Consider the following 57,671-nt stretch of genomic DNA (forward strand, 5'->3'; position numbering starts at 1 on the left):
TTTTCTAATGAATTATTTTAGAAGCTTTTTCTTGTAAGAGTTTGATTGTTTTTAAAAGCAAAAGCTTTGATTTAAAGCAAGTAAAGAGTTTTAGTTTTAATTAGAGTGCTTAATAAAAATGTATTAATATTGTATTTATTGCTTTATCAATATTGTTACTGAAGTCTTAGAAAACATTAAAGTATTAAAGTATTTTAGTCTTAGACAAACTTCTATTCTTTAATACAAGAATATATTTAAGAAAAGTGTTTTTTAGAAAATGAAGCAATGGAAAAGTTAAAGCAGATGTTTTTTCTATGCCTGTATTAGATTCATTCTTTATAGCTGCTAGTTTAGAATTCAATAGACTTATGGAATGTGTAAAGAGATGAAAAATCAAATTCTTGTATTTCATAACAATATAATCTCAAATCATCTTTAGAAATACTATTGAAAAATCTGCTTTTAACTAGGACTTTCATTTTTCTAATACAACAAAACTTAGTGTTAAGTATTTTTTTATACTTATCAATGAGTTTAATGGAGGAGAACTTGTTTCCATTCAAAATTTAAGAGAACTTCAAGAGGTACGCACACGAAGCTGCTCATCAAGCAGTTGGCGGAGGTTTAAATTAGGTATAGCAAGTTTTGATTATCAAAGAGGTCATGATAATTAAAATATACGTTATAGCTAGTGAAGTACTAATAACAAAAAAGGCAAAAAACTTATTATAAATGCAAGACAAATCATAACAGCGATGGTACCGACTAGCCTTCAAGATTATTAAGTAGCTACAAATGTTATAAAAATGCAATCTGGAGTACAGCTGATGAAGGCGAAGGAAATCAGGCAAAATACCCTGATTTCAAAAATTAAGCTTTTGGTCCTATCATTTTACTAGGATCAACAAAACGAGTAAAATCTTCTTCACTTACAAGTCCTAACTCCATAGCACTTTCTTTTAGCGATATACCTTTTTTATGAGCATTTTTAGCAACTTTTGCTGCGTTTTCATAGCCTATATGAGGGTTTAAAGCTGTTACAAGCATTAAAGAATTGTGAAGATTGTATTCTATTCTCTCTTTATTTGCTTCTATACCAACTGCACAATGAATATTAAATGAATGCATAGCATCAGCAAGCAAATCAAGGCTTTGCAAGAAATTATAAATAATAACAGGCTTAAAGACATTCAGTTCAAAATTTCCTTGACTTGCAGCAAAACCGATAGCAGCATCATTTCCCATCACTTGTACTGCAACCATAGTGATAGCTTCACATTGAGTTGGATTAACTTTACCCGGCATTATAGAACTTCCGGGTTCATTTTCAGGAATACTAAGCTCACCAAGCCCGCAACGAGGACCAGAAGAAAGCCATCTTATATCATTAGCAATCTTCATTAAATTGGCTGCTAAACCTTTCATTGCACCGTGAGTAAAAGTGATAGCGTCGTGACTTGTAAGGGCGTGAAATTTATTTGGACTTGAAATAAATTGTGTTCCTAGTAATTTTGTCAGTTCTTCACTCACTTTTTCACTTAATTGTGGATGGGCATTAAGTCCTGTACCTACAGCTGTTCCACCTATGGCTAATTCTCTTAAAGTCGGTAAAGAAGCAATGATTTGCTCACGGGAGTGCTCAAGCATAGAAAGATACCCGCTGAATTCTTGTGCTAAAGTAAGAGGAGTTGCATCTTGTAGGTGTGTTCGTCCTATTTTGATAATACTTTCAAAAGCTTTAACTTTTTTTTTGAAAGTATCTATAAGCTCATCGATAGAAGGAATGAGTTTTTTTTCAACTTGTTCTACTGCTACAATACTCATAGCCGTTGGAAAAGTGTCATTAGAGCTTTGAGACATATTTACATCATCATTTGGATGTACAAGTTTTTCTTTTCTAAAATCCCCGCCTAAAATTTCAGTAGCACGATTGGCAATGACTTCGTTCATATTCATATTGCTTTGTGTTCCTGAACCTGTCTGCCAAATGACGAGTGGAAAATTATCATCAAATTTTCCAGAAATGATTTCATCGCAAGCTTGGACAATAGCATTCTTTTTTGCATCATTGAGTTTTTCAAGTTTATTATTGACAAGGGCTAGAGACTTTTTAAGATTTGCAAAAGCATAAATTAAAACCTTTGGCATTTTTTCAATACCAATTTTGAAATTCTCAAAACTTCTTTCAGTTTGCGCCCCCCAATATTTTTCATTTGGTACTTTAATCTCACCCATAGTATCGTGTTCGATTCTGTATTCCATAACTCTATCCTTTTTTAAAAATTAAGTAAGTATTGTAGCATAAAACGACGAGGTCTTTTTAAAAAGCTTGTGCTAAAAACCTTTTCCAAAAGAACCTAAAACATTAATGTTATACTGTCTTTTTGAAAACTCATTAACAAAAGCAAGTTTAAAAAATACAGAATTTGTTTGTATCAATTCAGCACTTAATCCAAGATTTATCAAATTTTTATCAAGAGAGCTTCTTTGAGTAAAACCTTGATTAGAAAAATCTCTAAAGCGTACTTCATTGTCAAAATTTTTACCACTTAAGCGGTGTTCATAGAGCAAAAAACTCGAAAGTCTGCTATAAAAATTAGCTCCTTCTGTATCGTAAGTAAGAGTAAAACCGCCTGTAAGCGAAGTAAAATTATGATGAAATCTATTATATTGCTTTGCGAAAATTCCGCCTTTTTCTTTAAAAGAATTTTGATACAGGTGATTGTAAGAAAAATAGCTTAAAGGAGTAAAAGTAAAAGAATGTAAAAGAAAATCTTTCGCAAGCCCTAGTTGTAATGAATTTAAAAGGCTATAATACTTAGCATTTCTATTACCATTTCCTAGTAATTCTCTTTGCATTCTGTTAAAAGAAAAACCTGTGTTTAATCCTGCTAACACTTTAAAAAATTCAAAGTCATACAAAGAATTAAAACTAAAATTGACATTATTACTCCTAAGATTTAGTCCATCAAAATCCAAAGAAGAATTTGTAAGATTTACGCTTGTAGCAAAATTTGTTTGTTCAAATGGCTGCGTTGCAAAACCTAAATCAAAACCATAAGCATAGCCTGTGTATTGATTTCCTGTATAACGTTTTAAATTTGGAGCTAAATGCCAAAAAATGCTTTTTTCTTCTTTTATACCATAATCTAGCATTAAATCACTCATTCCAGACGCTAACAATGTAGGTTCTTGCGCAAAAGCATTATAAGCTTGTTGGTTAAAAGGATTAAGACTAAGAAGCATATTGCTTTGTACTGCTTTACTTTGTGCATTGAAGAGAGTTGAAGTAGTATCAAGATAAGCATTTCCTTCAAGACTTTTTAAAATAATATTTGTTTCTGAAGGACTACTTGCATCTAAATTAGCAAAAAAGTCTTCATATTCTTTATTTGTTGCTTGATTATTCGAAAAAATATTTAAAGAACGTATCTGTCGTAAAGCATCGCCCATAGTTGAATTTGGTACTTCATAGGCTTGGTCTTTTAAAGTAGGTATAATAACAATTTGACTTGTAGAATTTGGTTTATTAATGCTAAGTTTATCATCTTCAAGAGTAAATGGAAAACTCAAACTACTCGTTTGAGCAAATTCAACCCCATTAAATTTATCTAAATGAGCACCCAAAGTGCCAAGCTCCATTTTATAGAGTTTTCTTGTTGTATAAAACTGCTTTAAAGGGATATATTGTAATTTTCCACCTAAAATATCATAATTATTTGCAATAAGTTTTGAGTTGGCTTGATTACCGAATTCAAGCTGTAAAAAAGCCTGTTGTGTTTGTGTGTATTTACCCTGTATAGTTAAATCTTTTAAATCATTATTTCCAGCTCTTACCGTTCCTTCATTGTATAAATCTTTTTGAATAACTCCATTTCCACTTAATTTTCCAGCATTTTCTACATACACATTGCTTGCCAAACTTCCTTTGCCATTTTTTTTGTCGAGTTTTATTTCTCCTTCTTTGATTATAGTTGCACCTTCATAACTATTTGCTCCGCTTAAAGTTAAAATCCCTCTTCCTTCCTTTGTAAAGCCTACATTTAAATTCGCTAAATTATTAGGTTTATTGAGTGCTGTATTTAAGTGTTTTGAATCTTCCCATTTTCTTTGAGCTATATCATTGCTAAATTCAGCATCGAAATTGTCAGTGTTAAGGGTGTAATACACAGCTTGATTCTCTGTCTTATAAGTTTGTACATCACTATCTTTTAAGCGGTTAGCATCTAAAATAGCTATTCCACCTAAGGCTTTGTAAGTATCTAAAATACCTTGTCCAAAGAGTTCTTCTCTTGTAATACTTAAAGCACCATTTGTTGCGCCTTGCAAGGTTTCAAGATTTGCCATTACTTGATTGACAAGAGCTGTTTTATTAGCTGCATTTGCATAATAATCTTCAACATCTTTTTGTATTTGTGCTGTGCTTGTAGGTACTTGAGTATCTATATACAAAACCAAATATTTTTCTACATTATTGCCGTGTTGGACTCTTTTAAGAGTCATTTTTGGAACTTGGTAGTTTTTATTTGCTGTGCTAAGCAAAACATCAGCTATCTGCTTGCCATTTAAAAATGGGAATCTTTCTGAAACTAAAGCCGCTGCACCGCTAACAACAGGAGTTGCCATTGAAGTTCCGCTTTTAATCGTATAGCCACTGTTGGTAGCAGAATTAACATTATTAACTGATATTCCAGCAGCAACCAAAGAAAAATTTGAAGCCCCTTTTAAACTATTACCAAATAGAGCTATGCCTTGCGGATTAATATTTAAAGTACCATCATTAGCTCGTGTAATATAGGCTGAATCTAAAGCTCCAACAGTAAGCCAAGCTCTTAATTCTTCATCATAATAAGGTAAAACAGCAGGAACATTTGGCGAAATGATTCCCTCATTCCCTGCTGCAAAAATATTTAAAACCTGTTTTTCTCGAGTAAGTCTCATCAATTCACCTGTTACTGAAGCGTTTCTAAGTCCGTTAATCAAAGTTGTTGGATTGGAAAAGCTTGTATTATGAATTAAAGTACCGGTATTTGCCGAAAGTTCTACTACAGGGTAAATATTATTTCCCCAACTATTGTTAATGATTTTAATGTCTGCACCTTGAAAAAAATTATACAAGGTTGGTGCTGTATAATTTTGATAGCCTGCAGCAGGGAAGATTCCAGCTCCATAAAATTTTGCATTATACGCTACACCGTAAGGTTGAGTTTTGAAATCATTACCTAATTTCTTCCCTAATGCTATACCAGCAACGTGACTTCCGTGTGTATTAGTTGTTATATTTGGATTTTGTTGTTGTCCTGCTGTATTTTTTGGATAAATACTCTGCAACACTTTGCCTTGTAAATTTTGATGGTTTTCATTAAAGGCATCATCATTGATTCCTATGATGATATTTTGCCCTGTTATGCCTAAGCGATGAGCTTTGTCAGTATTGTGAAGTTCTAAGTCATTCAATGCAAAAAGCATTGAACTCAAACAGGGTAAAAAAACTATTTTTCTTACTATTTTAAACATTCAATTTCTCTAAAATATGGATTTAATTAAAGTTTGTAGTGTACAAAATTGAAGCTTAAAATTTTCAATTTTTCAATCAAAAACGCTTTTTTATTCTACTGTTACGCTTTTAGCTAAATTTCGTGGCATATCTACATCATTGCCCAAACGCAAAGCAATTTCCATAGCTAAGAGTTGAGTCAGAAGCATCATTTCGAAGAATTCACACATATAATGGCTTTGTTGGCTTGTTTGTAGAACATCATCACTCAAATCAAATTCCAAAGGCGAAATACTCAATACAGTAGAATCTCTTGCTATAAGCTCTTCAACGTTTGATTTTGTTTTCTCATAAAAAGCATTTTTTGGCATTAAAGCTATGGTGTAGAGTTTTGAATCGGCTAAGGCTATAGGTCCGTGTTTCATCTCACCTGCAGGATAGCCTTCAGCGTGTAAATAAGAAAGCTCTTTAAGTTTTAAGGCTCCTTCTAAGGCTAAAGGATAAAATACATCTCTGCCTATATAAAAAAAGCCGTGTCCGTCTAAATATCTTTTGCTTAAACGATAAATTTTTTCGTGCATTGGTTGTTTTACAAGCACACAATTTGGTATATGAAGCAAGGCTTTGATATCTTGACTAACATCAATTTGTTTTTTTTGAGCTATAAAAAGGACAAGCATCCACAGTGTTAAAACCTGTGTCGCAAAAGCTTTTGTTGAAGCCACTCCTTTTTCTATCCCTGCACGAGTAAGCACACTCAAATCTGATAAACGTACTATGCTTGAATTATCTACATTGCATATTGCAAGTGTTTTAGCACCTTTTTCTTTAGCTGTTTTCAAAGCCTCTAAAGTATCAGCCGTTTCACCACTTTGAGAGATAGCGATGAAAAAGGAATCTTTTTCAACAAGAGCATTGCGGTAGCGAAATTCACTAGCAACTTCAACCTTAGCTCTAATTTTAGCTATTCTCTCAAACAAATACATTCCTACCATTGCAGCGTGATAGCTTGTACCACAGGCACAGAGAGTAACTTCTTTAATTTGTTCAAGTTTTTCATTTTCAAACTCATCAAAAACAACGTTATCTCCATTGATACGACCCATTAAAACTTCACTCATTACACGACTTTGCTCATAAATCTCTTTTTCCATAAAAAAACGAAATCCATCTTTCTTTGCATATGCTTTGTCTCCATTAAGCTTAGTAAAATGTACTTTTTGTACCTTTTCATTATGATAAACACAAAGCTCATCTTCACTAGCATAACCACAACTTAAATCTTCAAGATATACTACCTCATCACAAAGTCCTATAAGAGGCATATCAGATGAAGCGAAAAAAATTTCCTTGTAGAAATTTCTTCCTATTATCAAAGGAGCAGCATTCTTAGCAAAAAAAAGTTTCTTTGGATCTTTTTTACTAAGAAGTAAAATTGCAAATGCACCGTTGAGTTCGCTTATAGTTTTTTGAAAGGCTTTAAAAGGATTTTCATTTTTCGTATAATATTCAAAGAGTTTTACTATGATTTCAGTATCAGTTTGAGTTAAAAAAACAACTCCTTCTTGTTCAAGCTTTATTTTCAGTTCTTTATAGTTTTCTATAATACCATTATGGATTACATAGGAATATTCACCAAAATGTGGATGGGCGTTGATTTCGGTAGGTTTTCCGTGTGTTGCCCATCTTGTATGTCCTATCGCAAAACCATATCCTTCACTTGTAAAGTTATGGCATTTTTGTGCTAAATTTTCAAGCTTTCCAACGGCTTTAAAAAAGTCGATTTCTCCTTCTTTCATTACAGCCATACCAGCACTATCATAACCTCTATACTCAAGTTCTTTTAAACCATTGAGTATGATCTGTTTTTTTTCATTTTTTCCTATATAGCCAACAATTCCACACATTTTTACTCACTTATCAAAGCATCTAACAATTTCTTTTCAAGATTCTGCATATTTTCATTTTTCTCAAAAATGAAAATATTACGCGTTCTGTTTCGTATAGTTTGAATTTTTGCTGTACATAAATTCAAACCAAGCTTTTCAAAAACACTCATAACAAACGCCATTAAACCTTGCTGGTCCTTAGTGTTTAAACCGAGTTTAGCATAAATTTTTGAATACTCTTTGTTAAATTTTAACTCATCTTTTTTAATATAAGGTTTTTGTATTTTTTTTGGAAGAATGTTGTGGAAATTTGAATTAAGTAGTGTGCAAAGTTTTTCTGTTTGAGTATCAGTAATGACATTATTGTACTCAAATTCGAGATAAATTTTCTCATCAAACAATTCAAAAAAATTCATAGAAATTAAATTGAGACTTGACAAGGAAACTAAAACAACTTGAGGACTAAAACCTTTCTTAGCTATGATTTGGAGTTTAAGAGTTTGCTTGTTCTCAAACCAGAATTTAAAATCACTTTTCAAAGCTTTTTGAGAAATAGAAATAATATCCTCAAAACTATTTTTAATAATAAAAAGATTTGACTGTATATGAACGATTTTATCTTGAGAAAGAGCATCAAGCTCTAAAAAGCTTTTTGTCCTTTTTAAAGTTAGTTCTTTTTTCACCCTTCTAGCTGTCTCATCAAGCAAATTAGAGTCTTCAAAACCTTCTTTTGCATTTTGTAAAAGTTTTTTTAAGCTCCTGTGAAAAAAATCATTCAAGCACAAAGCTTTGGCTTTGCATTCTGTAAGAAAAGAGAGAAGCTCTAAGGTTTTGGAATTTTCAACTTTAGAAAGCAAAGCAGAAATAATGAGAGGATTAAAAATATCCTCTTTTTCTATCAGTTCTTTTAAAGCATTAAAATTTTTAAAGAGTCTTAATCCAAATTCGACACACTCATTATTCAAATCAAATTTCGCACAATAAGAACGATATATACTTGCCATTGATATTTCATTTTCATTTGTGATAGCACTTAATAAGGTACTCAATTTTGTTATCATTTTTTCTTCAGAAGTAAGGGCTTGAAAAATGGTGCTTTGTTCTTGCTGTTTTTCAAGTTCTTTCAAGGTTAAGAAGGCTTGTTCATCAAAACTATAATCACTCTCTTCATCACTCAAAAAACGTACAGTCCAAAAAGGTTTGCACAGATCTTTTAAAAGCTTGCTGTCAAGCAAAAGCTTAAGCAAGCAAAAGCTGTTTTTACGATAAAAAATTTGTATAAATAAAGCAAAAGCTTTTTCACTCTCCTTTTTACTTAAAGAGAGAGTTCTTAAGGCAAAAACGAGTTCTATTTCAAAATCACAATTCTTATCTTCATAGTGAAGTAGAAATTCTAAAGCTTCACAAAGAGTGGTAAAAGTGTATTTTTTTTCTTGTGTTTTTTGAAAAAGTACCTCTTGTATTTTCATAGCAAGAAAGTGAGTCCAAAAACCTATAGTATGTCTGCTTTGCAAAGCTTTTTGAATTAAAACATCTTTTGCCTTTACATTCTTTTTATCTTTTTTATACATAAGCGTGCTTAATTCATCAACAAGAGAGAGTAAGAACATATTTTCATCTTTTTGACTTTGTAAATTTAAAGCACATTGTAAAGAGAGCAAGAAATCTCCCGCAAGTCTCAATTCACTTAAGGCTTTTTCATCTACAAAAGAAAGAGCATAGTTTTTTGTACCTTCTTTAAAAAGACTAAGCAAAGCCTCTAAAGCTCTTAAGTGATTCAAACAACCAAAATCTCTCTTAATATTAAATTCCTGCTTTAAAAAAGGTAAATGTGTGCTTGTAAAATTCTCAAGTAAAAGAGTGGCAAATTCATTTTTCTTCTCCTGAAGTATAATTTGAAATTTTTCTTTAATACTTTTGTATAAAGGTTTGGAACCGCAAATAAAACGTGTCTGAATGAAAGAATTTTGAAATATCCTTTTTGTATTTTGCACTCCATCGAGCTCTAAAATTACACAATCTATAGGCAAGGAAATATCATTTAAAAGTTCAATAAAAGTTTTGATCATAGGTTTGAGATGAAAAGCTTTAATATCTTTATAGACAAAAAGTAAAGAAGCATCTTCATTTATACAAAGACTATCTTGCGCATAAGCCTTACTTGCAAGGAGACAAAAAGGGATTTTTTCACTTGAAGGTAAAAAATCTTCAAAACAATATTTTAAAACAAGCTCATATGCATTTTTAAGAAAAACATCGGTATGTTGGGAATGGTGCAAGCTAAAAGCACCTTGTCGTAAAAAAAATTTGTGGCATTCACTTTTATAGCAGTTTAATTTAGTTTTTAAAGACTCTCTTTCTTTGCCTATCAAGTTATACCTTTGTTTAAAACAATTTTAAAAATGCTAACAAAATTATCTTTATATTTTGATTATAAACTCTTTTTCAGAAAGCAAAAATTATAATGTTTTTTCGAAATTTTTTAAAAAAGGTGAAGTTATGGATACCCTTACTCAAAAGCTTGAAAATGGAGAAAGATTAGACGAAAAAGAAGCAAATGCCCTTTGGGAAATGGATCTTTTTACTCTTGCAAAATACGCTCAAAGAAAACGTGAAAATTTACACGGAAAAAAAGTTTATTTTAATATTAATAGACATATCAACCCAACAAATATCTGTGCAGATACTTGCAAATTTTGTGCCTTTTCAGCCCACCGTAAAAATCCTAATCCTTACACAATGACACACGAGGAAATTCTTAAAATAGTTGATGAAACCGTGGCACGTGGAACTAAAGAAGTACATATAGTCTCTGCCCATAACAAAGACAGCTCTTGGCAGTGGTATCTTGGTATTTTTAAGATGATTAAAAAAAAATATCCACAGCTACATATAAAAGCCTTAACAGCAGCCGAAATAGACTTTTTACATCGCCGTTTTGCTTTAAGTTATGAAGAAATTATTGATAAAATGCTTGAATACGGAGTAGATAGTATGCCCGGCGGTGGGGCTGAAATTTTTGATGAAGAAATTCGAAAAAAAATTTGCCACGGCAAAGTAAGCAGTGATAATTGGCTCTATATTCACAAGCTTTGGCATAATAAAGGCAGGCAAAGTAATGCTACTATGTTATTTGGACATATAGAAGAAAGAAAACACCGAACAAATCATATGTTGCGGTTACGTTCCTTACAAGATGAGACTGCTGGTTTTAATGCTTTTATTCCATTGGTATGGCAACCTGATAATAGTTTTTTAAAGACTGAAAAAATTACAGACAGTGAAGAAATTTTAAAAACGATAGCTATCGCCCGTTTAGTGCTTGATAATATCAAAAATATTAAGGCATATTGGGCAACTATGAGTTTAAATTTAGCTATGGTTGCGCAAGAATTTGGCGCAAATGATCTTGATGGTACTATAGAAAAAGAAAGCATACAAAGTGCTGGTGGGGCAAAAAGTGCAAAAGGTACAAGCTTAAAAAGCTTTGTAGATATGATAAAAACTTCAAATTTAATTCCAATTGAACGTGACAGTTTGTATAACGAACTCAAGGTCTATTAATGCAAAAATTTTTTCAACTTAAAGAAAATGGTACAACTATTAAAACTGAAATCATAGCAGGAGTAAGCACTTTTTTAACAATGGTGTATATAGTACCTGTTAATTCCCATATTATGAGTAATTCAGGTATGCCCTTAGAAGCACTTATCATTGCCACAGCTTGTATTACGATTCTTGCAAGTGCCTTTAACGGGCTTTTTGCAAATACTCCTGTGGCTATGAGTGTTGGAATGGGAATGAATGCCTATTTTACCTTTTTTGTTTGTATGGCGCAAAATATCCCTTGGCAGAGTGCTTTAGGAGCAGTTTTTCTTTCAGGTCTTTTCTTCTTAATACTTTCTTTTACGCAATTTCGTATTTTTATTATACGCAATATCCCTAAAGACTTGCGTTTGGCTATTTGTGCGGGTATAGGATGTTTCATAGCTTTTATAGGCTTGCAGCAAATGGGCGTGATAGTGAAAAATAACGAAGTGCTAGTAGGAATAGGAGATATGAAAAATCCTAATGTACTTTTTGGTCTTTTTACTCTTATTTTACTCCTCTTTTTTTGGGCTATAAAACTTAAGGCCGCTTTTATATTTGGAGTTCTATTAAGTTCTTTTGTGGCTTGGATTTTTAGCATTAATCAAGCAAGTTTTCCAAATGAAATCTTTTCAGTACCAAATTTCAATTTTCTTTTAGAGATAGCTTTTAAGCTTGATATAAAAAGCACTTTAAACATTGCAATGATTCCTATTATTTTGACATTTTTTATCACACAACTTTTTGATAGCATAGGCACAATTACAGGTGTTGGGGCTCGCGGAAAGATTTTTGAAAATGCTCAAGGAGAGAAAAAACTTGGCAAAACGCTTATAGCTGATGCGGCTGGATCGACACTCGGTGCATTTTTAGGTACTTCTACGGTAACGGCTTTTGTCGAAAGTACTGCAGGAGTAGAAAGCGGAGGAAGGACAGGTCTTAGTGCTTTAGTAGTAGCTTTTTGTTTTGCTTTAATGCTTTTCTTTCTTCCACTTTTTAAAGCACTACCAGCAAATGCCATCAATCCTGTGCTTGTGGTTGTCGGCGTGTTGATGTTTTTAGAAGTGAAAAATATTAATTTTGATGACAATGCTGTGGCTGTAGGGTCTTTTTTTACTATCATTATGATGCCTCTTACTTATTCTATAACTTCTGGTTTTGCTTTTGGTTTTATTGCATATTTGCTTGTGCGGATCTTTAAACAAGAATGGAAAGAAATTAATTTTGGAATTGTTAGTATAGCTCTTATTTCTTTAGCTGTTTTTTTACTTGGAATTTTTAATGCTTAGATAAAGGAGATAAATGTATTATTATGGTTATGAGGAATTTCAAAAAGATGTAGTCAAGCTTGTACACTGCATTCAAAAAGATTTCAAGCCGGATGTGCTTGTAGCCGTCGCAAGAGGTGGAATGAGTCTTGGACATTGTCTTGCTCTGGCTTTAAATACACGGCTTTTATTTAGCATCAACTCAATTCATTATGAGGACACTCAAAAGCTTAATAGTATTGAAATTTTTAATATCCCTGAATTAGGTAAATATAAAAACATTCTTTTAATTGATGATATAGTTGATAGCGGAGAAAGTCTAGATGCGATAATAAAAGTACTGAAAGGAAAATTTCCTCATTTACACATTAAAACTGCCACTCTCTTTTACAAAAAAACAGCACTATTGATACCTGATTTTAAGATAAAGGAAGCACAAGAATGGATACGATTTCCTTGGGAAATATAATTTACAATTTTTAAGTTATAATGTAGTAGCTTTTTTAGTTTCAATAAGGAAAACGATGAAAAACATTCTACAAATTTGTCTTTTATTCTTTTTTTTCACTTTTACTTTTGCTAATGGCAACTTTGATGATTTTGAAAGAGAATACGAAAACTACAACGAAGTTTTTGATCCACTTTCTGGTTACAATAAGATAATGACGAATTTTAATGTAACAATGTATGACTTTGTTTTTAATCCTTTTTTAAAAGGTTACAATTTTATAATGCCCCGTGCCATACGACTGGCTGTAAAAAATTTCTTCGACAATCTCCTTTCACCTTTACGTTTCGTATCAAATGCTTTGCAGTTTAAATTTGCAAGAGCTGGAGAAGAATTGAAACGTTTTGGTGTAAATACAATTATGGGTTTTGGAGGACTTATAGATAGTGCAAGTGCAATGGGTTTGCAAAAATATCCTGCTGATTTAGGAACTGTTTTAGCCCATTGGGGAGTTGGCGGAGGCTTTCATATTGTTTTACCTTTTTTGGGTCCTAGTAATCTTAGAGATACTCTAAGTTTGCCTGTCCTTTGGTATAGTACGCCCATTGCTTATCTTAACCCTGCTTGGTTGAGTGCAAGCATAACAACATATGGCTTTGCAAATGAAATGAGCTTTCAACTTGATCAAATCGATGAGCTCTACCATAATACCCCAAAGCTCTATCCGTTTTTACGAGACGCGTATGAACAAAGACGAAAAGAACTTAGTAAATAAGGAAAAAGAATGAAAAGAATACTTCTATTTTTAAGCTTAACTCTTAATGCTTTTGGGTTTAAACTTGATGAAATTCAAGGCATAATGCAAAAAAATATCAATACAAGTTTGAAACTTTTACAAACAAACACAGATAAAAAAGCAGTTGCTAGTAAAATTTTTGAACTTTTTGATGAAAATTTTGATTACATTTTAATGGCAAAATTGAGTCTTTCAAAACATTATGATACGCTAAATAAACAAGAAAAAGAAGAATTTAACAAAGCCTTTGAAGCCAATTTAAAGAAAAGTTTTACCGATAAATTAAGTCTGTATAAAGATCAAGTTTTAAAAGTTGAAAATGGAGAAAGAAAAAATGAAAAAAGATATTTTCTTTATACTTCTATGGTGATTGATGGAGAGAAAAAAATGATTGTTTTTAAATTCTATAACAATCAGGATAATTGGCTTATTTATGATGTAGATGTTTTAGGTGTAAGTATCATACAAACATACCGATCACAATTTAATGATATTTTAGAGAATTCAAATTTTAGTACTTTGTTGCAAAGTTTGAAAGTTTAGAAAATGCTTTCAAAACTTTTACGGTTTTGTATCTCATATCCAAAAAGCACTCTTTTACTTACTCTTTTTTGCACCCTGTCTTTAAGCTTTTTTGCTCCAAATTTAACTATTGATGCAAGTGCTGAAAGTCTGCTTTTAGAGAATGACAAAGATTTGAAAAGATTTCGAGAGCTTTCTGAACATTACAAAAATGATAATTTTTTACTTCTTGCTTTCAAACCTCAAGGAAAATTGTTTTCACTTGAGAAACTTAAGAAACTTGAGAAACTCCACAAAGAACTTCAAAGCGTCCCTCAAGTTATGCGAGTATTTAGTATTATTAATGCTCCTCTTTTGCAAAGTGGCAGTACTAATGATGTTAAAGAACTTTTACGCAATATCCCAACATTGATGAATCAAGACATTAATCAAAGCAAAGCCCAAAAAGAAATTCTTACAAGTCCATTTTATAAAAATAATATCATCTCAAAAGATGGTACAATCGCGGGACTTCTCATCTATCTTATGCCTGATGAAAAATACACAGAACTCCTCAAAAAAAGAGATGAGGCAATGAATGAAAATCAAAAAGACTACTACCGCCTCGCAATCAAAACTCACAAAGTGCAACAGCAACTCATCACAAAAGAAAGCTTACAAACTATAAAAAACATTCTAAAAAACTTTGAAAAAGACGGAGATAAGTTGTATCTTGGTGGGGTAAGTATGGTTGCTGATGATATGATAAGCTCGATAAAATCAGACCTTGTGTTGTATGGCTTTTCTCTCATCTTTTTACTAGCTTTTGCACTTTATTATTTCTTTAGGACTTGGCGTTTTGTATTTTTACCTCTTTTGATTTGCTTTCTTTCTCTGACTGCAGTAAGTGGGACTTTTGCTCTTTTGGGATTTGAGATTACTATTGTTTCATCAAATTACGTCGCTTTAATGCTTATCATTACTTTAAGCGTAGTGATTCATCTTATTACACATTTTATAGAAAGTTCACAAAAACATCGCTATTCAAAAGTTCAACGCATACTACTTCAGACTTTACTTGCAAAATCAAAACCAAGTTTTTATGCTATTGTAACTACAATGGTGGGTTTTTGCTCACTAATACTTTCTCATATTGAACCAATTATTAAACTTGGTATTATGATGAGTATAGCTCTTATTTTTTCTTTAGTATTAAGCTATCTTTTTCTAGCAAGCTCTCTTGTGCTTTTAAAACCTCAACAATACAAGCAAAAAAAATTTGACTTAAGTTTTCTTCAATGGTGTGTACAAACCTGTCTTCAAACTCCTAAACGTCGTTTTATTTACATTGTAGCTCTTGTAGCACTCATTGTATCTTTATTTGGCATTAGCAAACTAAGAGTAGAAAATTCTTTTGTGAATTACTTCAAAGATGGAAGCGAAGTAAAAAAAGGTTTGCTAGTTCTTGACAAAAATTTAGGTGGCACCTTATCATTAGATTTGATTCTTCATTTTCCTACAAAAGAAACAAAAAAAGAAGATGATTTGAATAGTTTTGAAAATGAATTCGAAAATTTAGCTTCACAGCAAACTTATTGGTTTGATTCTAAAAAAACACGACTTGCACGAAAAGTACATGAATTTTTAGAAAAGAAACAATTCATAGGCTCTGTCTTAAGCCTTAATAGTCTGTTGCTTTTAGGTAAAAATATTAACAATGGAAAAGATTTAGATGATTTTTCCTTAGCTTTTTTAAATGAAAATTTGCCAAGTAACTTTAAAGAAGAATTGCTTTCGCCTTATGTAAGCATAGAAAATAATGAATTACGTTTTGTAATGCGCATTCAAGATTCTGATCCAAATTTACATAGAGATGAATTTTTAAAAAATCTTCACAAAGAACTTGAAGAATTATTACGCAACGAGGGGGTACAATTTGAGCTTACAGGTGTAATGCTTCTTTATAATAATATGCTCCAAAGCCTTTTTTCCTCACAATTTAATACACTCATTTTTGTTGTTGGAGTGATTTTCATTCTATTTTGTGGAATTTTCCGCTCCCTGAAACTTTCGCTTATAGCTCTTGTAGTAAATGTCGTTCCTTTGAGTGTTGTTTTTGCTTTGATGGGACTTTGCAATATAGCTCTTGATATAATGAGTATCACAATAGCAGCCATTACTCTTGGTATAGGAGTTGATGATGCGGTACATTATATTTATAGGTTTAAAGAAGAAAGAAAAACAAAAAATACAGAAGACGCACTCCTTGCTTCACACCTTGGTATAGGTTCAGCGCTCTATTACACCACTTTTAGTATAGTATTAGGTTTTAGTGTGATGATGAGCAGCGATTTTATTCCAACAATCTATTTTGGAATTCTTACTGTTTTTGTTATGATTTCGCTTTTGATTGGAAGTTTGTTTTTACTTCCTTCTTTGCTCTTTAGCTTCTATAAAACTAAGAAGTCCATTGACTAAGCCCTATATAAATAGCATAAATAAGAATCAAAATTGCTATGTATTTTAGAAAATTTTTCATATTTAACTCCTTAACAAAACTCTTAGGATAATTTGAGTCAATTCTAAAGCCTTGTAACGATGAGAAAGTAAATTCTTTTCTTTCTGTTCAAGCTGTGCCAAAGTAAGTTGATAACCCTTTGGAATAAAAAGTGAATCATAGCCAAAACCCTGATCTCCTTTTTCTTCACAGAAAACCTTGCCATATAAAGTGCCGTGTGTGGTAAAAGTACCAAAATTCGAAACAAGAGCAATACAAGCTACGTAATGAGCCGTACTCTCATTCAAACCAAGTCTTCTAAGCTCATTTATAAGTTTTACTCTATTGCTTTTATCATCGCTAAAAGATGAAAATCGTGCCGAATAAATGCCCGGTGCTCCACCTAAAGCATCAACGCAAAGACCACTATCATCACTTAAAACTATATATTTATCCTTTTGTTTTAAAGCATTAAAAACAGCCTTTGCTTTAAGTAAAGCATTTTCTTTAAAACTTGCGCCATTTTCTTCAATTTCAAAAGGTTCCATCAATTCAGTATAAGCAAGAACTTTAAAATCCGTTAAAAGCTGCTTTAATTCGGCAATTTTATGAGCGTTACTTGTAGCAAGAAGAATTGCAAGAGTATTCATAAACTCTACTTTCCACCTTTGCAAATAATTTGTAAAATTGTTTTGTAATTTTTAGAAAAAATAATGCTCCGTGTGTCAAAGAGATCAAAAATACACCAAAAAACTAAAATGATAAAAAGATAATCACCTAAAGTATAATACATTATCACAATATTATATTGAAAGGCTGAAAGTACGATAATAAACAGCCAAAGTCCTATTTTTATAATCCCGCTAAAAAAATCACCCCTATAAATCCTGTCTAAAGAAAGACCCGGTAAAATCACAAAAGGAATAATACCAAATAAAAAACCAAGAAAAGGATTATATAATTTTGTTTTAAGAATTTTTCTATACACTCTATCTGAAAGCAAGTTAAAACAAGGGCTTATTTTAACTAGATGCTTCTTTGCAATTTTGCCTTTTAAAAAATGTGTAAGCACAAATTTTTTATCCATAATTTAATAACTTTAAAACGACAAGTTTGAAAAATACCATTATAACATACTCTCGCGATAAATGAGGGCTTCTAGTATCAACAAATCCGGCGTAGGTCTTATGGATTCTCCACTAAGAGTTGATGCCTCAACTTTATATATTTAAAGCTATTGTAACATTCTCTTATAAAAAACACATTAAAAATATAATCATTTATTAATACATTTCATAGTAAAATTGTTTTTATATCATAAAATTTTTTAGCTTAGGACTTGTAGCAATGCGTAATGTTTTATCCTTGTCTTTTATCATTGGAACAAGATTTTTTGGGCTTTTTATCGTTTTACCTGTATTAAGTTTATATGCCTTAGAATTGCAAGGTGCAAATGATTTTCTTGTTGGATTGCTTCTTGGAGTTTATGCTTTAATGCAAATGATATTTCAAGTACCATTTGGAGCCTTAAGCGATACAATAGGACGTAAAAAAACTTTATTATTAGGCTTAATTATTTTTATCATAGGTTCTCTTATCTGTTCTTTTGCAGATGATATTTACACTATGCTTTTAGGACGTGCTTTGCAAGGTTCTGGTGCTATTGGAGCGGTAGCAACAGCTATGATAAGCGATTTCATCAACGAAGAAAATCGTTCTAAAGCTATGGCTATAATGGGTTCTTTTATAGCACTAAGTTTTGCAGCTTCAATGGTTATATCACCTGTGATGAGTGCCCATTTTGGACTTTCAAGTCTTTTTGATCTTAGTATAGCTTTGACAGCACTTTGCATACTCTTGCTCTATACTCTTGTTCCTCAAGAAACCTGTATATCGCATCAAAATACTAAAACTCCGTTTTTAAAACTTCTAAAAGAAAAAAATTTAGCTCTAATGAATTTCACAAATTGTATGCAAAAAATGTTGATGAACATAGCTTTTTTAAGCATTCCAATTATTTTAGTAAAGCACTTAGGTTTTTCAAACGATAAACTTTGGTTGGTTTATACTGTTTCAATGATATTAGGTTTTATTGCTATGGCTTGTGCCGGAGCTTTAGGTGAAAAAAAAGGTTTAGCTAAACAAATTCTGCTTTTAGGTGTAGTGTTTTTTATCTTTTCATATCTCCTTTTTGCCTTAGTCAATACTTTAAGTTTATTTATCATTGCTGTTGTTATTTTTTTCGTAGCTTTTAATCTTCACGAACCAATAATGCAAAGTTGTGCTTCTAAATTCTGTAAAGTCAATGAAAAAGGCAAAGCTTTAGGAATTTTCAATGCTTTTGGCTATTTTGGAAGTTTTTTAGGTGGAATAATAGGAGGAGTGTTTTTACACTTTAATGAACTTGAAGTTTTAGCTTTTATTCTTGCTTTTTTAGCTTTTTTATGGCTTTGTATGCTTTGTTTTCTTAAAAATCCAAGTGAATTTCAAAACCTCTATCTTGCTCCAGACACTCCTGTGCATTTAACAGAATTTAGTCAAAATGTTGGTGTTATAGATATTTATAAGAATTCAAAAAATCTAGTAATTAAATTCGATTCAAAACAAACAAATAAAGAAATTTTACAAAGCAAACTCTAAGATATATTTAGAAAAAGAATATACAATAGTAAGAAATCAAAAATACAAGGAAAAACAATGAAAAAATTAAGCACTCTCTTTGTTTTCATCACTTCTCTCTTTGCTGCGAGCAATACTGAAATCAGTGATTTTTACTCACAAAGCATTAAATCAGTATTTCCAAATGCAAAAATTTCGATAGGAAAGAGACAAAAAGTTGGTGATACAGGTTTTGAAAGTGTTGTCGTTGAGATAGAAACAGAAGGACAAAAACAAGAGGATATTCTTTTTACGAAAGATAGTATTATAACACCTGAAATTATAGATTTGAAAGCAAAAATTTCGTACCGACAAGAATATGAAAGAGAAAAATTCCAAAAGGCAAGGCAGAATTTTACTAAGAATGCTAAAAGTGAAGCACAAAAAGAAAGTATGGTTATAGCATTAGGCGATAAAAATAAACCTGCTATTTATGTATTTTCAGATCCAGAATGTCCTTATTGCAGACAACATTTAGCTAATATTACAGAAGAACTTAAAAACTATCAAGTCAATTACATTCTTACTCCAGTACACGGACGGTCGGCTTTTGAAAAATCAGCTTTAATATATAAAGAGAGTAAAAAAGCAAAGAGCGATAAGGAAAAAATTGCTATTTTAAATAAATACTATAATCCTGATATAAAGAACTATCCAGCAATCAGTGATGATGAAGTGCAAGCTGTATTTAAACTTTATGAAAAATATCGTTCTTTAGGACTTAGTGCAACGCCGACTATTATCAAATGAGAAAACCTTTTTGATTTTGAAAAAAGGTTTTAAATTTTATTAAGATTGATTCTTGCATACTTGTTTCAAATGTAGCAGTCTTGCAAGGTTTATAAATTTTTTCAAAGCTCTTTTTTCTTTCATTCCTATTTTATAATAAATAATGTCATTTAAATAATGCCTTATATCTGATTTCGCAATGCTTCTTGTTAGAGAATACTTTTCAAGTATATATTGTGGAATTTTTATCTTCTTTTTTAAGAAAGCAGATAAAATTTTTTTAAACATTGCCTTTTTTCGTATGCAGGAGAAACGAGCAAAAACAAAAGGCAGTTGTGTTTTGTTATACCATACAGCACAAAGATCAGTATAAAGTTGAGGATTTTGTAGATATAATTTTAAAGCTTGATCTCCTATAATCACCTTAGCGTTTATATCAAGCAAAGCAGCAAGAACATTTGAGGTAGCTGAACTTTTATCTTTTTCTGCCAAAGTATGATTTTGGACTATAACACTTAGTACTTTTTTATTTGCACAAATTCCTAAATCTAAGTTTGCATATTTTGGTCTAACACTCTCTATACTTGAAACAAAACCCGCATCAATTCTTCTTTTAAAAAGAGCTTCATTAAGCTTACTTGGAACATTTTTTTTATATTCCATCGCTGCTTTATAGCCGTTTGCAAGAGGATATTTTTTAAGATAAATATGCAAGGGCAAAAGATTAATATAGTCGATTTTTCCAAAAATCACTTCTTCTATCCTTAATGAATCAAATCCTAAATATTTTAAAGAATAAATTTATACCACAATGCTGTTGAAAGTTTTATAGCAAACTTTCATAATACGCTTTTTCATTGAATTCATCTACTTTTGCCACTTTTTCTTTAAATGCAGCACTTGCCACAGCAGTACTCACTACTGCCTTCACCCTTTCATCAAAAGGTTTTGGTAAAACATATTCTTTTCCAAAATGTATATCATTTAAATTATAAGCTTTTTTCACAGTCTCACTTACCGGAAGTTTTGCTAAATCAGCTAAAGCTCTAGCTGCAGCCATTTTCATATTTTCAGTGATTCTTGTAGCTCTTACATCAAGTGCTCCTCTAAAGATAAAAGGAAAACCTAATATATTATTAATCTGATTAGCATAATCACTCCTACCAGTTCCTATTATAGCGTCCTGTCGTACTCTCATAACATCTTGGGGCATTACTTCAGGGATAGGATTTGCCAAAGCAAAAATCACAGGATTTTTTGCCATAGATACTACCATTTCATCATCTAAAATTTGAGGTGCGCTTAATCCCAAAAAAACATCTGCACCTTTTAAAGCATCTTTTAAAGTTTTTTCTTTACCTAGATTTGCAAATTCAAGCTTATAAGGATTTAAATCTTTTCTATCTTGAGAAATAACACCCCTGCTATCAACCATAATAATATTTTCAACACCTAAACTTTTATACATTTTTGCACTTGCAATTCCTGCTGCACCAGCACCGCTAATAACTACCTTAATATTATGAATTTTTTTTCCATTTAATTCCATAGCATTAAGTAATGCTGCTGTTGTGATGATAGCTGTCCCGTGTTGGTCATCGTGCATTACAGGAATTCCTAAATCCTGTAATGCAGCTTCGATTTCAAAACACTTAGGCGCAGAAATATCTTCTAAATTAATCCCACCAACACTTGGTGCAATAGCCTTGCAAAAAGCGACTATCTCTTCTACTGAATGAGCATTGATTTCTATATCATACGCATTGACATTAGCAAATTTTTTGAATAAACACGCCTTGCCTTCCATTACAGGTTTTGCTGCTAGTGCTCCTATATTGCCTAAACTCAGGACAGCAGAACCATCGCTTATTACGGCTACCAAATTTGCTTTGTTAGTATAAACAAAAGCCTGTTCCTCATCTTTTGCTATCTCAAGACAAGGATATGCAACACCCGGACTGTAAGCTAAAGACAAATCAAAACTTGAATCCATCACTTTACTCGGTTGTATAGCTATTTTACCACCAAAATGATATTGCAAAGCCTGTTCTTCAAAATTCATTTCTTTTCCTTATATATAAATTTTTCTATTCTTTTTTTGCATTCGGCTACGCCTAAAAATTCTAACACTTCAAAAATACTAGGACTTATAGTACCTCCAATAAGAGCTATTCGCAAAACTTGAGCTAAATTTTTTAATTCAATAGCATTTTTTTGCAAAAACGAATATGTAAATTCTTCAAATTCTTTCGCATTACTTTGCATACTTAATTCTCTAGCAAAAGTATCTAAATATTGTAAATTATCAAGAGTTCCAAATTTTTGCACTGCTTTTTCATCATATTCTTTTGGTTCTTCTATTAAAGCTTTTGCACTACTAATAAGTTGTGGTATAGTTTTTGCTCTCTCCCTAAGAATGTTTAGTAGGAATTCTCCATTCTTTACTAATGTAAAATCAAAACCAAATGTTTTAACGTGTTTATTTAACTGTTCAAAACTTAAAGTCTTAATATAGTGAATATTAAGCCATTGAAGTTTTTTAAAGCTATATGCAGAAGCTGATTTGCTAATATGAGAGGGGTCGAAAATTTTTTCAAGCTCATCGAGTGAAAAAATTTCATCATTACCGTGACTCCAACCTAAACGTACAAGAAAATTCAACAAGGCTTCTGGAACAATCCCCATAGCTTTATATTCCATAACATCAGTTGCTCCGTGCCTTTTTGAAAGTTTCTTTCCATCCTCACCGTGTATCATAGCCAAATGATAAAATTTTGGAATTGTAAAACCTAGCGCTTCATAAAGCACTATCTGTTTTGGAGTATTTGACAAATGATCATCTCCACGTATGACATCAGTTACACCCATTAAAGCATCATCAATCACAACAGTAAAATTATAAGTAGCAGATCCATCACTACGTGCTATGATAAAATCATCTAAAATATCATTAACTTGAAATTGTACCTTACCTTTAATACCATCTTCAAAACAAATTTGACCGCTTTGAGGGGCTTTAATACGAACAACTGCTTCTGTAGATGGCGGTATGCCTGTAAAGTCTCTGTATCTGCCATCATATCTTGGACGTTCTTTGGCTGCTTCTTGCTCAGCTCTTAATTCATCAAGCTCTTGTTTGCTCATATAACAGTAATAAGCTTTACCTTCGTTTAAAAGTTTTGTAATGTAGTGCTTATAGAGTTCAAAACGGTTTGATTGATAGAGTGGTTCATCATCATAATTTAAGCCACACCATTGAAAAGCTTCTAATATCGCTTGTGTTGCCTCTTGTGAATTTCTCTTTAAATCTGTATCTTCAATACGTAAAAAAAATTTCCCTTTCCTTTTTTTTGCATACAAGTAATTATAAAGCGCTGTTCGCAAACCTCCTATATGCAAGTAGCCAGTAGGAGAAGGTGCAAAACGGGTTATGACAAGCCTTTCTTGCATAATCATACCTTTTCTTAAATATAAAAGGTTATAATATAATATTTAGACTTAAATAAAGGTTTTATATATGAAAAAAATAGCCACAGCTTTTCTTTTTTATTGTAGTATTCTCAGTGCGCAAGCCATTCAAAATAATTCTTCTTTATATGAATTAGATACGCAAAAAAATACTATTCTTATTAAGAATTCCATAACAAAAACAAAACAAAAAACTCCTACAAACACTGTAATAATACCAAAGAATTCTCAAATACAGCAAAGTACTAATAAAAATCAAAATAGAACTTCTTCAACTATAAATACTATTGCCGTTGTTGTAGATAAAGAACCTATTACTACTTATGACATAGAACAAACTATGAAGGCTTTACAAATTGATAGAGCCAAAGCTTTAGTCTTGCTCATTAATGAAAAAATAGAATTTTCGCAAATGAAGCAGCTTGGAATTTTCGTCAATGAACTTGAGCTTGATGAAGCAATTAAAAAATTTCTTGCACAAAACCATTTAAACCTTGAAGAATTTAAAAAGGTACTGAATGAAAAAGGACAAAACTATGCTAATTTCCGTGCCAATCTCAAAAAGGATTTAGAAAAAAGAAAACTCTATGATAGAATCGCCAATTTTAATAAAACAGATTTCAGTGAGGCAGGTGCAAAAAAATTTTACAAACAGCATAAAGAACAGTTTAAGGTTTGGACACAAATCAATGTTAATATTTACAGCTCATCTCAACCAGAACTTTTAGAAAACATTCTTGAGACAAAAAAAGCTTCTATTAAACCTCACAATGTAATATTAAATACCGCAAATTCAGATTCAAGACTTTTAAGTTTTTTATCTCAAATTCCATTAAATGAATTTTCACCTATTTTAAATGGAAGAAATGGGTATGAAATCTATGAAGTTAAGGCTAAAGCTGATCCACAAGAACCTGATTATGAAGAAATTAAAAATGAAGTTTTAAATGCCTATATCACTAAACAAAGACAAGATTTTACACAGGATTATTTTGAAAAACTTCGTGCGAAAGTAACAATAGAATATCTACAATAAACAAATAGAATATATGAAATTGATTCAATTTCATATACAGCTAATGTCTTGCTAGATAATTTGTATCATAGTCATTAGAAATAAAATCTGGATTATCCATCATCTCTAAGTGGAATTTTCTTGTTGTTTTAATCCCACGAATTACAAGCTCATTCAAAGCTGTCTTCATTTTTGCAATAGCCTTATTCCTATCTTCAGCCCATACTACAAGTTTACCTATCATAGAGTCATAATAAGGCGGTACGCTATATTCTTGATAACAATGACTTTCCATACGCACATTTCGTCCTGCCGGTGGGATATATTTTGTAATTTTTCCCGGATTTGGCAAGAAAGTTTTTGAATCTTCAGCTGTAATTCTACATTCTATAGAATGTCCCGCAAGTCGTATATTTTTTTGTTTGGGCAAGGCACACCCTTCGCAAATTTTAATCATTTGCTCTATAATATCAATACCACTTACCATTTCACTGACACAGTGTTCAACTTGGAGTCGCGTATTCATTTCTATAAAATAAAAATTCAAATTTTTATCCACTAAAAATTCAAAAGTACCAGCCCCTTCGTAACCTATTGCTTTTGCTGCACGTACAGCTGTTTCGTGCAATTTTTGTCGCGTTTCTTCATCAAGCAAAATAGCGGGGCTTTCTTCTATAAGTTTTTGATGTCTTCTTTGCATAGAACAGTCTCTTTCACCTATATGAATGATATTGCCAAAACTATCACCTAGAACTTGTACTTCAATGTGACGTGGATTTTGAATATATTTTTCCATATACATCGTACCATCACCAAAAGCTGTCATAGCTTCACTTTCAGCTGACCAGTATGCTTTTTCTAAATCTTTTTCTTTTTCTACTACACGCATACCACGTCCACCACCACCCGCAGCGGCTTTTAAAATGATAGGATAGCCTATTTCTTTGGCAAGTTTTTTTGCAGCTTCAACTCCTTTTAATGCACCATCACTTCCCGGTATAACAGGCACTCCGGCTCTTTGCATCACTTGTTTTGCTTTGCTTTTATCAGACATTAAAGCCATAACCTCAACTGAAGGTCCTATAAATTTAATATTATGTTTAGAACAAATTTCAACAAAGTTTTGATTTTCGCTTAAAAAGCCATATCCGGGGAATATAGCATCTGCTTCAGCAATTTCAGCAGCCGTAATAATAGCTGGTATATTAAGATAGCTTTCAGAGCTTCTCGCTTTTCCTATGCAAATACTCGCGTCCGCATACTTTAAATATAAGGCATTTCTATCTGCCTCAGAATAAACGCATATAGCTTTTTTTCCCATTTCTTTAATGGTCCTTAAAGCTCTTAAAGCTATTTCTCCACGATTTGCTATTAAAATACTCTTAATTTCCATTTACAACTTCTCCACAGCAAATAAAGGCATACCAAATTCAACAGGCTGACCATCAGCGACTAAAATTTCAGCGATTTGGCAATCAAATTCGGCTTCTATTTCATTCATTATTTTCATGGCTTCTATAATAGCTATCGTATCACCTTTTTTTACCTTAGAGCCTATTTTTACAAAAGGAGCAGCACCCGGACTTGGGGCTTGATAGAAAGTGCCAACCATAGGACTACTAATAGTAGGCTTATCAGATTTCGCACTCGGAGTGTGCTGGGCTTCATTAACTACATTTACATTAATAGGTTGAGGCGTAGGATTTAATGGGGGAACATTTTGCACCTCACAACACATATCCCTTTCAAGTTCAATTTCAAAACCATCTTGTTCTTTAATCTTAATTTTACTGATATTAGCTTGGGCAAATAAATTTACTAAATCTTTAATCTCTTCTTTGGTCATACATTTCCCTCCTGATTCTAAAAACTTAATCTTAGATTATATTATAAAAATTTCAAATGTTACTTTAAAAACATTTTTTTGAAACAAAATTTCATCAAAATATAAAAATTCAGCTATAATCAATCACAATACACTCATTTTTAAGGACAATTATGGGATTAAAAGCTGATAAATGGATTCGAAAAATGGCAAAAGAATATAAGATGATAGAACCCTTTTGCGAGGCTAATATAGGTACAGGAGTGGTAAGTTATGGACTCTCAAGTTATGGATATGACATACGGGTTGGTAAAGAATTTAAAATTTTTACAAATGTCAATTCTACCGTAGTCGATCCTAAAAATTTTCTCGAAGAAAATGTTGTTGATTTTACCGGTGATATTTGCATAGTTCCTCCAAATTCCTTTGCTTTAGCAAGGACTATTGAATACTTCAAAATGCCTGATGATGTTTTAGCACTTTGTCTGGGAAAAAGTACCTATGCACGATGCGGAATTATCGTTAATGTAACACCTTTTGAACCCGGTTTTGAAGGACATATTACAATAGAAATTTCAAATACCACTCCACTTCCAGCAAAAATTTATGCCAATGAAGGCATAGCTCAAGTACTTTTTTTACAAGGTGATGAATCTTGCGATACAACCTATAAGGACAAAAAAGGTAAATACCAAGCTCAAACAGGTATTACTTTGCCACGGATTTTAAAATAAGTTCTAAAAGTAAGTGATAATTTTTGGAATATTTCTTGCTTTACAAGAATTTATCACAAGAAAGATAAAGGAATAAATAATGTTTAATGGCAAAAATATTTTAATTACAGGTGGCACAGGAAGCTTTGGAAAAAGTTGTGTGAAACTTTTATTAAAAGAATACAAACCAAATAAAATCATTATTTATTCGCGAGACGAACTCAAACAATTTGAAATGGCTCGTGTTTTCGACAATGCTTGTATGCGATATTTTATAGGTGATGTTAGAGACAAAAAAAGATTGAGTACTGCTATGAGAGATGTAGATTTTGTCATTCACGCTGCTGCTATGAAACACGTTCCTATTGCAGAATATAATCCTATGGAATGCATTAAGACAAATATACACGGAGCGCAAAATGTTATTGATTCGTGTTTTGAAAATGGGGTTAAAAAATGCATAGCTCTTTCGACTGATAAAGCGTGCAATCCTATTAATCTTTACGGAGCAACAAAACTTGCAAGTGATAAACTCTTTATTGCTGCAAATAATATAGCAGGAAAACATCCAACAAGTTTTAGTGTCACACGATATGGCAATGTCGTTGGCTCTCGCGGCTCTGTTGTACCTTTTTTTAAACAACTTATAACACAAGGAGCTAAAGAGCTCCCTATTACCGATGAAAGAATGACGCGCTTTTGGATCTCTCTTGAAGATGGAGTGAAATTCGTTTTAAATAATTTTAAAAGAATGCACGGAGGAGAAATTTTTATCCCAAAAATTCCTTCTATGAAAATAACAGATTTGGCACGTGCTTTAGCACCAAAACTAGCGCACAAAATCATAGGTATTCGTTCAGGAGAGAAACTTCACGAAATAATGATTTCAAGCGATGATAGTCATTTAACTTTTGAATTTGAGGAGTATTATGCTATTAGTCCAAGCATTAGTTTTACAAATATTGACAGAGATTTTAGTGTCAATGCAGTTGGAGATAAAGCAAAAAAAGTGAAAGATGGTTTTTCTTACAGTTCAGATAACAATCCTGATTGGGCTAGTGAAAATGAACTTTTAGAAATAATACAGCGGACAGAAAGTTTTTAAATGTTAAGTTATTCTCATCAAAATATTGATTCAAGTGATATTGAAGCAGTTATAAATGCATTGAAAAGTGAATTTCTCACTGGCGGCAAGAAGACAGAAGAATTTGAGTCAGCCCTTTGTGAATACTTAGGCGTCAAATACGCTTGTGTAGTCAATTCTGCCACTTCTGCCTTGCACCTTGCGTATAAGGCTTTAAAAGTTGAGGGAAAAATTGTACTCTGCACAGCCTTAAGTTTTGTAGCCACTTCTAATGCAGCTTTAATGGCAGGTGCTAAGGTAGAATTTATAGATATTAAAAACGATGGAAATATTGATGAAAAGAAACTTCAAGCCAGACTCGAAAAAGAGAGTATAAATATAGCAGCGGTATGTGTGGTGGATTTTGCAGGCAATAGTGTAGAAATCGATACAATTGCAGCACTTTGTAAAACATATCATATCCCTTTAATTGATGATGCAAGTCACGCTTTAGGAGCAGAATTTAAAGGTCAAAAGGTTGGAAGCAAGGCAGATTTAAGTGTTTTTTCTTTTCACCCTGTGAAACCCATTACAACTTTCGAAGGTGGTGTTGTTGTGGGCAATAATGAGGAACTTCTAGCAAGAATCAAACTCCTTCGTTCTCACGGCATAGTGAAGAAGAGGCTTTGGAATAGCGACTGTATAGAGCTTGGCTACAACTATCGCTTAAGCGATGTAGCGTGCGCATTAGGGATAAATCAACTTCAAAAACTTCAAGGCAATTTGCAAAAAAGAGAGGAAATTGCAAATTTTTACGACAAAGAGTTTGATAAAAATCCTTATTTTTCAATAATAAAAATACAAGAATATAAAAAAAGCTCAAGACATCTTTACCCTATCTTACTTTTTGAGGATTTATTTTGCAATAAAGAAGAAATTTTTTCTGCATTGATCCAAGCAGGCGTAGGAGTACAAGTGCATTATAAACCAAGCTATCAGTTCAGTCTTTATAAAAAACTTTTTGGCACAATGCAATACAATAATGCAGATAATTTCTACAAAGCTGAAATAAGCATACCTTGCCATCAAGAAATGAATCTCAAACAAGCAAAATTTGTTGTGGATACTTTATTTTCAATACTTGAAAAAACAAAAAAAGGCTGTTGTAGAGATTCTTCAATACTTTATAACTTTACCAAATAATCAATTTTGTCTTATTGAAAAATAGAGTACTACGCAGTAAAACAAATAATGCAAGGGTATTTTGAAATATATCTTATTTATTGCATCGTTATTGTCAGTAGTTTTCTAAGTTTCAAACTTTTAAAATATTTTTAGAGCAAAACTACTGGATTTTATTTTGTTTTTTGTAAATTTGAAAATTCTTATACTTTAGTAAAAAAGTAAAATGGTAAGTACGGTAATTTACTTACTCATAACTTGCAAACGCATCATATCTTCCTCTTCTTTAAAAGTATAAAGTAAATTATCGCAAGGATATGTTATAGTCTTTTCTGTTTTAAGGAGAGATTGTTTAGTTCGGATTTTTTTCAGCATAGATGGAACTTCTTTAAAAATAAGTGTTTTAATCGACATATTCATACCGTGGCTTAATTCCTTGATAAATTTTCCATCAACTTGAGATTCCTTGTTTATTAAGGTAAATTCTACATCAAATTCCAACTCTTTCAAAAGTCTATAAAGTTCTATTTTTTCATCAGCTGGAGCAATTTCATCATCATAAAGACAATGATAGCTTACATAGAAAGGTTTTGGGTATTTTGCTTGAATTTGAAGGTGACTCGGCTCTAAAATATAACGGATTTGATTACGCGCTTGAGAGAAAAAATAAGGCGATTCTTTATTGAGATTCCAAAAAGTTTTATCAAAAAAGCAGAGTCGTATATTTTTAAAAAGATGAGAATTTGGAACACTTGGATATTTGATATAATCAAGCTCTTTGCCAACTCCAACCAAACGCCATAAAAATTTTGCATATCCGGAGTTATCAATCACTCCATCGATAAGCCAAGGGGCTATTTTTGCACAAAGATGGGCTAAATACCCGCCGTGAGAGCTTCCAAGCAAGATAACCGATACCCCCCCCCGCTATTGACAAAAGGAGGGTTTTTACGTACAAAAAGTAAGGCATTGAGTATATCAAGCGCTTGCATTATGCCAAAATTCTGATACTCGTTTTTTGTTGGCGCAAAGGTTATACTTAAATTCAAATTGGTATATTGAGTGTATAAAAAAGCATTCAATCTTTCTAGAGTTTCAGCTATAGTTTCAAAAGAGATAAGTTTCTCTACATCTATATCAAAGCCAACAGCCTTACAACTTTCTCTCCAAATTAACTTATCTATGTAATCAAGTTCAAGCTTTGCTCCAGTTTGAGGTCTATTGCCTATACAGTGATAGCTTACGCTTACTACGGCTACATTCAATTCACTTGCACTTAATTGAGCTAAATGTTCTCTATAATTTTCATTTGTATCACAACCAAGTCCGGGAATGATAAAAAGCAAAGATTCAATTTCTTTTTCATCATCATAGCATACTTTAAATTCAAGTTTTGATTCCCTTTTTATACCAAGTTCAAAATCATCGCAGGATTTGATTTTATAACTTTTATTGACTAACATTTTTTTCCTTGATTTGCATTTTTTTGTTTTTAATTATACTTAAAAATTTGCTAAAATATTTTTTTCAAATAAGGACACAATAGTATGAAAAATCTTTGTATTATTCCTGCAAGAGGTGGTTCAAAAAGAATTCCTAAAAAAAATATCATTGATTTTTATGGCAAACCCCTCATAGCATACAGCATAGAAAATGCTTTACATTCGGGAATTTTTGATGAGGTTTTTGTGAGTAGCGATGATGAAGAGATTCAAAATGTAGCTCTTGCGTTTGGGGCAAAAGTACTTCCAAGAGCAAAAGAATTAAGTGATGATTATACTCCAAGTTCTGCTGTGATAAAAAATGCGATAGAAATTTTAGCTGCAAAAGGAAAAAAATATGACAATGTGTGCTGCCTTTATGCTACGGCACCTCTTTTAAAGACTTCTTTTCTGCAAGAAGCTTTTAAAACTTTCATTGCAAATGATTCACTTTTTCTTTTTTCAGCCACTTACTTTGATTTTGCTATACAAAGAGCCTTTTACTTAGATAAACAAAAGAAAGTACATATGTTTGATGAAAGCTCCTATTTCAAACGCTCACAAGATTTAACTCAAGCATATCACGACGCTGGAATATTTTATTTCGGGAAAAGTGAGGCTTGGCTTGAAGAAAAAATGATTTTTAAGCCTTATTCAAGCGCTTTTATATTGCCCAAAACCTTAGTGTGCGATATTGATACTTTTGAGGATTTAGAATTTGCAAAAACGCTCTTTAGGTTTCACAATGAGAGTACTCTTTAGAAGTGACAGTTCAAGTAAAATAGGTTTTGGACATATTCAAAGAGATTTAATTTTAGCAAAACAATATGAAGATGTAAGTTTTGCTTGTTTGCCTTTAGAAGGTTCTTTGATTGATACAATCGCTTATCCTGTTTTCAGACTACAAAATTCAAGTATCTATGAGCTTATCGAGCTTATCAAGCAAAAACAATTTGATCTTCTTATTCTTGATCACTATGATATTGGTATGCAAGAAGAAAAACTCATCAAACTCCAAACAGGAATACAAATTCTAAGTTTTGATGATGAAATAAAAGCACACCATTGCGACATCTTGCTTAATGTCAATGCCTACGCAAAAGCTAGTGATTATGAGGGTTTAGTACCTCTGAACTGTGAGCTACGATGTGGTTTTTCTTATGCTTTAATACGCGAGGAATTCTACAATGAAGCACAATATATAAGAGAGAAAATTTTTGATTTTTTCATCTGTTTAGGAGCAACCGATGTGAAAAACCTCTCACAAGAAATTGCCAAAGATTTACCAAAAAATACAAAAATCGCCATAGCAACAAGCAGTTCAAATACTCATCTTAAGCAGTTAAAACAATTTGTGGCACACCGCGAAAATATAAAACTTTTTGTTAATAGCAATAATCTTGCTCTGTTAATGAATCAAAGTTCAAAACTTATCATTACTGCAAGCTCTTTAGTCAATGAAGCCCTGCTTTTGCAAGCAGACTTTAAAGCTATAATGGTAGCCAAAAATCAAGAAAAACTTGCTTTATGGCTAGAACAAAGAGGGGTGGAAGTGGAGTATAGAGTATGAAACTAAAAAATTTTACACAATTAAACAGGGCTGAATTGTATTTGGTTTTGGCATGGCGCAATCAACTTTCAACTTTTATGAAAACAAAAAATATTAGTTTGCAAGAACATTTATCTTTTATACACAAACTCAAACAAGATGAAAGTAAAAAATATTTTTTGGTATATAAACAAAAGGACATTATGGGAGTGATCGATTTTGTCAATATTACCAAATCTTCGTGTGAATTTGGATTGTATGCAAACCCACATCTAAAAGGCAAAGGACAAATTCTACTCGATATAATCAAACAGTATGCTTTTGAAAATTTGAAACTCTCAAAACTTTGTGCTTGTGTATTTAAAGAAAATCACAAAGCTCTTACTTTGTATCTAAACAATGGATTTTATATCAGCAAGGAGGATACGAAGATGTTATATATAGAACTTCTTGGGGGGGGGATTGTAAAATGTAATTTCTCGCCTCTAATAAATTCTTCTTTAAGGATAGCTTTATGAAAATTGCTATCCTTACTTCTGAAAATCAATGGTTTGTTCCTTATGCTAAGAAGCTTCAAAAGCTTATTACAAATGCAAGACTTTTCTATCAACACAAAGAAATTTCAGGTTTTGATATAGTCTTTATACTTTCATATCACAGTATCGTTGATACGCGGTTTTTGCAAAGAAATAAACACAATATTGTTATTCACGCTTCAAATCTTCCACAAGGTAAAGGCTGGGCACCGCTTTTTCATCAGGTGATTGAAGGTAAAAATGACATTGTATTCTCTTTGCTTGAAGCAGATGAAAAAGCTGATAATGGTGCAATTTATCTGAAAAAAACTTTACATCTTAATGGACTTGAGTTGTATGAAGAACTTAGAGACAAACAAGCAAATTTTACCATTGATCTTTGTCTTGATTTTTTAAAAAATCATACAAGCTTACAAGCAAAAAAGCAAAAAGGTAAAGAAAGTTTTTATAAAAAGCGAAATCCAAAGGACAGTCAGCTTAACATCTATAAAAGCATAAACGAACAGTTTAATCTTTTAAGAACAGTGAGCAATGAAGACTTTCCGGCATTTTTTTATAAAGACGGGAAAAAATTTATCCTTAAGATATACACTGATGGCGGGGGGGGGGATAGAGTAAAAACCTTATGTATTCTTTTGCAAAATTTCACTCAACTTTGTAAAGAAAAAAAAGAATATTTGCGCTTTTTAAGAAATAGTCCCAAAATCAAACAACATCTCTATAATCAACATTTTATTAGCAAAAGCGAGCATAAAATTTTTATTCAAAGACTGAAAAAACAAAATAGGAAAGTGTATTTTTGCGTCTGTTGTAATGGTATGATTTTGGGCAGCATTAATTTTCAATTCTTTGATAAAAAAAGTATTGAATTTGGATTTTATGGAAATGTTTATTCAAATATTCTTGGAATTGGTTGGATAATGGAACAAATCGGTATTTTTTATGCTTTTAATGTAGCTTTTGCACAAACTTTAACACTTGAACTTTTAAGAGAGAATAAAACAGTGTTGAATTTACACAAAAAATTCGGTTTCAAAGAAAAAGCTAGTGAAGATGAAAGAATTATCAAAATGGAACTTCATTGCAAAAAATAGCCGATATTTATTTTAGAGTCTTGAATACAATAAAAAGCTTTTACTTGGAATTTAAGATGAAGATATTTTCACAAAAAATGCATAAAATACTTTAATTAGTTTTCAAGCAAATCTTGAAAATTATTTTAAGGCAAACAAGCTACAATGAAAGTATGGAAAAACGAAAACAGCTCCTTTGTATCATTGGTATTTTATCATTTGATTTACTTGCTTTGCTCTATGGAATTTCTACCTTGAGCATTAGCAGCGGTGAAGCTGCTATTTATTTTGGTGAAAAATCCCTTTTATACTTTCTTTCACATTTTGGCACTTTAATCTTTGGACAAAATGATTTTGGCTTAAGAAGTCCTTTTTTGTTTTTTCATTTTTTAAGTTGCATTTTGCTTTATATCCTTGCCTTAAAATATACAAAAACAGTTGGAGACAGCCTTCTATCTCTCCTTCTTTTTCTTTTACTTCCCGGAACTGTTGCAAGCGCTTTGCTTGTAAATGAAGCCTCTTTAGTCATTTTTATTGCCCTTTGCATACTGTGTGCTTATGAATATGAAAAAAAATTTCTTTTTTATGGACTTTTGATACTGTCTTTATTTATAGACAAATCCTTCAACATTTTGTTTTTAATCTTCTTCTTCTTCGCAATGTATAAAAAAGATTTTCTTCTGCTCACTTTTTCTTTGTTTCTTTTTGTTGCAGCACTCAATATATATGGTTTTTATACAGGTGGAAGACCTAGAGGATACTTTTTGGACACCTTGGGAATTTTTGCTGCTTGTTTTTCTCCTTTAGTTTTTTTCTATTTTTTTTATGTGCTCTACCGTTTAGCTTTTCAAAAAGAAAAAACTTTGCTTTGGTTTGTGATGAGTGTTACTTTTCTCTTTTGTTCTTTATTATCCTTAAGACAAAAATTATATTTGGAGGATTTTTTACCTTTTTGTGTGCTTTGTACTCCTTTGCTTATAAAAACTTTAATGCAGTCATATCGCGTACGTTTGCCACAGTTTCGTTTTGGGTATAAAATTTTTATTCAAGGAGCTGTGATTTTTTTACTTGTTTTTTATTTTTTACTTGTTGCAAACACTCTTTTATATTTTGTTCTCTCAAACCCAAACCGCCACTTTGCTAGTAAATATCATTTTGCTAAAGAATTAAGTCAGGAATTAAAACTTCGAGGAATTACAGAAATAAAAACTGCGCCAAATTTACAAAAAAGACTTGAATTTTATGGTATCAAAGAAGGTGATGCTTTCTTTCTTCAAAACCTTCATTCAACGCAAAAACAAGAAGCAAATGCAACAATCATCACGCTTACTTTTGGAAAACATAAAAGTAAGTATCAAATTGTAAAAAATGAAACAAGCTTTTAGTTTGCTAGAATTGACTTTACTTATAGTTCTTTTAGGTGCTGTTTTTGTTTTAAGTGAAAAATATTTTTCTAAAGAATTCCTTATGCAAGGTGCGCAAGTACTGCTCAATGATATTCTTTATACACGAAATTTAGCAATGATGCAAGAGGAATTAAGACTTAAAGACCCAGTAGCGAAAAAACAGTGGTATAAAAGCCGTTGGCAATTATATTTCATCAAATCAGCAGCAACAAATTATGAACAAACATATACAATTTTTCTTGACAAAAATGGTGATGGCAATGCCAATTTGGGAAAAACTATACTCAACAAGGACAGAGAAATCGCTGTTGATATTCTCAATACAAACAAACTAATGAATTCAGGTCAAAGTGGGGTCATACATAAAGACGATAAACGAACTACACAGCGATTCAATATCCAAAAAAGTTTTGGGATAGTGAAGGTTGAATTCAAAGGAGTTTGCGCTGGAACAACAAGAATTATCTTTGATAAGCTTGGCAGCTTGTATTCGCCTTTGCGGACTTCAAACTCTGTCTATGACAAAAGCCTTGCCAAAACAGGTAAAGAATGTGTTATAAGATTGCATTCAAAACACAAAAGACAGCTTTGTATAGTGATTGATGCTTTAAGCGGTTATGCTTTTATACCAAAATTTCAAAATTTAAATTCTCAAATTTTTACCTTTAAAAATCAAAGCAAAGAGTGCAAAGATATTTAAAATCTTTACAATGCAAAACAAAAAGTTTTACTTTTGATACAAATCTAAATGAAAAGCTTTAAATCTCTTATGAAAGAAGAAGTATTCATCGGGTTTAAACCGTATCATTTGCTCACAACATTGAGCCTGATACAGAGTAAGTTCTTCCTTGCTATGTTCTGCTGAATCCATAGCTTCAAAAATTTTGATTGTGTATGTTCCTTGTTCGTTTTGATAGATGAAAGCAGGAATTAACACAGCCTTTGTTTTTTTTGCAAGAATACTACCACCAATCAAATACCGAACCTTTCTTCCAAAAAACTCAAGCTCCATACTTTCATTTTCTCCACCTTCTTGATCAGTTAAAAGTCCTAAGGTTCTATTTTGATTTAAAGCACGAAGCATAGGACGCACCCCTTGTTTTTTGTCAATAAGCTCTATATCAAATTGAGTGCGATTTCTTCTTAAGATGGTATTCATTATTTTACTATCAAGTGGTCTTTCAACAACAGAAATAGCTCCAAACTTTGCCGCATACACTAAGGGACATAATTCCCAATTTCCATAATGGGCTGTTATAAAGACAATATTTTTTTTCAAACGTAAAGCGTGTTGTAGAATTTCTTCATTTTCTATACACACTTTTTCTAAAATTTGCTCCTTTGTTGCATTTTGATTTCTTAAAAAATCAAGTCCAAAACGAGCAAAATTTTCATAGATTTTTAAGGCAATTTGCCTCCTTTCGCTTTCATCTTTTTGTGGAAAACAAAGCTGTAAATTCACATCAATAATTTTTCTGTGTTTGGTATTAAGATGAAAAACAAGCCACGCTATTTTTTTAGAAAGAAAAAGAAGAGCCTTTTTGCTAAACATTGCAAGAAGAAATTTTGAAGCATAGTAAGCACTCAAATACAAAATATCTTTAAAAGTCACAAAATTATCCTAAAAGTTCGCGTGCAAGGACAAAAATTTCTTTCTCATCAATCTTTGTTATACAAAAATCTTTCGTATCAAGCTTATATTTTTTTTTCAAATCAAAACTTTTTCCAGCACTTAAAGTTTTATTCAAAGCGCTTTGCAAACAATTTCTTTTTTCCCAGCTTGAACCAAAGAGTGTGATTGATGGTCTATTCATTGCAAATGCTAAATGAGTAGGACCTGTATCAGCACCGATGATCAGATTCATTATTTTTGTTACAGCAAGGAGTTCTTGCAAAGTCAAAAATGGCAGAATTTGCACTCTCTGCATAGAAGTGCTTTGTTGTATAGTTTGAGCAAATTCTTTTTCTCCTTCATTTCCCCAAGTAAGAAAAATTTGTATATGCGAATCATATTCGCAAAGCAATTTACATAAATTTGCAAATTTTTCTTGAGGATAAATTTTGCACTGCTGACTTGAGCCTGTATGAATGAGTACATTTTTTTTACCTAATGGCAATTCTTGTAAAAATTTTTCTTTCATAAGGCTATCAACTGAAAAAACCGGCTGTTTTAAAACCAAATCTTTTACATTAAAAGGAGCATTAAGCATAAAAGCTGCAAGAGCAAGATAACGTACAAAAACATTTTCATTATAATGCAAACTCAATTTTTGTTTATAAAAATTATGCGCAAAGCTTTCTTTAAGACCATTCTTATCAAAACCAAAAGTATTTTTACCCAACAATCTACTTAAAAACGCTGATTTTATTAATCCTTGCAAATCAATCACTGCATCATAGTCGTTTTTTTTTGCTTTCAAAATAATCCCAAGTGAAGTGAAAATTCTCTTTTCTTTTAAAGGTAAAGCATACAGCTTGTCTATCAATGGATGCTTCTCTAAAAGACCTTCAAACCTCTCATCAACAAACCAATGAATTTCTATATTTTTATTGAAATTTTTAATAAATTGTAAAATAATAGCACTTTGAATAATATCTCCAAGCGCACTTAAACGAATAAGAGCTATTTTCATTAAAACCTGTAATTGTGAATTTTTTGTTATGATTGTAGCAAAATTCTGTAAAACAAGGTTTAATTGAATGAAAAATGAAGGTTATATTTGTACTTTTGATTGTGAGAGTATTCCAGATGCACAACTTATACGTAAAACTCTTGGCTTTGAAGGCAATGATGAGGAGGTAAGTTTGCAAGCTATACAATGGCAAAAAGAACACAATGGAAACGAATTTTTACCACTCCCTTATCATAAAATAGTCAGTATTTGTGCTGTTATTAGCAATAATTTTGGTTCTTTTATCAAAGTCAATAAAATAGAAGGCGACGATGAACAAACAATGATAGACAATTTTTTTGCTTTTATAGAAAAACACGAACCAAAACTTGTAAGTTTTAATGGCAAAAATTTTGATATGCCTTTGCTTGTTTTAAGGGCTTTAAAATATGGCATTAAAGCAGGTGCTTATCTTGATACAACAAGCGATAAGTGGAATAATTATAAAACACGTTTTTCTGAAATAAAACATTGTGATTTATTTGAATGTTTTGGAAGTTCTCGAGGAATGAGTCTTAATCTACTTAGTGCTCTTAATGATTTGCCCGGAAAATATGATATTTGTGGAAGTGATGTCATTAAACTTTATTATCACAATGAATTTGAAAAAATCCATCAATACTGCGAAAGCGATGCACTCAATACTTTTATACTCTTTTTAAAATATGAACGTATGAAGGGCAATGTAAATGATGAAGATTACACTCATTCTTTATATCTAATGAAAGAATACTTGCAAAATAAAAAGCAAGAAAGAGACTATGTTGGGTTTTTTTTAAAAACTTGTGAAAACGAAATAAACAAAATAATAAATGAAACATTTAAAAAAAGAGACTACAATTAAAAAATTAAGAAAGGCTGAATATGAAAATTCTCATTAGTGGCGGGGCAGGCTATATAGGCTCTCATACTTTAAGGCAATTTTTACAAACACAACACGATCTTTATGTTTTAGACAATCTTTCTAAAGGTTCAAAAAAAGCTCTTGATGATTTAAGCACAATAAGAGAATTTCAATTTTTTCAACAGGATTTAAGCGATTTTCAAGGGGTAAAAAAACTTTTTCGTGAGCAAGAATTCGATGCTGTTGTACATTTTGCTGCAAGCATTGAAGTTTTTGAAAGTACGCAAAATCCTTTAAAATATTATATGAATAACACAGCAAACACTTCAAACCTCATTCAAACTTGTCTTGAAAACAAAGTTAATCGTTTTATTTTTTCCTCAACAGCAGCAACTTATGGCGAACCACAAACAAAGATAGTCAGTGAAACAAGTCCTCTTGCGCCAATTAACCCTTATGGACGTTCAAAGCTGATGAGTGAATATGTTTTAGCTGATGCAGTTATGGCGAATTCGGAATTTAAATACTGTATTTTGCGTTATTTTAATGTTGCTGGAGCTTGTATGGATTTTAAACTTGGACAAAGATACCCTAAAGCTACTCTCCTTATAAAAGTTGCAGCTGAAGTTGCAGCTGGAAAGAGAGAGAAGCTTTTTATTTTTGGTAATAATTATAATACCGATGATGGCACTTGCGTGAGGGATTTTATCCATGTTGATGACATTGCAAGTGCGCATTTATCGGCTTTAGAGTATCTTGAAAATGGAGAGAGTACCATCTTTAATGTAGGTTATGGGCACGGTTTTAGTGTTAAAGAAGTGGTTGAAACGATGAAAAAAGTAAGCGGGGTAGATTTTGCAGTTGAGTTCGCTCCTCCTCGCGCTGGAGATCCAAGCATACTCATCTCACAAGCAGATAAAATTCGTTCTCTTACCTCGTGGAGGCCAAAATATGATGATCTTGAACTCATCTGCAAAAGTGCTTTTGAATGGGAAAAACATTGTTAAAAAAACTTTTTTTCATCTTAGAAAAAAAAGAGAGGAGATTTTTATTTGCTCTGCTCCTTTTTTCAATTTTTATTTCTTTTATAGAGAGTTTTGCCATATCTTTAATAATGCCTTTTATTAGTTTAGCAAGTAATTTTTCTTATTTTCAAACAAATAAAATCCTTCTTTGGCTACAAAATTCCCTTAAACTCCCTGCTTTTGAGATTCTGGCATATTTTGGTCTCGTTTTATTAGGATTTTATCTCTTAAGAGCCTTGCTTAACAGTCTGTATTTTCATCTCTTAGCCAAATTTTCAAAAGGAAGGTATCATAGCATTTCTTCAAAACTCTTTTCAAAATTTCTGCATATTGAATATGAAAAATTCACTCAAAAAAAGAATTCTGAACTCTTAAAAACTTTAACAGGTGAGGTATATAATTTCACCACTTTACTCTCTTCATTTTTGCTTATGATGAGTGAAATTTTTGTTGTGCTTTTACTTTATATTTTTTTACTCTGCATTCATTATAAAATCACGCTTTTTTTAAGCCTATTTATGCTGCTTAACGCTTATATTTTAGTAAAAATTTTAAGTCCTAATATCAAAAGAGCAGGAGTAAGAAGAGAAGAAGCTATGAGGAGATTTTTTGAGATTCTTACCACCAATTTACATAATCTCAAATTCATTAAACTTAAAACAAAAGAAAAAAGCATCGTAGAGCTTTTCAAAACACAGAGTGAAACTTTTTCTAAAGCCAATATCACAAATGAAAGTCTCAACGCTTTACCACGCATTTATCTTGAGGCTATGGGTTTTTTTGTGCTTGTTGGTTTGGTTGTATTTTTACTTTTAAAAAATAAAAGTGATCTTTCCACTTTTTTAAGTACTTTAAGCATTTTTGTTTTGGCTCTATACCGTTTGATTCCAAGTGCTAATCGTATTATCACAAGCTATCACGACTTGCTTTATTACCGTTCAAGTCTTGATATTATTTATGAAAATTTACATCAAAATGAAGAAAATTTAGGGGAGGAAAAAATTTCTTTTTCACAACACATCACACTTAAAAATATTAGCTTTGGTTATCAAGGAAGAAAAAAACTATTTCAAAATTTAAATTTATGCATTCAAAAAGGTGAAAAAATTGCTTTTGTAGGAGAGAGTGGTTGTGGTAAAAGTACTTTAGTTGATTTAATTATAGGGCTTTTAAAACCAAATTCTGGAGACATTTATATTGACGCAAAAAAACTGACTTTGCAAAATGTTAAAAATTATCGTCAAAAAATAGGCTATATTCCTCAAAATATTCGTCTTTTTAATGATACAATAGCGAAAAATATAGCCTTTGAAGATGAAATTGATGAACAAAAATTACACAAAGTTCTAGTCCAAGCAAACTTAAGCCAATATATCTCTACCTTAGCACAAGGGGTGCAAACAAGAATTAGCGATGAGAGCATTAGCGGAGGGCAAAAACAGAGGATAGCCATAGCAAGAGCTTTGTATTTAAATCCTGAAATCCTTGTGCTTGATGAAGCCACTTCTGCTCTTGACACGACAAATGAAGCAAAAATAATGGCAGAACTATACAAGCTTGCACACGATAAAACCATGATTATCATAGCCCATCGTTTAAGTACAATACAGCATTGCGATAGAGTATTTCGTTTAATTCGTGGTCAATTGAAAGAGCAAAAACGATGAGAATAAGTTTTATTATAGCTACTTTAAATGCAGGAGGAGCTGAAAGAGTGCTTGTAAGTTTAGCAAATGCGCTCTGTAAAGAACATCAAATTTGTATCATTAAATTTCACGCTCAAGACTCTTTTTATCCCTTAGAAAAAGAAATTACTCTCAAAACCCTGCCGCAATTTGATTTTACTTCGCTGTATAATAAAATCGTGAGCCGTTGTAAAAAATATTACGCATTAAGAAAGATTTTAAAGCAAACACCAAGTGATGTTTTTATTTCTTTTTTAGATACAACAAATATAGCTTGTATTTTTGCTACAAGAGGATTAAAAACACCTTTAATTATTAGCGAACATAGTAATGAAAGCTATCTTCGTTCTTTTTTTTGGAGATTTTTACGAAAGAGAACATATCCTTATTGTTCAGCTTTGACTGTGCTTACAAACGATGATAAAAGCTATTATGAACATTTTGTAAAAAAGGTTGTTCTTCTTGCTAATCCATGTCATTTTAGTGCTACTATTTCACCAAATTCAGACTTTGAGAAAGAAAATCTTGTTCTTTTTGTCGGTCGTTTAGATTCAAACAAAAATCCTTTAATGTTTGTTAAAGCTGTAGCAGAACTTGAAAAAGATTTGCAGGAAAAATATGAATTTTGTATAGCAGGAGAAGGAATATTGCGAGCAGAACTTGAAAAAAACATACAAAATTTAGGCATTTCAGTCAAACTCTTGGGTCAGGTTGAAAGTATTGAAAAATTTTATAAAAAAGCAAAAATACTTTGTCTTTGCTCTTTTATAGAAGGTTTGCCAACGGTTTTAATAGAGAGTTTATATTTTAAAGTATGTAGAATTTCAAGCACTTATCATAGTGGGGCTAAAGATTTAATACAAGATAATTTCGACGGACTCTTGTGCGAATGTGGTAATGAAAAAGATTTGGCACAAAAACTAAGCAAGCTCTTAAACGATGAAAATTTAAGACAGAAGTTAGTACAAAATGCAAGTTTAAGATGTAAGGATTATGAACTCCCTTTCATCACAAAACAATGGCTTAAATTGATCAAGGAGTTGCAAAATGGCTAAACTCTCTGTAATTATCCCAACTTTCAAGCGACCTTTTTTGTTACAAAAAGCTATTAAAAGTGTTTTACAACAAGATTTTAAAGACTTAGAACTCATCATTAGTGATGACAATTCAAATGATGAAACAAAGCAAAAAGTTCTTGAGCTCCAAAAAGAAGACAGCAGAATTCGCTATGTTGTTAATACGCGTTACAAACAAGGACCAAATGGAAACAAAAACAACGGTTTAGATTATGCAAATGCTGAATTTATAAGTTTTTTAGATGATGATGATGAACTTTTACCCGGTGCCTTAAGCACGCTCTTAAAGAAAGTAGATGAAGGATATGAACATTGTTTTGGAAATTGCCTTTTAGAGCGCAACAATATCTTAAGTAATGAATTAAGCGGTAAAGGTTTGCACAGTGATAGTGAAATTACAAAAAAAGATTTTTTAATGGGAAGATTCTATGGAGAATTTTTTTCTGTTTTTAAAAAATCGCTACTTGCAAATGCACGTTTTAATGATGAATTGTATGGCAATGAAGCTACCTTATGGGTTCATTTATATAAAAAAAAGAGCTTTTATATACATAAGGCTTTGCGCGTGTACCGTTTTCATCAAAGCGACAGCGTTACTTTAGCAGCGGTAAAAAATGCAAAACGTGTCTATTTAGGATATTTACAAATGGCAAAGCTTTTAGAAGATGAATTACAAAATGATCAAGCCTATGCACAAGAATGCGCAAAAAATTATAAAATGGCAGCATACTATGCTAAATTTGCTAAAGAATATAAAGGATTGTATCATTGTCTTTTCAAGTCTCTTCGTATCCATTGCAACCTTCCGGCTTTACTCTTACTTATTTTAAGTATAATGCCAAGTAAAATGATAGTATTTTTATCTCGAATTCGGGTGGCTTTATGCAAAAATTAGCTGTGTTTATTTATTCTTTAGGAAGTGGAGGAGCTGAAAGGGTTGTGGCAACCTTACTGCCTCTTTTAAGTATGAAATTTGAAGTACATCTTATTGTAATGAATGAGAAATTTTCTTATACACTCAATGGTTGCACTCTTCATTTTCTAGAACGTTCAAAACCAAATGAAAATTCTTTATTAAAATTCATTAAACTGCCTTTTCTAGCCCTTAAATATAAAAAATTATGCCAAAGTTTAGATATCAATGTCGAATTTGTTTTTTTAAACCGCCCAAATTACATAGCTTTACTTGCCAAGCTTTTTGGAGCAAAAACACGACTTGTAATCAACGAATGTACAACGCCAAGTTTAATGTATCAAAAAAACACTTTTACTTCTTTAGCCAATAAATTTTTAATACGCTCTCTTTACCCGTATGCTGATTTAATTTTAACAAATGCTAAAGGCAATCTTGAAGATCTTGTGAATAATTTTAAGATTAAAGTTGATAAATGTGATCTGCTTTATAATGCTATAGATTTAGAAAATATCCATTTTCTTACTAGTGAGAGTATTGCTTTAAAAGATAAATTTATACTTAGTGTTGGTCGTTTAGATAAAGGCAAAAATCATTCTTTGCTTATACGTGCATATGCCAGACTTAAAACTGAAGTCAAACTTGTAATCTTAGGCGAAGGAGAATTACATAAAGAACTTGAAAATCTAATAGCTCAACTTGATTTAAAAGAAAAAGTCTTGCTCTTAGGTTTTGATAGTAATCCTTATAAATATATGAGTAAATGCGAATTCTTTGCCTTTGCTTCACTTTTTGAAGGTTTCTCTAATGTCTTAATAGAAAGTCTTGCTTGTGGTTGTGCTGTCGTTTGTACTGAACACAAAAGTGGTGCAAAAGAACTTTTTGGAGATGATGAATTTGGATTATTAGTTGAGGTTGGAGATGAAAATTCTATGTTTGATGGTTTAAAACTCTTTCTTGAAGATGAGAGTCTAAGAAAAACTTATCAAAAAAAAGCCAAAGACAGAGCAAGTGATTTTGATAAAATCAAAATTGCTCGTAATGCTTTCAAGTATTTATTAGGATAAACAATGCTTTATAAATTTTCTAAAAACAATACCCTCATTGCTTTGATACTCTTTGCTTTCATTTTCAGTGTAGTATGTCGTTTATATTGGGTTATTTGGGCAAGTCAATTTGATGAGTATTTTTTTAATAATGAATTAATGATTATTTCAAATGATGGCTATGCCTTTGCTGAAGGAGCTAGAGATATGATAGCAGGTTTTCATCAAGAAAATGACTTAAGCTATTATGGTTCTTCGCTTTCAACGCTTACCTATTGGCTCTCAAATATATCTTCTATACAATTTGAAACGCTTATTTTATATATGAGCACTTTTTTTTCCTCTTTAGTTGTTATTCCTTTGCTTTTACTTGCCAATGAATTCAAAAAACTTTCAATGGGTTTTTATGCAGCACTCTTAGCAAGTATAGCAAACAGCTATTACAACCGCACGATGACAGGGTATTATGATACTGATATGCTTGTTATTGTTTTTGCTATGATGATAGTTTTTCTTATGATTCGGCTTTTGCTTAAAAAAGATTTACTCTCTTTACTTCTTTTTCCTTTGTTTGTAGGACTTTATTTATGGTGGTATCCATCAAGTTACTCCCTCAATGTGGCATTTTTAGTACTTTTTTTTCTGTATATTGTGCTTTTTCATCGCAAAGAAAAAATTTTGTATATGGCTATTCTTTTTGCTTCAATTACGCTTTCAAATATAGCTTGGTTTTATCAAAGCGCTATTATAACACTCTTGTTTGCTCTCTTTACTTTTCAAAAAAAACATTTCACCTTTGTTACTTTAAGTCTTTTAGGTTTTGCTACTTTTATTTTTCTAGCTTTAAGTGGCGGTATAGATCCTATTTTATACCAGCTTCAATTCTATGTTTTCAGAAGTGATGAAAGTGCTAATATAACACAAGGTTTTGTTTATTTTAATGTCAATAAGACCATTCAAGAGGTTGAAAGCATATCTTTAAATATCTTTATGCAAAGAATCAGTGGGAGCGAAATTGTATTCATAGCCTCTTTCATAGGATTTCTCTTGCTTGTAAAAAAACATCGGGAAATGATTGTAAGTTTGCCTATGATTATCTTAGGCTTTTTTGCCCTCAAAGGCGGGCTTCGTTTTACTATTTATGCTGTACCTCTAATGGCTTTAGGATTTGGATATTTAAGTCTTGTTATTTTGGCTTGGTTACAAAAAGTACAAATTCAAAACTACAAACAATTGAAAAATTTAGAACTCTCTTTCATAGGCATAGCTTTTACTTGTCTTCTTTTGCCTTTAATTTTAGCTTTAATATTGCACGATTTTCATCACAATGTACAAATAAGTGAAGAATTTTTTCAGCTTTTTTTTGGTAATGCTCTCTTTTTAAGCATTTTTATTATTTCTTTGAGTGCTGCTTTGTGTTATATGTTTCTATGGAAACGAAAATATAAGGCTTTGTCTTTCGCTTTTAACGGTGCTGTTTTTATTTTTTCCTTATTTTTTAGTATAAAACATATTTATGAATACAAGGCTCCTACTGTTTTTTCTCACAACGAAGCCTCTCTTTTAACAGAACTAAAAAACATTGCAAATCGAGAGGATTATGTTGTTTCTTGGTGGGATTATGGCTATCCTATACGTTATTATAGCGATGTAAAAACTCTAGCTGATGGAGGAAAACACTTAGGCAAAGACAATTTCTTTCCTTCCTTCATACTCTCTAAAGAACAAAAAGCAGCTGCAAGAATGGCAAGATTGAGTGTAGAATATACAGAAAAAAGCTTTTACACAAGAAGTAATGACCTGCTTGAAACTATGATGAAAGAATATAATTATAAGAATATAGAGCTGTTTTTAAATTCTTTGTCTAAGGACAATTTTATAATTAACTCTGAAAAAACGCGTGATGTTTATTTATATATGCCAGCAAGAATGTCGCTTATTTTCTCAACCGTAGCAAGTTTTTCAAATGTAGATTTAGAAAATGGAAAACTCAAGGATTCTTTTTATTTTACAACCGCTTTTGCCATAGCAAATAACAATGGGCAAATCCAACTTAACAACGGAATTATTTTAAATGATGACTTTCGAAATTTTAAGGTTAATACTGACACTTTTTCACTTCATAGCTTGATAGAACTTCATTCTATTCAAAACAGTCAATACAAAATCACAACCATAGATGAGAATGCAAAGTACTATCTTTTTTACCTTCAAGATAATTCCATTCCTTTTGTACAATTTATTTTAATGGATAAAACTATGTTTGAAAGTGCTTTTGTTCAAATGTTTTTTCTTGGACAGTATGACAAAAATCTATTTGAACTCGTTAGTAACACAAGAGACGCAAAGGTTTTTAAACTCAAGATATGAAAATAGGATTTTTAAGTCATTCTGGCGCAAGTATATACCATTTTAGAATGCCTATAATAAAAGCTTTACAAGCAAGAGGAGATGAGGTTTTTGTTCTAGTACCACAAGATGAATACACACAAAAACTCCAAAATTTAGGCTTGAATGTAGTTTGTTACACACTCAAACGTAAAAGTATCAATCCTTTTATCGTTTTTTCTAATTTTCTTCATTTAAAAAAAATTCTCAAAGATTTACATTTAGATTTGCTCCAAAGTGCAGCACACAAAAGCAATACCTTTGGCATTTTTGCTGCAAAATGTGTTAAAATTCCTTACAAATTAGCTCTTGTTGAAGGTTTAGGTTCTTTCTATATAGAAAACACTTTGAAAGCAAAACTCATACGAACTTGCATTAATTTTCTCTATAAAAGAACTTTTACTTTTGTTGAAAAAATGATTTTTGTGAATTATTCTAATGCCGAATTTATGCGAAAACTTGGCTTAAAGGAAGAAAAAATTTGCATAATACGAACTGTTGGAATCAACATAAAGAAGTTTTTTCCTGTGCAAATATCCAAAGAAACAAAAAAAGCCTTTTGGTCTGAATTTATGCTTGATGAAAAACCTGTAGTATTAATGGTATCTCGTGCTTTATGGCATAAGGGAATTAAAGAATTTTATGAGGCAGCTGAACTCTTAAAAACGAAAGCTAATTTTGTTCTTGTTGGCGGTGTTGATGAGAATCCAAGCTGTGCAAATTTAGAATTTTTACATTCTGGAAAAGTAAAATATCTAGGTGAAAGAGAAGATATAGCGACTTTGCTTTGGCATTGTGATATTTTTACTTTGCCAAGCTATAAAGAAGGTTTTCCTTTGAGTGTGTTAGAAGCTAAAGCTTGCGGAAAAGCTATAATAGTAAGTGATTGTGAAGGCTGTGTTGAAGCTATAACAAATGCTTTTGATGGTCTTTGGGTAAAAACAGGAGAAAGTAAAGATTTGGCTGAAAAAATTTGCTTACTTTTAGATGATGAATCCTTACGCTTTCGTTTGGGTAAAAATGCTGCAAAAGATGCACTCCAATATGATGAGACAGGTATCGCAAAACAGTATTTAGCACTGTATGATACACTAAGAAAGGAAGTAAATGTATAAAATGTTTCTTAAAAGAACTTTTGACCTGTGTTTTGCCTCTATGCTTTTACTTTTCTTTTCACCTCTTATTATACTCATTGCTTTGCTTTTAAAATGTACGCAAAAAAATATCGTTTTTACACAAGAAAGACCCGGCTTAAATGAAAAAATTTTTACTATTTATAAATTTAAAACTATGAATGATGAAAGAGATGAAAAAGGGGAATTATTACCTGATGAATTGCGTTTAAATCCTTTTGGAAAGCTTATACGAAGTCTAAGTTTAGATGAGCTTTTGCAGCTTTTTAATGTACTAAAAGGAGATATGAGTTTTGTAGGACCAAGACCATTGCTTCCTGAGTACCTTACTCTTTATACTAAAGAGCAGAGATTAAGACATTCTGTTCGACCCGGCATTACAGGCCTTGCTCAAATCAATGGAAGAAATGCTATCTCGTGGAAAAAAAAATTTGAACTTGATGTAGAATATGTAAGAACATTCTCTTTTTCTTTAGATATGAAGATTCTTTTGCTCACTGCTTTTAAAGTACTACAACGAAGAGGGATTCATCAAGAAGGCAAAGCTACAATGGAAAAATTCAATGGAAAGAACTGAAAAAATTTATATTTATGGAGCTGGTGGGCACGGGTTCGTTTGTGCTGATGTTGCCTATGCTTTAGGATATAAAGAATGCATCTTTTTAGATGATATAAAAGGTCCTGTTTTTCAACAAAACCTACCAAAATATGACATTTTTATTGGAATAGGTTCAAATAAAATCCGAAAACAAATTTACGAAAAAGTTTTACAATATGATTTCAAGACTGTTAATCTTATCCATCCTAGTGCTATAATAAGCCCTAGTGCTGTTATAGAAATCGATTCTGGTATTTTGATTATGCCCTATGTAGTAGTAAATGCCAAAGCTCATATACAAAAAGGGGTTATACTCAATACCTCAAGCGTGATTGAACACGAATGCGTTGTTGGCGAATTTACTCACGTTAGCGTTGGAGCAAAATGCGGAGGTAATGTTACAATTGGCAAGTTATGTTTTTTAGGGATTAATTGTGCTGTATTGCCAAATTTAAGTGTAGCAGATGAAAGTATTCTAGGCGGCGGGGCTTTGTTAAGTAAAAACATACAAGAAAAAGGAGTTTTTGTAGGAATTCCTGCAAAAAAATTAAAGGAAGTATAATGAAATTTTTTCTTTCTCCACCACATATGAGCGGCAAAGAGTTAGACTACATAAAAGAAGTGTTTCAAAGCAATTATATAGCACCTTTAGGTGAATTTGTTACTCGTTTTGAAGAAAGTATCAAAACTTACAGCAAAAGCCCTAATGTCTTGGCACTTAATTCGGCTTCTGCAGCTTTGCATTTGGCTTTAAGAGTAGCTGGAGTGAAAGAAAATGACTATGTTTTAGCCTCTTCTTTCACTTTTATCGCTTCAGTTGCACCTATTTATTACCTCAAGGCTAGACCAATCTTTCTTGATTGTGATGAAACTTTTAATATAGAGCCAAATTTGCTTGAATTTGCTATTAAAAAATGCAAAATAAAACCAAAAGCTCTTATCCTTACGCATTTGTACGGTAATGCCTCAAAAATGGAACAAATAACTCAAATTTGCAAAAACAATGACATTATTCTCATTGAAGATGCTGCTGAAGCTTTAGGTTCTTTTTACAAGGAGAAAGCTCTAGGGACTTTTGGCGAATTTGGTGTATATTCTTTCAATGGCAATAAAATCCTTACTACTTCAGGAGGTGGTATGCTTTTAGCACAAGAAAAAGATGCAATAGATAAAGCAAGATTTTATAGTACGCAAGCAAGAGAAAAATGTTTGCATTATGAACACTTAGACTATGGGTATAATTATAGACTAAGCAACGTGTTGGGTGCTATTGGAGTAGCCCAAATGGAAGTCTTAGAACAAAGGGTGTTTCAAAAAAGACAAATTTATAAATGGTATCAAGAATTTTTAGGGCAGCATTTGACCTTTTTAGATGAATTGCCAAATTCAAGGTCAAATCGTTGGTTGAGTACGGCTCTTGTTGATTTTGATTCAAGTCAGCTTTCTACAAACTGGCAATGCTTAGAAGTTTCACAAAAAACTCCGACTTTACATCCTAAAATACAACAAATAATAGCCGCACTTCAGGCAAAACAGATTGAAACAAGACCTTTATGGAAAGCTATGCATCTACAAAAAGTTTTTCAAGGAGAGAAAGCTTTTGTAAATGGCAATAGTGAGCTATTTTTTCAAAAAGGCATTTGTTTGCCAAGCGGTACAGCCTTAAACAAAAATGATGTCTTTGAAATTTCGGAACTTATACGAAAGAATCTCTAATGAATTTCCATTTTTATAAAAGCAGGAGGCTAATTTTTTTCTTAATTTGTGATACAGTGTTTTTGAGTCTCTCTTTTTTTTTAGCATTCTCTTTACGTTTTAGTGGAGATATTCCTGATATTTTTTATCAAGGTATGTTAAAAGCAGGGTTTATTTTGCTTGTTCTTAAGATTATTTTTTTCTTTGTATTGAAAATATATAAAGTGGCTTGGCGTTTCTTTTCTTTGAGTGAAGCAAGAAAAATTTTTTTCGCTTTAGTCTTAGCAGAATCCTGTTTTTTAATAATTTTCTCTTTTTATGCAGATTTCTTTAATCCTTTTCCAAGAAGTGTAGTGGGAATTGATTTTGTCCTTTCTTATATGTTTATAGGTGCTTTAAGGATAAGTAAAAGAATGTTAGTTGATTTTCGACCTTCTCTCACAAAAGAAAGTCAAAATCCGTGTATCGTTGTAGGTGCAACCTCAAAAGCTTTACATCTATTAAAAGGAGCTAAAGAGGGTTCTTTACATTTGTTTCCTGTAGCCGTTGTTGATGCAAGAAATGAACTTTTAGGAACTTATTGTGATAAATTCAAAATTGAAAACAAAACAAAAATTAAAGAATATGTTAAAGATGGAGTGAAAACGGCTATTATTGCTTTAGAACTCGGACAAGAAGAGCTAAAAAGTTTATTTGAAGAACTTGTGAGCTATGGAATCGCTGATATAAAAATTTTTTCTTTTACAAGAAACAAAGCAAGAAATATTACCATAGAGGACTTATTAGCAAGAAAACCTAAAGACTTAGATGACAGTGCTGTAGCTGAGTTCCTTAAAAATAAGATTGTTTTAGTAACTGGAGCGGGTGGGAGTATTGGGAGTGAATTGTGCAAACAGTGTATGAAATTTGGTGCACAACATCTTATAATGGTCGAACATAGTGAATTTAACTTATATAAAATCAATGAACAATTAAGTGCTTTTTCAAAAAAAATTACCCCAATAATGCTTAGCATTTTAGACGAAAAAGCTCTAGATGAATTGCTTAGGCGAACAAAACCTGATTTAATTTTACACGCAGCAGCATACAAACATGTACCTTTATGCGAAAAAAATCCACATTCAGCTCTACTCAATAATATTTTTGGTACAAAAATTCTCACAGATTTAGCAAAGAAAAATGGAGTAAAAAAATTTGTAATGATTAGCACAGATAAAGCGGTACGTCCGACAAGTATTATGGGCTGTTCTAAAAGAGTGTGCGAACTTTATACTTTAGGCTGTAATGATACGAATTTTGAAGTTGCTTGCGTACGTTTTGGAAATGTTTTAGGTTCTAGTGGAAGTGTCATTCCTAAATTTCAAGAACAGATCGCAACTAATAAAGCTCTTACCGTAACACATCCTGATATAGTACGGTATTTTATGCTTGTAAGCGAAGCTGTACAGCTTGTTTTACAAGCAAGTGCTATTGCCAAAGGTGGAGAGCTTTTTGTACTTGATATGGGAGAACCGGTAAAGATTTTAGATTTGGCTAAAAAAATGCTTGTTTTATCAAATCGTCAAGATTTACCAATCAAAATCACAGGATTGCGCCCCGGTGAAAAACTCTTCGAAGAACTTTTAATCGATAAAAACGATGTGCAAACAAAATATGAAAGCATCTTCGTTGCAAAAAATGAGACAATAGATATGCAAATTCTCAATGCTCAAATACAACAATTAAAAAATGAAAAAGAAATTGAAACAGTATTAAAAGAAATTGTTCCAGAATTTCAACACAATAAAGGAAAATAAAATGTTTATAAAAGATATACAAAGATTTGAAGACAATCGCGACAAAGTGAATGCGTATATGACTTACATTCTAACAAAAAATATACCTAATAAATTACCTGATATTCATCTTCAAAGTATTAAAACAGCTTTAGATAAAATTGCTCACGAAATTTCAGTTTTTGATGCATTATATATACTAGATACTTCGGGAAGACAAATAGAAAATATCATTGCCTTAAAAAAAGAATATGAAATTGGAGAAGGAGAAGACAGAAGTGCTAGAGCATATTTTTACAGAGCAGTTAAACTAAGACGTTGTATTCTAAGCGATCCTTATCCTTCAAATTTAAACAATGAACTCTGTGTAACTGCTTCGATGCCAATTTACAACGATAAAGACATTTTGCTTTTTGTGGTTTGTATTGATATTAAACTTGAAGATATTTTAAAACTTATTCAAGCTGGGAATTTTGAATTTGTCTTTTTGCAATTTAGTCGTTTCGTGTATTGTTGTTTTGCTTTAGTACTTTTCACAATTACTTGTTTTCTGTTTCAAAAAGGTCTTTTTGGTCTCTTTGGAAGTTCTAATATAGGAATTCAAGAGATGTTTGAAAGTACAATAGCTATCACTTTGGCTTTGGCTATTTTTGATTTGGCTAAAACTATTATAGAAGAAGAGGTTCTGGGAAAAATAAAAAAAGAGACAAATGGAATTCAAAAAACTATGGTACGATTTTTAGGTTCTATTATAATAGCCCTAGCTATAGAAGCTTTAATGTTGGTATTTAAATTAGCTATAAGCGATCTGTCTCAAATGATTTATGTTATTTATCTTATAATTGGTGTTACCTTACTTCTAGCAGGCCTTAGTATGTATTTATTTGCAATTAAATATAAAAATAATACTATTTTATAAGAGATTAAATAAAAAATGCTATAATTCTCAACATAAAAATTTCAGTATTAATTTAAGATAAAAAGTAAATTATTGAAAATTTGAAAAAGGATAAAATTATGAAATTGCTAGTTGTTGATGACAGTTCTACTATGAGAAGGATTATTAAAAATACTTTGGCAAGGTTAGGACATAATGACGTTCTTGAAGCAGAACACGGAGTTGAAGCCTGGGATTTGCTTGGAGCAAATGAGGATATAAAGGTTTTAATAACCGACTGGAATATGCCTGAAATGAATGGTCTTGAGCTTGTTAAAAAAGTGCGTGCTGAAAAAAAATATGAAGATATGCCAATTATTATGGTTACAACAGAAGGCGGAAAAGCTGAAGTTATCACTGCTTTAAAAGCCGGTGTAAATAATTATATAGTCAAACCTTTTACTCCACAAGTTTTAAAAGAAAAACTTGAAGATGTTTTAGGTGTCGGTAGTGGAGAAATTCTAGCCGAATAAACCCATCTTTGAAATTTAAAATGCGAAAAAATTATTATGAACTGTTTGTTGAGGTCGAACAATCATACAAAACACTGTTTCTTGATTTTATTTTTGATTTAGGTATCCAAGCTGTAGAAGAAAAAAATAATGGTATTTATGTACGCTCAAATGATAAGCTTGATAAACTCTCTTGGGCTTTAGATATTTTTAGTGAAAAGCTTTTGGGGCAAAAAGACTTTTACGAAGACAAAAAAAGTATTATTTTGCAAAAAACACTCGAAAAAAAAGAAAATAAAAATTGGATAGAAGAATATAAAAAGAGTATAAAACCTCTCCTTATTGATACAATTTACATTCATACTACTTGGCAAAAACCGAAAAAAAATTATCTTAATATAATAATTGACCCTGCATTAGCTTTTGGTTCCGGACACCACGAAAGTACATATTCTTGTCTTAAACTTTTACAACGTTTTGCAAAAAAAAAATTAAAAGTTTTAGATCTCGGCTGTGGAAGTGGGATTTTAGGTATTGCTATGGCAAAATTAGGCTGTAAAGTTGAACTATGTGATACAGATGAAGAGGCGGTTGCAAGTTCTTTAAAAAACGCAAAACTTAACAAAGTCGAATTTGACAGAATTTGGCAAGGTTCTATAAATGAAACTCAACAAAAATATCATATCATAATCGCTAATATCACTGCAGATATTCTTTTGATTTTAGAAAAAGATATTAAAAGATGTTTAAGTGAGAATGCTATACTTATACTTTCTGGTATTTTAGATAAATACAAACAAAGAGTGGAAGAAAAATTTAACACTCTGGAACTTCTTGAAAGCACTCAAGTTAATGAATGGATCAGTTTAGTTTATACAAACAAAGGAAAACAATGAATAAAAACAACAATATTCCAAATAATTCTAAAGGCAATCCGCAAAACAATAATTTTTTTAATAAAAATCCTATTTTTCTATTTGCGATTTTTGCTATTGTTATGGTGATTATTTTTAAAGGTTTTTTTGATAATGGAGCTTCTTTTGGCAGTGGTTTAACAGGGAGTGAAACAAGTAAAAATATCGCCTATTCAGAACTTAAAAGACTGATAGAAAGTGGGCAAATTACTCAAGTGAGTATAGGACAAAGCACTGTAAAAGCAGTCTCTTCATCACACAATACCATTTACACAGCAAAGAAAGTGAATGATCCTGAACTTGTAAGTCTGCTTGATAGTAAAAATATTGCTTATGGAGCATACTCTGAAACAAATTGGTTCACTGATATACTTTTTTCTTGGGTTTTGCCTGTTTTTATTTTCTTTGGAATTTGGATGCTTTTAGCATCGCGTATGCAAAAAAATATGGGGGGTTCTATACTTGGAATAGGGAGTTCAAAAAAACTTGTCAATTCAGAAAAACCTAAAGTGAAATTTAATGATGTTGCCGGAGTTGAAGAGGCAAAAGAAGAGGTAAAGGAAATTGTAGATTTTCTTAAATTCCCTGAAAGATATATTAAACTTGGAGCAAAGATTCCAAAAGGACTTTTACTTGTAGGACCTCCGGGTACAGGAAAAACTCTTTTAGCAAAAGCTGTTGCTGGAGAAGCTGATGTACCTTTTTTTAGTGTTTCTGGATCAAGTTTTATTGAGATGTTTGTAGGAGTAGGAGCAAGTCGTGTAAGAGACTTATTTGAAAATGCTAAAAAAGAGGCACCTGCCATTGTTTTTATTGATGAAATTGATGCTATTGGTAAAAGTCGTGCCGCAAGTGGTATGATGGGCGGAAATGATGAAAGAGAGCAAACTTTAAACCAACTTTTAGCTGAAATGGATGGCTTTGGGACAGAAAGCTCTCCTGTTATTGTTTTGGCTGCAACAAACAGACCCGAAGTTTTAGATGCTGCACTTTTAAGACCCGGACGTTTTGACAGACAAGTTTTAGTTGATAAACCTGACTTTAAGGGCAGGTGTGAAATTCTCAAAGTGCATATGAAAGATGTGAAAATTTCACCTGAAGTAAAAATTGAAAATATTGCAAGACTCACAGCAGGACTTGCTGGGGCAGATTTGGCAAATATAATTAATGAAGCTGCTCTTCTTGCAGGAAGAGACTCAAAAAAATATGTAGAGCAAAATGATCTTGTTGAAGCTGTAGAAAGAGCTATTGCAGGACTTGAGAAAAAATCTCGACGTATCAATGATAAAGAAAAAAGAATAGTCACATATCACGAATGTGGTCACGCTTTGATAGCAGAGACAACAAAAGGTGCAAAAAAAGTAAGCAAGGTTTCAGTAATTCCTAGGGGACTAGCTGCACTTGGTTATACCTTAAACACTCCAGAAGAAAATAAATTTTTAATGCAAAAACACGAACTTATAGCAGAAGTAGATGTGCTTTTAGGCGGTCGTGCAGCAGAAGAAGTTTTTATAGGTGAAATTTCAACAGGGGCAAGCAATGATCTAGAACGTGCCACAGACATTATCAAGGCTATGATTTCTATGTATGGTATGAGTGAAATAGCTGGACTTATGGTGCTTGAAAAACAAAGAAATACTTTTTTAAATGGCGGACAAACTATTAAGGATTATTCTGAAAAAATGGCTGAATCTTTAGATGATTATGTTAAAAAAACCTTAGATGAAAGGTATGCAAATGTTAAGCAAACCTTAACTCTTTATAAAGGTGCAATTGAAACTATGGTAAGTGCTTTATATGAAGAGGAAACTATTGAAGGAACAAAAGTCAGAGAGATTATTCAAGAATTTGAAAATGACAATAGCTTACCAAGTCGTTTGCAAATTATTGATGAAGATACTAGAAAAGAAGTTAAAGAAGAAGTGTGATGAAAAGATATATAGCAAAGGAAGGTTACAACAGCATAATTATTGCTTTGGCTGTCTTTCTTTTGTTTTGGATTTTTTATAGTTTTTCTTTTTTTCTTTTTTTTATAGTATTATTTCTTTTGTTTTTATTTCGAAAACCGCAATTTTCTTTTTCACATTTTGATAAAAAAGCTCTTATAGCTCCTGTATCTGGGAAAATAGTAAAGTTAGAAAATGTTTTTCATAAAGAATTGGGTGATTGCATAGAACTTCAAATCAAAAATGCTTTCTATGATGTGGGTATCCTAAATGCTCCTTGCGAAATGGAAATCACGCAACTTGATTTCAAACACGGACTTTTTTTATGCTATAGACTCCCGCAGTTTTTAAATGAAAGACTTTCTATTGTTGCTACAACAAATGAACAAAAAATTGTCCTTTGTATTTATGGTGGTTCAATGCAAAGAAAGATACATTTTAATGCTAATTCCAAACTTGCAATAGGAGATATTATAGGCTTTTCTCTCAATTCTTCCTTAAGTATTTTTCTACCTCGAAACACTCGCTTACTTGTCAATGGAGGCGATCAACTTAAGTACGGAACTTTGCTTGGCTATCTCTCTTAAAGGAAAAATATGCAAAGCAAACCGCAACTTATTTATATCTTGCCAAATCTCTTTACAGCGGCTTCAGCTTTTTTAGGCGTGGTGTCCATCATTGCTTCTTTAGAAAAAAATTATCAAGAAGCATTAGTCTATATTTTACTGTCTCTGCTTTGCGATGGGCTTGATGGACGTGTTGCCAGACTTACAAAAACGACTTCTAAGTTCGGAGTTGAATTTGATTCTTTGTCAGATTTAGTTGCCTTTGGAGTAGCTCCAGCTATACTTTTTTATACGTCTATAGGAATCCATTTTGGAAAACTTGGTTCTCTTATTGCTGCTTTTTTTGTAGTTTTTGGTGCTATTCGTTTAGCAAGATTTAATGTTACAACAGGTACTTACGAGCCCTCTGTTTTCATAGGACTTCCTATACCTACTGCAGCAATAGTAAGTGCTATTTGGACTTTTTCGTACTTAAATTATGATTTTTTAAAGTCTTATGGAGTGATTTTTCTTATCTTGCAAGCTGTTTTAGGATTATTAATGGTAAGCAATATACGTTATCCTAGTTTTAAAAAACTTGATTTCAACCGCTCAAGCGTACTGAAAGTTTTAATCATCTTAATGATTATTGTTTCATTCTTCTATCTTTACCCTTTAGAAAGCTTGGTTATTTTGGCAAGCCTTTATGTTCTTTATGGCATAGTAAGAGTACTTTATACCATACTTTTTAAAATAGTAAAAAAATAAAATGATACATACTTTCAAGGTAAATACTACTTAAATCCCAAGCAAAATTTAATTTTCATTCATTATAATTGAATGTTATTTCTTACGGTCATTTT

At 31.7% G+C, this 57,671-nt stretch carries 47 protein-coding genes and 5 pseudogenes; 38 read left to right on the forward strand and 14 right to left on the reverse strand.

Annotated features, from left to right (window positions below; genetic code table 11):
• Positions 1–852: 852 nt before the first annotated feature.
• From fumC to OQH62_RS04760, 4 genes are all read right to left on the reverse strand, one after another.
• A complete protein-coding gene (gene fumC / locus OQH62_RS04745) occupies positions 853–2,244 on the reverse strand; it encodes a class II fumarate hydratase (protein ID WP_266014528.1) in 1,392 nt (463 codons plus the stop codon).
• A gap of 72 nt (positions 2,245–2,316) precedes the next feature.
• Positions 2,317–5,499 (reverse strand): S8 family serine peptidase, encoded by a 3,183-nt coding sequence (locus OQH62_RS04750; protein ID WP_266014531.1) that lies wholly within the window; start codon positions 5,497–5,499, stop codon positions 2,317–2,319.
• 90 nt (positions 5,500–5,589) lie between these two features.
• A complete protein-coding gene (gene glmS, locus OQH62_RS04755; protein WP_266014534.1) occupies positions 5,590–7,386 on the reverse strand; it encodes a glutamine--fructose-6-phosphate transaminase (isomerizing) in 1,797 nt (598 codons plus the stop codon).
• A gap of 2 nt (positions 7,387–7,388) precedes the next feature.
• A complete protein-coding gene (locus tag OQH62_RS04760; RefSeq protein WP_266014536.1) occupies positions 7,389–9,740 on the reverse strand; it encodes a nucleotidyltransferase in 2,352 nt (783 codons plus the stop codon).
• A gap of 127 nt (positions 9,741–9,867) precedes the next feature.
• Between OQH62_RS04760 and mqnE the strand changes: the two genes are divergently transcribed.
• From mqnE to OQH62_RS04790, 6 genes are read left to right on the forward strand one after another with little or no spacing between them, the layout of a single operon-like run.
• Entirely contained in the window at positions 9,868–10,932 is a 1,065-nt protein-coding gene (gene mqnE, locus OQH62_RS04765) for an aminofutalosine synthase MqnE (RefSeq protein WP_266014539.1), read from the forward strand.
• Positions 10,932–12,245, forward strand: coding sequence for an NCS2 family permease (locus OQH62_RS04770; RefSeq protein ID WP_266014541.1), 1,314 nt, complete (start codon positions 10,932–10,934; stop codon positions 12,243–12,245). The genes mqnE and OQH62_RS04770 overlap by 1 nt, the downstream gene beginning before the upstream one ends.
• 13 nt (positions 12,246–12,258) lie before the next feature.
• Complete coding sequence (locus OQH62_RS04775; protein ID WP_266014544.1) at positions 12,259–12,693, forward strand: phosphoribosyltransferase; 435 nt, start codon at positions 12,259–12,261, stop codon at positions 12,691–12,693.
• A 55-nt stretch (positions 12,694–12,748) separates the two neighbouring features.
• On the forward strand, positions 12,749–13,447 hold the full coding sequence (locus OQH62_RS04780) for a VacJ family lipoprotein (RefSeq protein ID WP_266014547.1): 699 nt from the start codon (positions 12,749–12,751) through the stop codon (positions 13,445–13,447).
• A gap of 9 nt (positions 13,448–13,456) precedes the next feature.
• The gene (locus OQH62_RS04785; RefSeq protein ID WP_266014550.1) at positions 13,457–14,011 is read left to right on the forward strand and encodes an ABC transporter substrate-binding protein; all 555 of its coding nucleotides are present in this window, start codon (positions 13,457–13,459) and stop codon (positions 14,009–14,011) included.
• Between the two features lie 3 nt (positions 14,012–14,014).
• A complete protein-coding gene (locus tag OQH62_RS04790; protein ID WP_266014553.1) occupies positions 14,015–16,447 on the forward strand; it encodes an efflux RND transporter permease subunit in 2,433 nt (810 codons plus the stop codon).
• A gap of 63 nt (positions 16,448–16,510) precedes the next feature.
• Here the strand turns inward: OQH62_RS04790 and rdgB are convergent, their stop codons facing one another.
• On the reverse strand, positions 16,511–17,116 hold the full coding sequence (gene rdgB, locus OQH62_RS04795) for an RdgB/HAM1 family non-canonical purine NTP pyrophosphatase (RefSeq protein WP_266014556.1): 606 nt from the start codon (positions 17,114–17,116) through the stop codon (positions 16,511–16,513).
• Positions 17,117–17,121: 5 nt separating this feature from the next.
• Positions 17,122–17,553 carry a hypothetical protein gene (locus OQH62_RS04800; protein WP_266014559.1) on the reverse strand — a complete coding sequence of 144 codons (432 nt, stop codon included), beginning with the start codon at positions 17,551–17,553 and terminating at the stop codon, positions 17,122–17,124.
• 260 nt (positions 17,554–17,813) lie between these two features.
• Between OQH62_RS04800 and OQH62_RS04805 the strand changes: the two genes are divergently transcribed.
• The gene (locus OQH62_RS04805) at positions 17,814–19,106 is read left to right on the forward strand and encodes an MFS transporter (RefSeq protein ID WP_266014563.1); all 1,293 of its coding nucleotides are present in this window, start codon (positions 17,814–17,816) and stop codon (positions 19,104–19,106) included.
• Positions 19,107–19,163: 57 nt separating this feature from the next.
• Positions 19,164–19,874: a thioredoxin fold domain-containing protein gene (locus OQH62_RS04810; RefSeq protein WP_266014566.1), complete on the forward strand. Its 711-nt coding sequence runs from the start codon at positions 19,164–19,166 to the stop codon at positions 19,872–19,874.
• A 39-nt stretch (positions 19,875–19,913) separates the two neighbouring features.
• On the opposite strand, the gene OQH62_RS04815 is transcribed toward OQH62_RS04810, so the two are convergent.
• From OQH62_RS04815 to gltX, 3 genes are all read right to left on the reverse strand, one after another.
• A complete protein-coding gene (locus OQH62_RS04815; protein WP_266014569.1) occupies positions 19,914–20,606 on the reverse strand; it encodes an MqnA/MqnD/SBP family protein in 693 nt (230 codons plus the stop codon).
• A 73-nt stretch (positions 20,607–20,679) separates the two neighbouring features.
• A complete protein-coding gene (locus OQH62_RS04820; RefSeq protein ID WP_266014572.1) occupies positions 20,680–21,915 on the reverse strand; it encodes a malic enzyme-like NAD(P)-binding protein in 1,236 nt (411 codons plus the stop codon).
• Positions 21,912–23,303: a glutamate--tRNA ligase gene (gene gltX / locus OQH62_RS04825; protein WP_266014575.1), complete on the reverse strand. Its 1,392-nt coding sequence runs from the start codon at positions 23,301–23,303 to the stop codon at positions 21,912–21,914. The genes OQH62_RS04820 and gltX overlap by 4 nt, the downstream gene beginning before the upstream one ends.
• Before the next feature lie 67 nt (positions 23,304–23,370).
• On the opposite strand from gltX, the gene OQH62_RS04830 reads away from it, so the two are divergent.
• Positions 23,371–24,357: a hypothetical protein gene (locus OQH62_RS04830; RefSeq protein ID WP_266014578.1), complete on the forward strand. Its 987-nt coding sequence runs from the start codon at positions 23,371–23,373 to the stop codon at positions 24,355–24,357.
• 40 nt (positions 24,358–24,397) lie between these two features.
• Here the strand turns inward: OQH62_RS04830 and OQH62_RS04835 are convergent, their stop codons facing one another.
• Entirely contained in the window at positions 24,398–25,729 is a 1,332-nt protein-coding gene (locus OQH62_RS04835; RefSeq protein WP_266014581.1) for an acetyl-CoA carboxylase biotin carboxylase subunit, read from the reverse strand.
• Entirely contained in the window at positions 25,730–26,182 is a 453-nt protein-coding gene (gene accB, locus OQH62_RS04840) for an acetyl-CoA carboxylase biotin carboxyl carrier protein (protein ID WP_266014584.1), read from the reverse strand. It abuts the gene before it with no gap.
• A 152-nt stretch (positions 26,183–26,334) separates the two neighbouring features.
• On the opposite strand from accB, the gene dcd reads away from it, so the two are divergent.
• The 3 genes from dcd (at position 26,335) to pseC (ending at position 29,140) form a co-directional block, all read left to right on the forward strand.
• Entirely contained in the window at positions 26,335–26,895 is a 561-nt protein-coding gene (gene dcd / locus OQH62_RS04845) for a dCTP deaminase (RefSeq protein ID WP_266014587.1), read from the forward strand.
• Between the two features lie 79 nt (positions 26,896–26,974).
• On the forward strand, positions 26,975–27,979 hold the full coding sequence (gene pseB, locus OQH62_RS04850) for a UDP-N-acetylglucosamine 4,6-dehydratase (inverting) (protein WP_266014592.1): 1,005 nt from the start codon (positions 26,975–26,977) through the stop codon (positions 27,977–27,979).
• The gene (pseC, locus tag OQH62_RS04855; RefSeq protein WP_266014595.1) at positions 27,980–29,140 is read left to right on the forward strand and encodes a UDP-4-amino-4,6-dideoxy-N-acetyl-beta-L-altrosamine transaminase; all 1,161 of its coding nucleotides are present in this window, start codon (positions 27,980–27,982) and stop codon (positions 29,138–29,140) included.
• A gap of 222 nt (positions 29,141–29,362) precedes the next feature.
• Here pseC and OQH62_RS08755 read toward each other — a convergent pair.
• A pseudogene (locus OQH62_RS08755) lies at positions 29,363–30,582 on the reverse strand (DUF2920 family protein).
• An 84-nt stretch (positions 30,583–30,666) separates the two neighbouring features.
• Between OQH62_RS08755 and pseF the strand changes: the two are divergent.
• The 6 genes from pseF (at position 30,667) to OQH62_RS04890 (ending at position 35,864) form a co-directional block, all read left to right on the forward strand.
• On the forward strand, positions 30,667–31,362 hold the full coding sequence (gene pseF / locus OQH62_RS04865; RefSeq protein WP_266014600.1) for a pseudaminic acid cytidylyltransferase: 696 nt from the start codon (positions 30,667–30,669) through the stop codon (positions 31,360–31,362).
• Entirely contained in the window at positions 31,346–32,170 is an 825-nt protein-coding gene (pseG, locus tag OQH62_RS04870; RefSeq protein WP_266014603.1) for a UDP-2,4-diacetamido-2,4,6-trideoxy-beta-L-altropyranose hydrolase, read from the forward strand. Before pseF ends, pseG begins: the two co-directional genes overlap by 17 nt.
• A complete protein-coding gene (gene pseH / locus OQH62_RS04875) occupies positions 32,167–32,667 on the forward strand; it encodes a UDP-4-amino-4,6-dideoxy-N-acetyl-beta-L-altrosamine N-acetyltransferase (protein WP_266014606.1) in 501 nt (166 codons plus the stop codon). The genes pseG and pseH (OQH62_RS04875) overlap by 4 nt, the downstream gene beginning before the upstream one ends.
• Positions 32,664–33,779, forward strand: a complete 1,116-nt coding sequence (gene pseH / locus OQH62_RS04880; protein WP_266014610.1) for a UDP-4-amino-4,6-dideoxy-N-acetyl-beta-L-altrosamine N-acetyltransferase — start codon at positions 32,664–32,666, stop codon at positions 33,777–33,779. The genes pseH (OQH62_RS04875) and pseH (OQH62_RS04880) overlap by 4 nt, the downstream gene beginning before the upstream one ends.
• 152 nt (positions 33,780–33,931) lie before the next feature.
• On the forward strand, positions 33,932–35,143 hold the full coding sequence (locus OQH62_RS04885; protein ID WP_266014613.1) for a hypothetical protein: 1,212 nt from the start codon (positions 33,932–33,934) through the stop codon (positions 35,141–35,143).
• On the forward strand, positions 35,127–35,864 hold the full coding sequence (locus OQH62_RS04890; protein ID WP_266014616.1) for a hypothetical protein: 738 nt from the start codon (positions 35,127–35,129) through the stop codon (positions 35,862–35,864). The genes OQH62_RS04885 and OQH62_RS04890 overlap by 17 nt, the downstream gene beginning before the upstream one ends.
• A gap of 27 nt (positions 35,865–35,891) precedes the next feature.
• On the opposite strand, the gene OQH62_RS04895 is transcribed toward OQH62_RS04890, so the two are convergent.
• Positions 35,892–36,776, reverse strand: a complete 885-nt coding sequence (locus OQH62_RS04895) for a lipid A biosynthesis lauroyl acyltransferase (RefSeq protein ID WP_266014619.1) — start codon at positions 36,774–36,776, stop codon at positions 35,892–35,894.
• A gap of 4 nt (positions 36,777–36,780) precedes the next feature.
• Positions 36,781–37,797, reverse strand: a complete 1,017-nt coding sequence (gene waaC, locus OQH62_RS04900; RefSeq protein ID WP_266014623.1) for a lipopolysaccharide heptosyltransferase I — start codon at positions 37,795–37,797, stop codon at positions 36,781–36,783.
• A gap of 67 nt (positions 37,798–37,864) precedes the next feature.
• Between waaC and OQH62_RS04905 the strand changes: the two genes are divergently transcribed.
• The 20 genes and pseudogenes from OQH62_RS04905 (at position 37,865) to pssA (ending at position 57,576) form a co-directional block, all read left to right on the forward strand.
• Positions 37,865–38,680 carry a 3'-5' exonuclease gene (locus tag OQH62_RS04905; protein ID WP_266014625.1) on the forward strand — a complete coding sequence of 272 codons (816 nt, stop codon included), beginning with the start codon at positions 37,865–37,867 and terminating at the stop codon, positions 38,678–38,680.
• A gap of 20 nt (positions 38,681–38,700) precedes the next feature.
• On the forward strand, positions 38,701–39,687 hold the full coding sequence (gene galE, locus OQH62_RS04910; protein ID WP_266014628.1) for a UDP-glucose 4-epimerase GalE: 987 nt from the start codon (positions 38,701–38,703) through the stop codon (positions 39,685–39,687).
• Positions 39,669–40,556: pseudogene (locus OQH62_RS08810) on the forward strand (ABC transporter transmembrane domain-containing protein); the annotation flags it as partial. The gene galE and the pseudogene OQH62_RS08810, both read left to right, overlap by 19 nt.
• Before the next feature lie 72 nt (positions 40,557–40,628).
• Positions 40,629–41,226 (forward strand): annotated as a pseudogene (locus OQH62_RS08815) (ATP-binding cassette domain-containing protein); the annotation flags it as partial.
• 142 nt (positions 41,227–41,368) lie between these two features.
• Positions 41,369–42,445, forward strand: coding sequence for a glycosyltransferase (locus OQH62_RS04920; protein ID WP_266014631.1), 1,077 nt, complete (start codon positions 41,369–41,371; stop codon positions 42,443–42,445).
• Entirely contained in the window at positions 42,438–43,361 is a 924-nt protein-coding gene (locus OQH62_RS04925) for a glycosyltransferase family 2 protein (protein WP_266014635.1), read from the forward strand. Before OQH62_RS04920 ends, OQH62_RS04925 begins: the two co-directional genes overlap by 8 nt.
• Entirely contained in the window at positions 43,349–44,446 is a 1,098-nt protein-coding gene (locus OQH62_RS04930; protein WP_266014638.1) for a glycosyltransferase, read from the forward strand. The genes OQH62_RS04925 and OQH62_RS04930 overlap by 13 nt, the downstream gene beginning before the upstream one ends.
• 3 nt (positions 44,447–44,449) lie before the next feature.
• A pseudogene (locus OQH62_RS04935) lies at positions 44,450–46,456 on the forward strand (STT3 domain-containing protein); the annotation flags it as partial.
• Positions 46,442–46,795, forward strand: a pseudogene (locus OQH62_RS08820) (peptide-binding protein); the annotation flags it as partial. The pseudogenes OQH62_RS04935 and OQH62_RS08820, both read left to right, overlap by 15 nt.
• Positions 46,792–47,928 (forward strand): glycosyltransferase family 4 protein, encoded by a 1,137-nt coding sequence (locus OQH62_RS04940; protein ID WP_266014644.1) that lies wholly within the window; start codon positions 46,792–46,794, stop codon positions 47,926–47,928. The pseudogene OQH62_RS08820 and the gene OQH62_RS04940, both read left to right, overlap by 4 nt.
• The gene (locus OQH62_RS04945; RefSeq protein WP_266014647.1) at positions 47,921–48,523 is read left to right on the forward strand and encodes a sugar transferase; all 603 of its coding nucleotides are present in this window, start codon (positions 47,921–47,923) and stop codon (positions 48,521–48,523) included. Before OQH62_RS04940 ends, OQH62_RS04945 begins: the two co-directional genes overlap by 8 nt.
• A complete protein-coding gene (locus OQH62_RS04950; RefSeq protein ID WP_266014650.1) occupies positions 48,510–49,106 on the forward strand; it encodes an acetyltransferase in 597 nt (198 codons plus the stop codon). Before OQH62_RS04945 ends, OQH62_RS04950 begins: the two co-directional genes overlap by 14 nt.
• Positions 49,106–50,260 (forward strand): DegT/DnrJ/EryC1/StrS family aminotransferase, encoded by a 1,155-nt coding sequence (locus OQH62_RS04955; RefSeq protein ID WP_266014653.1) that lies wholly within the window; start codon positions 49,106–49,108, stop codon positions 50,258–50,260. The genes OQH62_RS04950 and OQH62_RS04955 overlap by 1 nt, the downstream gene beginning before the upstream one ends.
• Positions 50,260–52,035: a UDP-N-acetylglucosamine 4,6-dehydratase family protein gene (locus tag OQH62_RS04960; RefSeq protein WP_266014656.1), complete on the forward strand. Its 1,776-nt coding sequence runs from the start codon at positions 50,260–50,262 to the stop codon at positions 52,033–52,035. The genes OQH62_RS04955 and OQH62_RS04960 overlap by 1 nt, the downstream gene beginning before the upstream one ends.
• 1 nt (position 52,036) lies before the next feature.
• Positions 52,037–52,933, forward strand: a complete 897-nt coding sequence (locus tag OQH62_RS04965) for a PDC sensor domain-containing protein (RefSeq protein WP_266014658.1) — start codon at positions 52,037–52,039, stop codon at positions 52,931–52,933.
• Between the two features lie 98 nt (positions 52,934–53,031).
• Positions 53,032–53,424 carry a chemotaxis response regulator CheY gene (locus OQH62_RS04970; protein ID WP_266014661.1) on the forward strand — a complete coding sequence of 131 codons (393 nt, stop codon included), beginning with the start codon at positions 53,032–53,034 and terminating at the stop codon, positions 53,422–53,424.
• 20 nt (positions 53,425–53,444) lie between these two features.
• Positions 53,445–54,299: a 50S ribosomal protein L11 methyltransferase gene (locus OQH62_RS04975; RefSeq protein ID WP_266014664.1), complete on the forward strand. Its 855-nt coding sequence runs from the start codon at positions 53,445–53,447 to the stop codon at positions 54,297–54,299.
• Positions 54,296–56,245, forward strand: coding sequence for an ATP-dependent zinc metalloprotease FtsH (ftsH, locus tag OQH62_RS04980; protein ID WP_266014667.1), 1,950 nt, complete (start codon positions 54,296–54,298; stop codon positions 56,243–56,245). Before OQH62_RS04975 ends, ftsH begins: the two co-directional genes overlap by 4 nt.
• Positions 56,245–56,850: a phosphatidylserine decarboxylase gene (locus tag OQH62_RS04985; RefSeq protein WP_266014670.1), complete on the forward strand. Its 606-nt coding sequence runs from the start codon at positions 56,245–56,247 to the stop codon at positions 56,848–56,850. Before ftsH ends, OQH62_RS04985 begins: the two co-directional genes overlap by 1 nt.
• A 9-nt stretch (positions 56,851–56,859) precedes the next feature.
• Positions 56,860–57,576 carry a CDP-diacylglycerol--serine O-phosphatidyltransferase gene (gene pssA, locus OQH62_RS04990; RefSeq protein ID WP_266014674.1) on the forward strand — a complete coding sequence of 239 codons (717 nt, stop codon included), beginning with the start codon at positions 56,860–56,862 and terminating at the stop codon, positions 57,574–57,576.
• The last annotated feature ends 95 nt before the right edge of the window (positions 57,577–57,671 follow it).

This window comes from Campylobacter sp. MIT 21-1684 (assembly GCF_026241315.1).
Classification (GTDB): Bacteria; Campylobacterota; Campylobacteria; order Campylobacterales; family Campylobacteraceae; genus Campylobacter_D.

Coding starts and splice junctions, on each gene's coding strand:
- fumC (WP_266014528.1), bottom strand. CDS start 2,244: ATGGAATACAGAATCGAACACGATACTATGGGTGAGATTAAAGTACCA.
- OQH62_RS04750 (WP_266014531.1), bottom strand. CDS start 5,499: ATGTTTAAAATAGTAAGAAAAATAGTTTTTTTACCCTGTTTGAGTTCA.
- glmS (WP_266014534.1), bottom strand. CDS start 7,386: ATGTGTGGAATTGTTGGCTATATAGGAAAAAATGAAAAAAAACAGATC.
- mqnE (WP_266014539.1), top strand. CDS start 9,868: ATGGATACCCTTACTCAAAAGCTTGAAAATGGAGAAAGATTAGACGAA.
- OQH62_RS04770 (WP_266014541.1), top strand. CDS start 10,932: ATGCAAAAATTTTTTCAACTTAAAGAAAATGGTACAACTATTAAAACT.
- OQH62_RS04775 (WP_266014544.1), top strand. CDS start 12,259: ATGTATTATTATGGTTATGAGGAATTTCAAAAAGATGTAGTCAAGCTT.
- OQH62_RS04780 (WP_266014547.1), top strand. CDS start 12,749: ATGAAAAACATTCTACAAATTTGTCTTTTATTCTTTTTTTTCACTTTT.
- OQH62_RS04785 (WP_266014550.1), top strand. CDS start 13,457: ATGAAAAGAATACTTCTATTTTTAAGCTTAACTCTTAATGCTTTTGGG.
- OQH62_RS04790 (WP_266014553.1), top strand. CDS start 14,015: ATGCTTTCAAAACTTTTACGGTTTTGTATCTCATATCCAAAAAGCACT.
- rdgB (WP_266014556.1), bottom strand. CDS start 17,116: ATGAATACTCTTGCAATTCTTCTTGCTACAAGTAACGCTCATAAAATT.
- OQH62_RS04800 (WP_266014559.1), bottom strand. CDS start 17,553: ATGGATAAAAAATTTGTGCTTACACATTTTTTAAAAGGCAAAATTGCA.
- OQH62_RS04805 (WP_266014563.1), top strand. CDS start 17,814: ATGCGTAATGTTTTATCCTTGTCTTTTATCATTGGAACAAGATTTTTT.
- OQH62_RS04810 (WP_266014566.1), top strand. CDS start 19,164: ATGAAAAAATTAAGCACTCTCTTTGTTTTCATCACTTCTCTCTTTGCT.
- OQH62_RS04820 (WP_266014572.1), bottom strand. CDS start 21,915: ATGAATTTTGAAGAACAGGCTTTGCAATATCATTTTGGTGGTAAAATA.
- gltX (WP_266014575.1), bottom strand. CDS start 23,303: ATGCAAGAAAGGCTTGTCATAACCCGTTTTGCACCTTCTCCTACTGGC.
- OQH62_RS04830 (WP_266014578.1), top strand. CDS start 23,371: ATGAAAAAAATAGCCACAGCTTTTCTTTTTTATTGTAGTATTCTCAGT.
- OQH62_RS04835 (WP_266014581.1), bottom strand. CDS start 25,729: ATGGAAATTAAGAGTATTTTAATAGCAAATCGTGGAGAAATAGCTTTA.
- accB (WP_266014584.1), bottom strand. CDS start 26,182: ATGACCAAAGAAGAGATTAAAGATTTAGTAAATTTATTTGCCCAAGCT.
- dcd (WP_266014587.1), top strand. CDS start 26,335: ATGGGATTAAAAGCTGATAAATGGATTCGAAAAATGGCAAAAGAATAT.
- pseB (WP_266014592.1), top strand. CDS start 26,975: ATGTTTAATGGCAAAAATATTTTAATTACAGGTGGCACAGGAAGCTTT.
- pseC (WP_266014595.1), top strand. CDS start 27,980: ATGTTAAGTTATTCTCATCAAAATATTGATTCAAGTGATATTGAAGCA.
- pseF (WP_266014600.1), top strand. CDS start 30,667: ATGAAAAATCTTTGTATTATTCCTGCAAGAGGTGGTTCAAAAAGAATT.
- pseG (WP_266014603.1), top strand. CDS start 31,346: ATGAGAGTACTCTTTAGAAGTGACAGTTCAAGTAAAATAGGTTTTGGA.
- pseH (WP_266014606.1), top strand. CDS start 32,167: ATGAAACTAAAAAATTTTACACAATTAAACAGGGCTGAATTGTATTTG.
- pseH (WP_266014610.1), top strand. CDS start 32,664: ATGAAAATTGCTATCCTTACTTCTGAAAATCAATGGTTTGTTCCTTAT.
- OQH62_RS04885 (WP_266014613.1), top strand. CDS start 33,932: ATGGAAAAACGAAAACAGCTCCTTTGTATCATTGGTATTTTATCATTT.
- OQH62_RS04890 (WP_266014616.1), top strand. CDS start 35,127: ATGAAACAAGCTTTTAGTTTGCTAGAATTGACTTTACTTATAGTTCTT.
- waaC (WP_266014623.1), bottom strand. CDS start 37,797: ATGAAAATAGCTCTTATTCGTTTAAGTGCGCTTGGAGATATTATTCAA.
- OQH62_RS04905 (WP_266014625.1), top strand. CDS start 37,865: ATGAAAAATGAAGGTTATATTTGTACTTTTGATTGTGAGAGTATTCCA.
- galE (WP_266014628.1), top strand. CDS start 38,701: ATGAAAATTCTCATTAGTGGCGGGGCAGGCTATATAGGCTCTCATACT.
- OQH62_RS04920 (WP_266014631.1), top strand. CDS start 41,369: ATGAGAATAAGTTTTATTATAGCTACTTTAAATGCAGGAGGAGCTGAA.
- OQH62_RS04925 (WP_266014635.1), top strand. CDS start 42,438: ATGGCTAAACTCTCTGTAATTATCCCAACTTTCAAGCGACCTTTTTTG.
- OQH62_RS04930 (WP_266014638.1), top strand. CDS start 43,349: ATGCAAAAATTAGCTGTGTTTATTTATTCTTTAGGAAGTGGAGGAGCT.
- OQH62_RS04940 (WP_266014644.1), top strand. CDS start 46,792: ATGAAAATAGGATTTTTAAGTCATTCTGGCGCAAGTATATACCATTTT.
- OQH62_RS04945 (WP_266014647.1), top strand. CDS start 47,921: ATGTATAAAATGTTTCTTAAAAGAACTTTTGACCTGTGTTTTGCCTCT.
- OQH62_RS04950 (WP_266014650.1), top strand. CDS start 48,510: ATGGAAAGAACTGAAAAAATTTATATTTATGGAGCTGGTGGGCACGGG.
- OQH62_RS04955 (WP_266014653.1), top strand. CDS start 49,106: ATGAAATTTTTTCTTTCTCCACCACATATGAGCGGCAAAGAGTTAGAC.
- OQH62_RS04960 (WP_266014656.1), top strand. CDS start 50,260: ATGAATTTCCATTTTTATAAAAGCAGGAGGCTAATTTTTTTCTTAATT.
- OQH62_RS04965 (WP_266014658.1), top strand. CDS start 52,037: ATGTTTATAAAAGATATACAAAGATTTGAAGACAATCGCGACAAAGTG.
- OQH62_RS04970 (WP_266014661.1), top strand. CDS start 53,032: ATGAAATTGCTAGTTGTTGATGACAGTTCTACTATGAGAAGGATTATT.
- OQH62_RS04975 (WP_266014664.1), top strand. CDS start 53,445: ATGCGAAAAAATTATTATGAACTGTTTGTTGAGGTCGAACAATCATAC.
- ftsH (WP_266014667.1), top strand. CDS start 54,296: ATGAATAAAAACAACAATATTCCAAATAATTCTAAAGGCAATCCGCAA.
- OQH62_RS04985 (WP_266014670.1), top strand. CDS start 56,245: ATGAAAAGATATATAGCAAAGGAAGGTTACAACAGCATAATTATTGCT.
- pssA (WP_266014674.1), top strand. CDS start 56,860: ATGCAAAGCAAACCGCAACTTATTTATATCTTGCCAAATCTCTTTACA.